The organism is Parafrigoribacterium mesophilum (assembly GCF_039652555.1).
GTDB classification, from domain to species: domain Bacteria; phylum Actinomycetota; class Actinomycetes; order Actinomycetales; family Microbacteriaceae; genus Parafrigoribacterium; species Parafrigoribacterium mesophilum.
Window position 1 is genome coordinate 113766 of sequence record NZ_JBDJAF010000004.1, and the last position, 56024, is coordinate 169789.

Sequence of the window (56024 nt, forward strand, 5' to 3'; positions counted from 1 at the left end):
CGCTCTCGTAGTACCCGGGCAGAGTGCCGATGGGCCCCACGTGCGGGGTGCACTCTGCCGGGCCGAGGCAATCCCGGGCGGTCCACCCGGTGTAGGTGGGCTGGGTCCAGGTGTGTCCAGAGTCCATCGAGAAGTAGATGCCGGAGACGCCCACTCCCTGGGTGAACGGACAGGTGGTCGGGTCGTCGGCGGCGCATGCCTCCAAGTCGATCTCATCGTTGGATCCGGCCGCGAGGATCGTTGGATGCGCGGCGTCCACTGCCAGTCCCGGTTCGTTCTGTTTGTTTTGCGAGAACGGTGACGTGAGGCTTCCCGTGGTCACCAACTGGTCGCTGGTCGCGGCGGTAGCCGGCATCAGCGGAAGAAGCAGCACGGCTGCCGCCGTTGCCGCGGTGAGGAGCTTGAGCTTGTACATAAGAACCTCCGGAAGAACATCGATGTGTCTGATTCGAGGCTGTGGCGGACACGATGATAGATCGCGTTTGGTGAATCCGCCAGGGGTGGCGTGCGTCGTTAGCCAAGACCTATCCTCACTACGCCGACCGGACTAGTGTTACCGCATGTCCGCGCGACGGGAAGACTATGCAGAAGCGCTGGAGCGTGCACGAGAACACGCGATGCACTGGCTCACATCGGTGCCGACTCGTCCGGTGGGTCCGCGGGCCACCGCGGACGAGCTTCGTGGCCGCTTCGCCGCGCCGCTGCCGGAACAGCCGACCGACCCGGCAGCCGTGATCGACGAACTGGCCGACATAGCCGAGCCGGGGCTGATGTCGATGCCCTCCGGCAGATTCTTCGGGTGGGTGATCGGTGGCACCCTGCCGGCTGCGCTGGCCGCGGACTGGCTGGTCAGTGCCTGGGACCAGAATGCCGCCATGCGATTCGCCACTCCGGCTACCGCAGCGGCGGAAGAAGCGGCGGGAGGCTGGCTGCTGCAACTGCTGGGCTTGCCCGCCGGCAGCGATGTGGGGTTCACCACCGGTGCGACGATGTCGAACTTCGTCGGCCTCGCCGCCGGCCGGCAGCAGGTCTTGAGCAAGGCCGGCTGGGATCTGGACCGGCTCGGGCTCACCGGCGCGCCGCGCGTGAATGTGTTCGTCGGCGCGGAACGGCACGCCGTCATCGACCTGACCCTGCGCTACCTGGGGCTCGGCGCTCCCATCGTGGTCGCATCCGACAGCCAGGGACGACTGCGGGCGAATGCGCTGGCCGAGGCGATGGATGCTGCCGAAGGTCCAGCCATCGTCTGTCTGCAGGCCGGCAACCTGCACTCCGGGGCCTTCGACCCGATCGGGGAGGCCACCGCCATCGCCCACACCCGCGGCGCCTGGGTGCACGTGGACGGCGCCTTCGGGCTGTGGGCCGCCGCCAGCCCGGTGTACCGGCAGCACTTGGTGGGGCTCGAGACCGCCGACTCGTGGACCACGGATGCGCACAAGACGCTCAACGTGCCGTATGACTGCGGCGTCGCCATCGTGGCGGACACCGAGGCGATGCGTGCGACCTTCGGCACACGGACCAGCTACCTGATGGCCGACGACCAAGGTCCCGGCGACCCGCATGAGAAGGTGCCGGAGCTCTCCCGGCGCGCCCGCGGCGTGCCCGTGTGGGCGGCGCTGCGCTCGCTGGGCACCACTGGCACGATCGCCCTGGTGGAGCGGCTCGCCGCCCAGGCCCGCATCCTGGCGGAGGGTCTGGCGATGATGCCCGGCGTGGAGGTGCTCAACGACGTCGTGTTCACCCAGGTCTGCGTCAGCTTCGGCGACGACGAGCGGACCAGAGCGGTCACCCGGGCCTTGCTGGCGGACGGGACGACGTGGATGTCCGGGTCGCGCTGGCAGGGCCGCGACGTGCTACGGATCTCGGTGAGCAACTGGTCGACCGACGAGGCGGACGTCACCGCATCGCTGGCGGCGGTGGAACGTGCGGCGCAGTCGGTGGCCGCCCCGGCCGGCTGACGAACGGCGCTCTGACGAACGTTTTCCGCCCAATCCGGCCGAACGTCCCCGGCCGGTGGCACGATCGGAACATGAGGTGTTTCGTCGTACCACCGTATTTGCTCGCCCGCATCGCAGCGATCGAAGACCGCGGCCTGGAACGGGCCGCCGCTGCCGCGCGAGCAGCGCTCGCCCATGACGAGCCGCTGCTGACCGCACGCCGCACCCAACCGGCCCCGCCTGCGGTGCGGCAGCGGGTCCCGCGCATCCCCCCGTCCGCCCGGGTGCTGGATGGACCCAACCGCACCATCTTCGACGCCGGCGGCACCCAAAACCTCCCGGGCAGGACTGTGCGCACCGAAGGTCAGGATGCCGACAAAGACACCTCGGTGAACGAGGCCTATGATGGCCTGGGTTTCACCCATTCGCTGTACCGTTACGCATACTCCCGTGCATCCATCGATGACAAGAACCTGCCGCTGCTGGCCAGCGTGCACTATGGAAACGACTACGACAACGCGTTCTGGGACAGCGAGCAAATGATCTTCGGCGACGGTGACGGCACGGTGTTCCGCGGGTTCACCTCCTCACTCAGTGTCATCGGCCACGAGCTCACCCACGGCGTCACTCAGTATTCGGCCAACCTCACCTACGAGGGGCAATCCGGCGCGCTCAACGAGTCGATTTCCGACGTGTTCGGTGCGTTGGTGGAGCAATACAGTCTTGGGCAGAGCGCCCACGAGGCGAGCTGGTTGATCGGCGCCGGCCTGTTCACCGACCAGGTGCAGGGCATCGCGCTGCGGTCGCTGAAGGAGCCTGGCACCGCGTATGACGATGACGTGCTGGGCAAGGACCCGCAGCCTGCCGACATGAAGCACTACATCGATACCGAGGACGACAACGGCGGGGTGCACCTCAACTCCGGGATCCCCAACCGTGCGTTCGCACTGGCCGCCATTGAGCTCGGCGGCAGCGCCTGGAAGAAGGCCGGCCAGATCTGGTACGACACCCTCACCGGCGGGGCGGTGCCGGTCGACTGCGATTTCGCGCGATTTGCGGCGGCGACCACTGCGGCGGCCGCCGCGAGATACGGCGCCGGCTCGGCCGAAGAGAAGGCGGTGGCCGCCGGCTGGGCGAAGGTGGGGGTGAGCGGATGAAGATCAGCGTGGTGCGCAGCGGTGGAATCCTCGGCACGCCGCGCCGCTGGGAAGTGACGATCGAGGAACAAGACGACCCGGACTCCTGGATGATGCTGGTGCGGGAGCTGCCCTGGCACGAGGCGCAGCAGCAGCCACCGGCTCCCGATCGTTATGTGTACCGGATCACCTGTGCCCGGCGGAAGGTCACCCTGCCAGAGCAACAGGTGGTCGGCCCGTGGCGGGAACTGGTCGACCGGGTGCAGAGCGCGGCGAACTAGCGCTTTGGCGAGACGACGAGTGGCTCGCCGTTGACCCATTTCAGCGGAAGAACGTTCATTCCACGGAAGTTGTCGGTGAGAGACCAGGAATGGAAGACCAGTTGATCCGCGCCACCGGGCACCAGGACAACGTCTTGCCCTCCGGGACCCAAGAACCGGTCGTGGGACAGTTCGGTGCTGAAGATCGGTCCCTCGTGCTTGGTGTATGGCCCGGTGATCGAAGGAGCAGTGGCATACCCGACCGCGTATTTGCCCCCAGAATAATCGTTGGCGGAGTAGAACAACACGTACTTTCCGCCGCGCCGTATGAGCGTCGGCGCCTCGACCAGGTTGCCTTCCCACGCTTCGGTCTGCTTGATGAGCTTCGTGATCGGCCCGCTGATCGTTTGGCCGTCGGGCGTCACTTCAGCCAATTGCAGCCAGGTGTCGAGGCCGCAACAGTTACCGTCGTTCTTCCACACGAGATAGCGCTTTCCGTCTTCGTCAACGAAGCTGGCCGGGTCTATTGCCCCGCCCTCCTCCTTCTGGCACACCAGCGGTCGATCCCCTGCGGCGACGAACGGTCCATCGGCGGAGCCGGACGTGGCCACTCCGATGCACTGGAGCGGCGGATCGGCGCTGGCCGCTGCGAAATAGAGCACAAAATGCCCTGGTGAGACCTCCGAGACATCCGGTGCCCAGGTCTTTCCGGGCAACGCCCACCCCGGCAACTGCGGAAGCACGTCAGTGGTGGAGACGCTCCAGTGCCTCAGGTCCGTCGACGTTGCGCTTTGCACGTTAACGCCGGCCGAGTTTGTTGCGTAGGCGTGATAGGTCTGTCCCACCAGAATGACGTCCGGGTCGGGGAAGTCCTGATCGATAGCGAACGCAGCGGCATCCGGGGCTGCCACCCCGGTTGTGTCTCCGCTCGTCCCGCTGCATCCGGTCATGACCACCGCGACACCTGCCGCGACGAGGGCGGCAAGAACCGCCTTCGGCAGAGACGAACGGTTCTGCCGCACTGTGTCACCCCTTGATCCCCGCGCTCGCGACGCTGTCCACTATGTGACGTTGCGCGACAGTGAACAAGACGAGCACGGGCACTGAAGCGATGACCGCACCGGCCATGACGATGCCGAAGTGAGTCGAAAACGCCCCCTGCAATACGGAGAGACCCGGCTGCAGCGTGAGATTCTCCGGGCTCAGGAGGACATAGATCGGCCAGAGAAAGTCGTTCCAGTTTGCGAGGAAGCTCAATACCGCCAGTGTCGCGAGTGCCGGTCTTGACAGTGGCAGGACAATTTGCAGAAAGATGCGCACGTCCCCTGCCCCATCGATACGGGCTGCCTCTTCGATTTCGCCGGGGAGACCCAGAAAAAATTGTCTCAAGAAGAATATTCCGAACGCACTAGCGGCGCCGGGAATGGTGATCGCCCAGATGGAGTCAAGCCAACCGAAGTTTTGAACAATCAGGTAGTTCGGTATGAGGAAGATCACTGGCGGGACGAGCAAAGTCGCGACGATGGCGGCGAATACAAGCTTCTTGCCGCGAAATTCCAGACGTGCCAAGGCGTAGGCTCCTGCGGATGCCGTGACCAGGATGATCACGGTCTGGAGGCTCGCCGCAGCGACGCTATTGAGGAACCAGCGGAAGATCGGCTGTTGCCCACTGCTCAGCGTGGCGTAAGCATCCAGAGTAAACGGATGGGGAATGGGCGAAGCCGGTGAGTTGATCGCGTCGAAATCAGTTTTGAACGAAGTGAGAAAGATCCAGACGAGTGGAACGACAATCGTCAAAGCGATGATGACGAGGACAACATAAAGCACCGTACGGCTGCCGAGACGCCGCGGGCGGAACCTGCCAAACACTGTCATGTCCTTCACTGATCCGACCGCTCCCGCTGCACGCGGAAGTTGATCACACTCACGACGGCGAGACAGGCGAAGAGCACATAGCTCATCGCCGAAGCAGTACCCATCTGAAATTGGGAGAGCCCTTCATCGGCGATGTACATGATCGCGGTTCTGGTCTGATGGCCAGGGCCGCCTTGCGTGATCAAATAGGACTGTCCGAACATGTTGGCGGAAGCGAGGATTGTCACGGTGGTCACGAACACCATGACGGGGCGCAATCCGGGAAGCGTCACGCTGAAGAATTTGCGCAGGGCTCCGGCGCCATCCATCGACGCCGCATCGTAGAGATCGGCGTTGATCCCTTTCAACCCGGCCAGAATAATCACGGCGTTGAGTCCTAACGTCCACCACACCGTCACACCTACCAGGGAGATCCATGCCCACGGCACGTCAACGGTCCAAGGAATGTTCGAGGGCAATCCGAACAAGGCCAGTACGTGATTCAGCACGCCGGACTGCGGGTCAAGAAGGTACTTCCAAATCACGCCGATGACCGCGACGCCGAGCACGTACGGAGCGAAGAAGATCGCTCGGAACACTGTTCCGCCCTTGATCTTCTGGTTAAGGAGAACCGCGATGCCGAGAGGAATAACCAGCAGAAACGGGACACTAGCAGCGGTGAAAATCCCCGTTGCCGCCATGCTCTGCCAAAAGTTTCCCGAAGTGGTCGATCCTTGCGTGAACAACTGCAGGTAATTGTCGAGACCGACAAAGGGCTGCCTCGGCAGCAGCGGATTCCAATTGTGCAGGCTGATCCAGATGCCGAACAGTGCAGGCGCAACGACGAACACGCCGAAAAGAATGAGGAAAGGCGCTAGAAAAAGGTACGCGGTCAGCGTCTTTGGATGCAGCCGTGTCCCCCCGGGGTGGTAACCCCGAGGGGACACGCTCACTGTCGGAGTGCTAGCCACCATACTGACTCTTGTTTTGCTTGAGGAGTTGGTTGGCCTGCCCGACCGCATCGTCAAGTGCCTGCTTGGGCGTCTTCTTTGCGAGTACGGCTTCGTTGACTGCCGTGGTGATCGTCGCTTCGGCGTTGGCAATGCCGGGCGAGACCGTTTCATAGTGGGCATACGGTAATTCGTCGAGGAAGGGCTTCAGATTCGGGTACTTCGTGAGGAGTGCCGGGTCATTCCGTACCGCGTTGTTCGCCGGCAGTTCTCCGGTCTCGGCCCATCCGCTCGAGTTGTCGTTCATCCATTTGACGAAGGTAGCGGCCGCCGACGTCTTGTTCTTATCCTGTGCCTTGTTATTCATGAACATCCAGTGCGTAGAACTCGACCACACGGCCTTCTCGGTACCAATCTGCGGTACTGGAACCGCCTCCCACTCGACCTTGGAGAGCGCGGGATTAGTGGTCTGCCACACTCCGTTCCAGTTGAACGCGGTCTTTCCTGCTACCAGGGCATTGATATTGCCGTCCTGGGCAACGTTCGCTGGGCTGTAGCCCTGCTTGATCAGGTCGGTCATGTAGGTCAGGGCTTGTACGCCTGCATCGGAATTGAACGTGGCCTCGGTCACATCGTCGTTGAACAGGCTCCCGCCGAACTGCCACAGCAACGATTCGAACTCGAATGTACCGGTAAAGACGAACCCGTCCACCCATTCGCCCTGCACTCCAGCGGTCTTTAGCGCGTCGAGAGCCTTCAGGTAACCATCTTTATTCGTCGGTATAGCGGCTGGGTCGAGACCCGCCTTGTCTAGAACCGTCTTGTTGACGTAGAGGCCGAGCGGCGTCACGCTCCACGGGATCCCATACTGGCTGCCATCAAAGCTTCCGGCCTTCAGTAGGCCCTCAGGAAAGTCGCTGTCGTTGTACCCGAGCGACTTGACTATCTGATCACTCTTGAGCAGAAGACCTTGCGCCGCGTACGTCGCGACATCGTCGCCGTGCGCGACCGCGACATCCGGGCCCTTGCCCGCCTTGACAGCAAGCGGCATCTTGGCGGCGATATCACCCCACTGCATCGGCACGTCTTTGACCACTATGTTCTTGTGCTCCGCATTGAACTTCTTCACCAGCTTGGGAACCAGCACCGGCGCGGCTCCGCCGGTCCAGCCGTTCCAGAAACTGATGTTTACCGTCGGCCCGTTGTAGTCGCCGCCGGCAACATCGCCGGTCGTGCCGCCTCCCGAGCCGCTGCAACCCGCGAGGGCAGCCCCCATGGCGAACACGAGGGCGACCGCGAGCGCGCCCTGACTGATCCGATTTTTCATTACTGCTCCCCTTCGAGTGAGATTGCCTTGGTATCCACGCTGAGCTTGGACCTCGGCACACCGCGTACCACGACAGTCCAACGGCAACAGCGAACCCTCGTGAATTTACAGCGCTGTAAACATAAAGTCAAGAACTCACCACATCTTGAGATGATGGTCGCTAGAGTCGTGTTCACACGCACGAAGCGTCAGAGGAGGCCGGTCGGTCATGGGGACAGCGCGCCTCGAAGATGTCGCCAAGCTCGCAGGCGTCTCGATGAAAACCGTCTCCAACGTCGTGCATGACTACCCTCACGTGAGTTCAACAACCAGAGCCCGCGTGCAACGGGCCATCGAAGAACTGAACTACCGCCCGAACCTGCTCGGGCGTCGGCTCGCCACCGGACGAACCGGTCTGCTCGCTTTGGCGTTTGCGGATGTGAGCCTCCCGTATTTCTCGGAACTTGCGCGAACCGTTTCATCAGCGGCGCGAACCCGCGGCTTTCGACTGCTGCTGGAACAAACTGACGGAACGCTCGAAGGCGAACGCGCCATCCTGTCGCGCAGCGAGGCCGGACTGGTGGACGGGGTGATCTTCCAACCGTCCGTCATGTCTACCGGCGAGATCGCCCGGCACCGCGGGGATGTTCCGCTAGTGCTGTTGGGAGAAGGAACAGCGCCCCTGAGCGTCGACCATGTCATGGTCGACAACGTTGCAGCCGCTTCTGCCGCAACTCAGCACCTCGCGAGGCTGGGTCGTACACGCATCGGCTTTCTTGGACATGAGGGCCGACGACAAACGATGACGTCGAGCCAGCGGCTGATCGGGTACCAGGAGGGCTTGGAGGCGTCAGGACTCACCCTCGATTTAGCACTGCTGCTTCCTACCCGGGCAATCTCGTCACACTTCGCAGCGCAAGCGGTAGGTGAGGCCCTAGACGAAGGAATAGAGTTCGACGCACTGGTGTGCCGCGATGATTTGGCAGCGATCGGCGCACTCCGGGCCCTGCAGGAGCGCGGCCTCACTGTGCCGAACGATGTCGCAGTGACCGGCTGGGACAACATCTCTATGTCGGCATCCACCTACCCGAGCCTCACCACGATCGCTGCGGACACCGAGCAACTCGCTCGCGTTGCGCTGGACTTCCTCCAGGAGCGAATTTCCGGCTTCGACGGACTCGGACGTCACGCAGTGGTCGACTTTGCTCTCGTCGTGCGGGAAAGCGCTCCTGCCTCCTAAGCTGCAGAAGACCCTCCCGCGGGTACGTGTGAGCGGTCCTATTTTACAGCGCTGGAAAGTTAGGGCACACTGAACGCATGACACTTCCCCGCCGTGACGAGACTGATGAGTTCAGCGCTTTCACCGATGGTGGGAGCTATCCACGGCCCCAACTTGTGCGAGCCGGGTGGGCCGACCTGCGCGGCGTCTGGGACTTCGAGTTCGACGACAACGACGAGGGCCTCGCCCACCAGTGGCAGGAACGCCACACGTTCGAAAGAAGAATCACCGTTCCGTTCCCACCAGAGTCGCCGGCCTCAGGAATCCACGAAACCGGATTCCATCCCGTCGTGTGGTACCGGCGGGAAGTGAGCGTCTCCGATCTCGCTACGTCGGGCTTCGAGAACGGGAGCGGCCAGCGTCTGATCCTGCAGTTCGGGGCGGTCGACTACCGCTGTCAGGTGTGGTTCAACTCCGTCGCCGTGGCGCAGCATGAGGGCGGCCACACGCCGTTCAGTGTGGATCTCACCGATTCGCTGCGTTCTGATGCGGAGCCCAACATCCTGGTGGTGCGCGCAGAAGACGACCCTCACGACCTCTCCCAACCGCGCGGGAAGCAGGACTGGCGTCACGATCCGCACGCGGTGTGGTATCACCGCACGACCGGCATCTGGCAACCGGTGTGGCTCGAAGCCGTGCCGCAACTCTCGATCGAGGATTTGCGGTGGACTCCCGACACTACGGCTGGAACGGTGCGCCTCGACGTCAGCTTCAGCGGCAGACCCGCCGCGGGGACCACGCTGAGGATCGAGCTGGCCACCGACGACAAGCGACAGACCACGATCACTCTGAATGCTCGCCAGGTGCGCACCAGCACCACGCTCCAGGTGTGGGATGAGTCGAACGGCGACGTGGAGGAAGCACTGCTGTGGAGTCCGGAACGGCCACGGCTCATCGGTGTGACGGTGACAGTTTCGGAGGCCACCGCTACGGCACCAGTGACAGATTCAGTGTTCTCCTACTTCGGGATGCGGTCGGTAGGTTTCGAAGCCGGCCGGTTCCTTCTCAACGACCGGCCGTATTACCTGCGCGCCGTACTGAGCCAGGGTTACTGGCCACAGTCGCACTTGACCAGCCCGTCCGACGATGCACTTCGCGCTGAGGTTCAGGTGATCAAGGACCTCGGCTTCAACGCGGCTCGAGTCCATCAGAAAATCGAAGATCCGCGCTTTCTGTTCTGGGCGGACACACTCGGACTGTTGGTATGGGAAGAAGCGCCCAGCGCCTACGCGTTCACGGCTGAGGCGGTGAGTCGCACGGTCGCGGAGTGGACAGAGGCGATTGAGCGTGACGCATCGCATCCAAGCGTCGTCACCTGGGTTCCGCTCAACGAAAGCTGGGGAGTACGGCACATCGCGAAGGATCCCGCGATGCAGGACTACGCTCGCGCCCTGCTCTATCTGACCAAGAGTCTCGACCCGACCAGGCCGGTGGTCTCCAACGATGGTTGGGAGCACGTGGACTCTGACATCTGGACGGTGCATGATTACGAGCCTTCGGCCGAGGTCGTGGCGGCCAGGTATCGGGACGCTCCAGCGCGGGAACGACTTTTGGCGGGAATCGGCCCGGCAGGCCGGCGACTGAGGCTGTCCACGGAGCCCGACCGTGGCCAACCGATCATGTTGACCGAGTTCGGCGGGATCCGTTTCACGCCAGAGCCCGAGAGTGGTGCACCAGGAACAGCCCGTTCCAGCCCGCGTACCTGGGGATATTCCAGCGCATCATCCGCCGAGGATTACCTCGAACGCCTCAGCGGACTGGTTGCCGCGGTGCAATCGAGTAGTTTTCTGGCCGGATTCTGTTACACGCAGCTCACCGACACACTGCAGGAGGCGAACGGGCTCCTCACAGAGGACCGCTCGCCGAAACTTCCCATCGAGCAGTTGCGTGCCATCATCCGTGGTGACCGACCGCAGGATGCGTAACCCTTACGCGCGGAGCATCATCACGTCGAGGAGCGGAACTCGGTTCCTAGTGCGGGACCAGCAGGCTCATCAGTCCAACCGCGGCGCCGCCCAGGCTCGCGATGAACGCGCTCCAGGCGATCACGATGCCGCCGGTGGTCCAGAGCACACGGCGCCGCGTGGCGGTGCCCACCGCATCCTGAAGCTCACGGAACCGATGCACGTACTGGCGCACATCCTCTTGCTCGCAGGGCTGCTCGTTCCAGGTGGAGCGTTCCTCGGCGTACATGCCGAGCAGTGCGGCCTCGTGGGCCGACAGCACCGGCGGCAGCTGTGCCAGCCATCCGGGCAGCTGGCGCGGCGTCAGCACCGCGACCCGCCGGGGCGGCTTGGCAATCGTCAGGGAACGCGAGTCGAGCACGACGACACACGGGATCGCGTTGACTTGAAAGCCCACCGCCTCCGACAGCAGGGTGGACGCGCGGTCGGCCGCGAATTCGGCGTCGCGGATGTGAGTGTGGTTCTCGAACCCTGCCGTGAACCCCTGGCTGCGCACCCACACCTCGCGCCCGGCGTGATTGTGCAGCGCGATGGTGAACACCCCGGGCGGCCCGATCAGCAGGTGAGGTACCGGCGCGCCCACCACCCCGATCGGGACCTCGTGCACGACGAACCAGCCGCTGCCCATTTCGGTGAGCGTCGCCGCGACCGCGACCTCCCCCAATGCCCCGCGGTACGCGCCGCGGGCACGCGGAACGATGGGGTCCGCGCCGAAGAAGCGCTCGAGGATGGACCGTGGGCGTACCGCATCCTGCAGCTGCAGGCATTCGCGCACCAAGGCGAAGCCCGCGCTACGGCAGCGCAGAGTCTGCTCGATTGCAACGGGCCCAACCGCAACCGGTCCCATCGCACCCGGTACGGTGGCGACAGCCGATATCGGCGCGCGGCCTATCGTGCCCTTCGGGCTTTTCGTCGTCATATGTTGTGTGCCGCCCCCAGCGGTCGAACCCCTCGCGCCAACGATAACGGGACGCCGCACACCGTCTCGACCCCCAAAACGAGGTGACGGTCAGTCACACAACAACCACAACTTTGCCGCGCAGGTGCCCGGCTTCCAAATGCTCGAAGGCCGCGACCAACTCGGACAACGGGTACGTCGAGTCGATGGCGATCGTCAACTCGCCGTCAACGACCAGCCCGGCGAGGGTGTCCAGGGTGGCAATATTCGGGGCGCCACGGCCGACTCGGCACACCGAATACACTGCAGGATCCATGGCGATGGTGTTGATCCGGGAACGGTCGACACCCAACTCCAACGCCGCCTCGATCGTTTCTGGGCCGTGGTGATCGAACACCACGGTCACGGGCGTCGGCGCAGCAGCCCGCACCCGTCCGGCCAGCCCCGGGCCGTACAGCACGGGGATCACACCCAGTGAGGCGAGGTAGCTCTGGTTCGAGGGTCCGGCGGTGCCGATCACCGTGGCCCCGGCACGAGCAGCCAGTTGCGCGACGATGCTGCCCACCCCGCCGGCGGCGGCGCTGACCAGCACGGTGTCCGCCGACGTCACCGCCTGCGAGGCGAACGAGTCGTACGCGGTCTGACCGGCCAGAGCCAGGCTGCCCGCCACGGTCCAGTCCAGTTCGGCGGGTTTGCTCGCCAGGTTGGCGGCGGGCACCAGCGCATAGTCGGCCAACGCACCGATGTGCACCGTGCCGAACACGTCGTCGCCGACCTTCAGCGAGGTGACGCCGTCACCGATTTCGTCGACGACCCCGGCCAATTCGCGTCCCACGCCGGAGGGAAACGTGACGCTGTGACGCGAGGTGCCCTGACGCATTTTGTAGTCAACGGGATTCAGGCCGACGGCCTTGACCCGCACCCGCGCCTCCCCCGGGCCTGGATGCGGTGGCGTGACCTCGACGACGGAAATGACGGATGCCGGACCGAACCGATCGAAGCGAGCCGCCAACGCCATTGAATCTCCTCGTTCCGTAGCCCCCGTATGAACCATAACGCTTCGGGCAAACGGGGTCGCGACTAGAGTGGGGCACACCGAAGGAGCAGCATGCCAAAGTTCGCCGCCGTGTCCCACATCGACTTGTCCGTCTCGGACGTGGAGAGCAGCGCGGCGTGGTACTGCGATGTGCTGGGCCTCACCCGGCTGCGCAGATCGGACCTGGACAACCGGATCATGATCGTGCTGCGGCACGAGGACACCGGTCTGATCATCGGGTTGAACCAGCACCAGGTGCCCAGCGCCGACCGGTTCGACGAGCATCGCCCCGGGCTGGACCACATCGGATTCTCGGTACCCGAACGCGCCGACCTCGAGGTGTGGCAGCAGCGCCTAGCTGAGCTGGAGGTGGAGCATTCACCGGTGCAGGACAGTCCCTCGGGATCCGGCAGCGCTCTGGTGTTCCGCGACCCCGACAACATCCAGCTCGAATTCTGGTGGACCAGGCCCCGGTAACCGTCGAGAGTGTTAGCTCCGGTGGCGGTTCTCCTCACCACTAATCGCATCTTCAGCCACTGTTGCTACTGTCGGCCGCAAAGCGAACATCAAGGAGGCTGCACTCGTGTTGTATGTCGACATTCCCACCGCATCCGATCTCTTGGCCCTCGCAGAACAGCGGGACCCTGCGTCGGTGTCGCTGTATCTGCCCACGACTCCGGTGAGCACGAAGGCACAGGCATCACGGATAGAGCTGAAATCGCTGGGCCGGTCCGCACTGCTCGAACTCGAGCAGAGGAACTCGGATGCCGCAGACATCGCCGCAATCGACGATCTGGTGCGCTCGCTGGTGGAAGACGAGGAGTTCTGGCGTTTTCAGGCCCACGGACTGGCCGTGTTCGCGACCCCGCACAGCATCCAGCACTACCGTTTGCCGAACCGGCTGGAACTGCGCTGCACGGTGTCGGATCGCTTCCACATTGCGCAACTGCTGCGCGCCGTGACCTTCCCGAACGCCGGATACGTCCTTGTGCTGTCCGAGGGCGGGGTGCGCCTGGTCGAGGTCCCGCCCGACACCACGGCATCCACGGTACCGCTGCCCGACCTTCCGGGCACCATCGAGGGATTCCTCACCCAGCCGCTGGGCGACCGGCTGCCACGCAGCGGGCCCCGCGGCTCCCAGGGTGACGCCAGCGCCCAGCGGCAGTTCGCCCGCAAGATCAACGGGGTGGTTCGCGACTACCTCCGCGGCAGCGGGCTGCCGCTGGTGCTGGCGGCGACCGAGCCGATGGCGTCGATCTACCGTTCGGTGAACAGTTACCCGCGGCTGACGGATACAGGGATTCCGGGCAGCGCCGAGCCTCTCACCGACAACGCGGCGGCAGAGAAGGCGCGGCCGGTGTTCGACGCGGTGTACCGCACCGAGGTCGACAACTGGTGCCGCACCTTTCAACAGCGTGAGAACCAGAGTCGGGCGACCACGGATGTCGCCACCGCAGCCCGAGCGGCGACGTTCGGCGCCGTCGACTCTCTGCTGATCGACATGACCACCCAGCAGTTCGGCACGATCGACGAGACGAACGGCACGGTCACCTTCGCCGGCGACCACACGCCCGGCACCTACTGCCTGATCAACGAAGTCGCGGCTCGCGTCATCCGCGGCGGCGGCCGGGCGCTCGCCGTGCACACCGACGACATTCCCGGCGGAGCCGCCCTCGCGGCGATTCTGAGGTATCCGGTCTGATTCGCGCAATTGCTTGCAATCGCCCACGGACTACTGCAGGCTGGACGCAGAACAACTCATCGCCCGGAAGAGCCGCACCAAGTGCCGCACCGGGCGATGAGTCTGTGTGGGCACCGGGCCGGGGGTCTCGATACGCTCGCTGGCGCTCGCACTCGACCAGCGAACACAGCTACCCCACCACTCGACCAGCGAACACAGCTACCCCACTACCCCACCAGCGAACACAGCAACCTCACCACTCGCGAACGAACACAACCACCTCGCTACCGACCAGCGCACACACCAAAGCCGGGTGCTACGGGAGGGGGCCCAGCACGGCCGTCGCGACGGTGGAGTGCGCGGAATCCTCGTTGCTCGGGTGGAACCCGCCGGCCAGCACATCACGGTACAGCCGACCGAGTTCGTTGCCCGCGAAGTAGGTGGCGCCACCGGAGACGCGCACGGCCTGGTTGACGACGAACTGGGCGGTCTCGATCGCCCTGATCTTCAGCCCCACCAGCGCGCGGAACCACTGGTCACCCCGGTCGACCCGCGTGTCGACATCCCGCGCCAGCGCGTCGATCTGAGGCACGATCCCGTCGAGGGCGATCGCGGCATCCGCGATCTTCCAGCGCGTGTCGGGATCCTCCGACTTCAGGGTGCCCCCGCGTTTCGCGGAGGTCCGCTTCGTCGCGGCCTCCACGGCCAGTTGCAGGGCGCGTTGCCCGATGCCGGTGTAGACGGCGGAGAGCAGGATCTCGAAGTTTGCGAAGATCGCGAAGATCAGCGGGTCGGCGTTCGGCCCAGGATTGAGCCGCCGGAACACCCGATCCGGCTCGGCCCGCACGGAGATCAGCCGGGTGCTGTTGCTTTGGCTGGCCCGCATCCCCATCGTGTCCCAGTCGTCGAGCGTTTGGATGCCCGGAGCAGCCCGCGCCACCATCGCATGGACGAGCTTCGGCGCATCCGCCGATTCGGTGTCCAGGCCGAACAGACCGAGTCTGGTCCACGCCGGCGACAGGCTCGTGAAGATCTTGGTGCCCGAGAACTCGTACCCGCCATCGGGCAACGGATGCGCCACGGTGGTGCTGCCGAACAGCACGAGGTCGTTGCCGGCTTCACTGATAGCGAAGGCGAACACCTCCCCGGCGGCGGCCTCCGTGAACACGAAGTCCAACGAATCGTCGCCGCGGTCGTGCAGCGTCTTGGCGATGCCCGTCCAGATCAGGTGCATGTTCACCGCGAGCGCCGTGGCCGGTGCTGCCGCGGCCAGCCGGCTCTGTTCCCTGGTGACCTCCCGCAAGCTGAGACCGCCGCCGCCGAACTCCGTCGGGACGAGCGACTTCAGGTACCCCGTCGCGGCCAGTTCGTCGAGGTCTTCGGCGAAGAATGAGTTGTCACGGTCATAGCCGGCCGCCCGGGAATGGATGCGTTCGAGAAGTTCGTCGGTGAGAACCGGATCCGTGATGGACATGCCTCCAGAATGGCACTGTCGGGCCATAGGATTGCGCCACCATGACAGTCGCATCGGAAACGCACGGGGACTTCGGCACGCGGAGTGCATCCACCGGGTTCAGCGGTCTGGATTTCAGCACGTTGACCGCTCCGGTCAGTCGCGCCGAGGTGCGTCAGCTCAAGGCGGGCGCCAAGGGCACACCGTGGGCGCCAACGCCGCCGCTGTTAGTAGTCGTGGTCGCCGTCGTGCTGGCCACGCTGTTCGGGTTCTTCCTGGTCGGGGTGGCGGTGGTGTTCCTCCGCACCGGTGCCGGCACCTTCTGGGCCACCACCGTACCGGCAGCATCCATCGTGCCTTCGTTGACGTTTGCGATCATCGCCGTCGCGCTGGTCGCTCTGGTGTGGGCGGTGCTGCCGCCGCAGGGGAAATGGTCGCGCTGGACCCGTCTGGACCGGTTCGCCCGAGCGAACGGGCTCGCCTTCCTACCGACGGGGGTGCCGTCGTACCCCGGAGCGATCTTCGGGCGTGGCCAGGCGCGTCTGGCCACCGACCATCTCGTCACCTCGGCTGGTCGCTACCTCGACCTGGGGAACTACCGCTACAGCACCGGCTCCGGAGACGACCGCACCGTGCACCAGTGGGGATTCCTCGCGCTGAAGCTGGACCGCGTTCTGCCGCACATCGTGTTGGATGCGAGCGCGAACAACGGCATTTTCGGAGCCAGTACACTGCCGGTCAGCTTCGACCGAGCCCAGGTGCTGTCGCTGGAGGGTGACTTCGACCGCTACTTCACCCTGTACTGCCCGAAGGACTACGAACGCGACGCGCTCTACGTCTTCACGCCGGACCTACTGGTGTTGCTCATCGACGAGAGCCGCCACTTCGACGTCGAAATCGTCGACGACTGGCTGTTCGTCTACTCCACCGCCCGATTCGACATGACGGACGCCGACACGCTGCGGCGCTTGTTCCGCATCGTCGACACGGTCGGGGCGAAGACGCTGCGCCAGAGCGCACGGTATTCCGACGAACGCTCCGGAGGCGGAACCATCGCGCCCGCCGGTCGGCGGTTGCGGCCAGCAACGCCGATGGCGCTCATCCTCGTCGCCGTGGTCGCTCTCGCGGTCTTCGCAGCGAATGCGTTCGGGCTGCTGTCCACCCTGTTCGGGTAGGCGACCGTCGGGGTCAGCAGCCGAGGTCAGGCGCCGAGGTCATCGCCGAGCCCGGCCGGCAGGTCGCCGAGAGCCACGAGGGTGAGTCGCTGTGTGGGCCGGGTCATCGCGACGTACAGCGCCGCCGCGCCGCGAGAGGTGGCGTCGACGATGCCGGCGGGGTCGACGATGACCACGGCGTCGAACTCGAGTCCCTTGGCATCCTGAGGACTGAGAACCACGATCGGGCGGGTCAGCCCCTCCGAGCCAAGTCCGACCTCCAGGGCCGGGTCGGCGGTCAGCGCGTCGACAAGGCCGGCCACCTCGCGTTGCTGCGCGATGACGGCGATGGTTCCCGACGCATCCACTGCCCGGTCCGCGCGCACCGCCTGCAGCACCGCCTCGTTCAGCGGCCCCTCGTTCAGCGCCCCCTCGTTCAGCGGCCCGGCCGGTGACTCCGGGACAACGCCCACCACCCGGATCGGCCAGTCGCTCTCCCGCACCGACCGGGCCCGGGTGACCGGCAAGCCGTGTGCCAGGGCCATCGCATCGGCCGCGGCGGCGATCTGGCTGGGTGTGCGGTAGTTGACGGTGAGGACCTCGAGCCGCCATCCGCTGCCGCGGGCGGCCCCCATCAGCGGCGCGAGCGCATCCTCCCAGGTCGCCGCGGCGGAGGCGGAGGCGGCCTGGGCGATGTCACCGACGATGGTGAACGAGCGGCGTGGGCAACGCCGGGACAGCAGCCGCCACTGCATGGCGGAGAGTTCCTGGGCCTCGTCGACCACGATGTGCCCGTATGCCCAGGTGCGGTCGGCGGCGGCCCGCTCGGCGGTGGTGCCGCGGTCGACGGCCTCGGCGAAACCGGCGGCCAGCGACCTGGCACTGACGATCCCCTCGACGCCCATGTTCTCGATGGCACGCTGCGCGTTTTCGATGTCGCGGCGCCGCTGCTGCCTGGCATCGCGGCCGCGGGCGCCGCCGAGTTCGTCGAATTCGCCGAGCAGTTCGGCCGCCTCATCCAGCAGCGGCACATCGGAGACGGTGAACGGGGCGGTCCGGTCCCGGTGCAGCAGCTCTCGCTTCTGCTCACTCCACCCAGGGGTGAGTTCGGCGAGCCAACGTGGGCGGGCGAACAGGTCCTGCACCAGCTTCTGCGGGGTGAGCGGCAGCCACGCGGTGTTGAGGGCCACCCGCACGTCCTGGGCGGTGCGCAGGTCCTCGTGCAGCATGGCGAAGTCCGACTCGTCGACGGTGTTGCCCTGGGTCTTCAGCTGCTCCGCCCAGCGTCGGGTGAGTTCGGCGAGCGCGGCCTTCGCGAAGGTCACCCGTGCCACATTGTGCGGTTTGCCGCGTTCCCTGGCTCTGGCGATGGCGCGGGCGATCACGCCCGGTTCCAGGGTGATGCGGTCCCCGTTCACCTCGAGTTCCTGCGGCGCAGCCGGCACCCGTTGCCGGGACCGGACCGCCCGGGCGATCAGGGCGGCCATGTCGGAGGAACCCTTCAACGCGGCGACCCGGGCTGGATCCTCGGACGCAGCATCCACCCCCGGGTAGAGCTGACCGACGCTGGAGAGCACAACGCCCGATTCGCCGAGCGAGGGCAGCACCGCTTCGATGTAGTGCATGAACGAGCGGGACGGGCCGACGATGAGGACTCCGGATGACTTCAATCGGTCCCGGTGCGAGTACAGCAGGTAGGCGGCGCGGTGCAGTGCCACGGCGGTCTTGCCGGTACCCGGGCCGCCCTGCACGACCAGCACACCCTCCGGGTCGGAACGGATGATCCGGTCTTGTTCGGCCTGGATCGTCGCCACGATGTCGTGCATGTGCCCGGTGCGTCTCGTGGTGAGGGCGGCCAGCAGGGCGCCTTCGCCCTGCAGCGCCATCCGGTCGTCCTCGAGCAGCTCGGCGTCGAACACTTCGTCTTCGATGCGGAGGATGTGTCGTCCCTTGGAGAGCAGATGGCGCCGGGCGCGGGTGCCCAGCGGCGTCTTCGCGGTGGCCTGGTAGAACGCGCTGGCCTGCGGGGCGCGCCAGTCCACCAGCAGCGGGCGTTGTTCGGCGTCGCGCAGGCCCACCCTGCCGATGTAGCGGTACTCGGGCTCGTCGTATCCGGCCAGCTCCAGCCGGCCGAAGGCGAGGCGCTCGTCGACGTCACGCAGTTGCACGATGCGGTCTTCGTACATTCGGGCGAAGGCGTCGCGTTCCGAGCGGTTCTGGTGGTTGCCGCCGACATCCTGCCGCCGCACGGCGTCGAGTTGCTCGCGCGCCTCCCGCTGCAGTTCGTCCAGTCGCGCGTACAGGGTGCTGACGTAGGCGCGTTCCCGCTCCAGTTCACTGGTGCTCACCCGAGCAGCCCCCTTCCGTCGAAATCCGGCATCCAAGTCTACGCGAGACATTCCGAGCGTCCGCCCGGGCGCTCAGCCCTGCTGCTCGGGCGCTCAGCCCTGCTGTTCGCGCAGGATGCGCAGCGCACGGGAGACACGGTCGCTGAGCCCCGGCACACCGCGGCTGGCGCGGCGCTCGAGCTCATCCAGTTCGGCGGCGGCCTCCGCGCGCTGCTTGCGGTACACCTCAGCCCAGGCGGACTGGGCGGTGCGCAGAGCGCGGGCCGAGGAACGACCGAGGAGGAAGCTGGCCGCCGGCAGCAGCACCGCCAGCAGAGCCAGCGGCCACGATGGCGACCCGATGGCAGCGATCGCGACGGCGATGAACGCCAGAGCGCCGAGCACGGCCGGGGCCAACCGCCACCGGTTCGCCCGGGCGGTGGCCGCGATCGTGCCGTCGACACTGGGCAACGTGGACGAGCCGAGGTGGTGCAAGGCGTCGATGGTGGCCAGCTCCCGGTGCAGGTCGACGACCTCCTCCTTGGTGAGCTTCGACCCGCGGAGCAACCGCAGTTTCTCCCGCAGCAGGGCGTACGACGGCACGGTGCGCTGCCGCAAGATGACCAGGGCCCCCAGCGCCACGGCGGCGATGACCACCGCAAGGCCGAGCAGGATGATCACCCCGGACCACGGGTGACCATTGAACAGAAGCCGGCCGGCGCTGTTGGCGCCGAGCATGACGGCCACGGCGAGCAGGGACGCCACCGGCGGCATCCAGACCACCGCACCGGGGTGGGTGCGACCGCCCCGGCCCGGGATGTCGCGGGCGTTCAACGCGGTGAGCCAGTTGGCGCCGAGGTCGGATAACTGGAACAGCAGCGCGATCAGCCAGAGGCTCACCAGCGCGGCCGCCACTATCCACGAGATGTTCATGTTCACCTTCGAAATCTACCAGCGGCGACGTGGGCCGCCCGGCGGAGGCTCAGAACACCTTCCCCGGATTGAGGATGCCCTGCGGGTCGAACGCGGAGCGGATGCGGCGCTGCAGGTCGAACTGGGCGTCGCCCAGTTCGCGGCGCAGCCAGCGCCGTTTCAGGATGCCGACGCCGTGTTCCCCGGTGAGGGTGCCGCCGAGGGCCAGCGCGGCGGTGAACACCTCGTCGGCGGCGTCCCAGATCGCCTCCGGCACACTCGGGCCGTCGAAGACGAAATTGGGGTGCAGGTTACCGTCACCGGCGTGGGCGACGGTGGGGATGCTGATGTCCCTGCGCTGTTCGATGCCGCGGATCGCGTCGAACATGTCGGGCAACGCGCTCCGCGGCACCGCGACATCCTCGATCAGGGTGGTGCCGATCGCGGTCAGCGCGGGATGGCAGGCACGGCGGATCGCCAGCAGCCGTTCACCCTCCACCGGGTCTGAGGTGAGTTCGGCGTCACCGCCGGCTGCGTGGATGAGGTTCAGCGCCGCATCCGCCTCGCCGTCGCTGCCGCCGCCGTCGAACTGCACGAGCAGGTAGGACTGCCCGCGCTGTGCCAGGTCGAGGTTCAGGTAGGCGCCGATGGCACGCAGGGAGGCGGCATCCATCAGTTCCATCGCCGCGGGCGTCAGGTGCGCGGCGGTGATGGCGGCGGAGGCCGCGGCGGCGGCGCGCACGTCGGGGAAATAGGCGCCGATGGTGCGCACCGGGCCGGCCACCGCGGGGCGCAGCCGAAGGGTCGCCTCGACGATCACGCCCAGGGTGCCTTCCGAGCCGATCATCAGGGCGGTGAGGTCGAGACCGGTGACGCCCTTCACGCTGCGGTGCCCCAGGGTGAGCAGGTCGCCGCCGGCCAGCACCACCTTGAGGCCGAGCACCGCTTCCCGGGTGACGCCGTACTTGGCGCAGAGCAGGCCGCCGGCGTTCGTGGCGATGTTCCCGCCGACGCTGGAGATGGCCTTGCTCGCCGGGTCGGGCGCGAACCACAGGCCCTGCTCGGCCAGCACGGCATTGAGGTCGGCGTTGATGATCCCGGGTTCGACCACGGCCAGCTGGTCGGCCGGGGAGATTTCGAGAATGCGGTTCATAGCCAGAGTGGACAGCACGATTTCACCGTCGCCGGCGATGGCGCCGCCGGCGAGCCCGGTGCCGGCGCCCCTGGGCACGACGGGGGTGCCGAACCGGGTGGCGATGCGCAGGGTCTGCTGCACATCCTGGATGCTGCGGGCGGTGACCAGGGCCAGCGGGCCGGAGTCCGAGACGTGCCCCGACTTGTCGGCGCGCATCCGGTCGAGATCGTCGGCGCCGGTGGACACGGCGTCGCCGAGCGCCTGCCGCAGTGCGTCCAGCACGGAGGGGGTCATCCCCTCAGCCTATTCCGGCCGCCCTTGAGCCCGTTTCACGGAGTTTCTGTCGCCGGCAGGCATCCGGTTCGGCAAGGAGGGGCCAGAAGTGCAAAAACTCCGTGAAACGGGTTGCCGGCGTGTGAGAGTGGAGGGGTGACGACTCGGACGGTGCTGACCACAACGGCACCGTTCGACGGCGCCGGAGTGTTCCGGTACCTGGCCGGGCACGCTCTGCCGGGCATCGAGCACGGCGACGAGCGCCGCTATCGCCGCCGGCTGCGGATACCGGGTGGCAGCACCGAGGTGGAGCTGACGCTGCAGGGCCCGTGCAGCGTGCTGTGCACGACGACCCTGGACGACCCGTCCGGGTTGCCGCCGCTGGTGTCCCGGATGCGCCGGCTGCTGGATCTCGACACCGACTCCGGCGAGGTGGACGCCCATCTCGGCGCCGACCCGGCGCTGGCTGCCACGGTCGCCGCCTCTCCCGGCATCCGCCTGCCGGGCAGCCTGGACCCCGAAGAGTCCCTGTTCCGCACGCTGATCGGCCAGCAGATCTCGATCGCCGCCGCCCGCACCGTGGCCGGCAACCTGGCCCGCGCGTTGTGCGGCGATACCGGCATCTTCCCCACCGCCGGTCAAATCGCTGCCCGCGGCCGGGAGGTGTTGCGCGGGCCGGCGAGCCGTATCGCCACCATCATCCGCGTCGCCGAGGCTCTCGCCTCCGGAACCCTCATCGTGAACGACGGCATGCATCCGGACGAACTGACCGACTCCCTCGTGGCCGTGCCCGGTATCGGGCCGTGGACCGCCGGCTATGTGGCGCTGCGCGTGTTGAGTGCTCCGGATGTGCTGCTGGGCACCGACCTGGTGCTGCTGCAGGGCGCCGCCCGGCTTGGCCTGCCCACCACACCGCGGGGCATCAGCGACTACGCACGCCGCTGGGCGCCGTGGCGCAGCTACGCGGGGATGCATTTGTGGCGCGCCGCGCGGGCGACGCCGGCCTGAGCCGGCCGCACCCTCACCGCGCCAGGCGCTCAGCCAGCCCCATCGCATCGAAGGGCGCCCGCACCTTCACGTCGTTATCGAAGTACACGAAGACGTCCCGGCCAACACCGTCGGGGGTGCCGCTGCCGTCACGCCAGCCGCGCACCGTGTCTGCCCAGTCATCCAGTGCGGCGTCGGTGTAGCCGCTCGTGTACAACTCGTCCGCGCCGTGCAGCCTGGCGTAGACGAAATCCGCGGTCACCTCCCGCGGCGACGGCCAGCGCCCTGCGGCATCCGCGGCCACCAGCGCGACACCGTGCCTGCGCAGCAGATCGAGCGACGCGGGCGCGATGAAACTCGGATGCCGCACCTCCAGCGCGTGCCGCAACGGCCGGTCGACGCCCGGGCCGAACCAGCTTCGATCGTCGAGCCGGGCGTCGTGGGCTGCCGCCAGGACGGCGGCTTCACCGGTGCTGCGCGGCAGCAGGCCGAAGAAGGCAGCTACGACGTCGGGGTCGAAGGTGTTTCGCTCGGGGAGCTGCCACAGCACGGGGCCGAGCTTGCCGCCGAGGCCCAGAACCCCTGAGGCGAAGAAGTTGGCGAGCGCGGTGCGGCTGTCGCGCAGCCTCAGCATGTGTGTGATGTACCGCGGCCCCTTGACCGAGAACACGAAGTCGTCCGGCGTGTCGTCCGCCCACCGCCGGTAACTGGTCGGACGTTGCAGCGAGTAGAACGAGCCGTTGATCTCGATCGTGCGCAGGCGCTGTGCCGCATAGTGCAATTCGAGTCGCTGCGGCAGTGCTGGAGGGTAGAACACCCCACGCCACGGCGCATATCGCCAGCCCGAAATACCCACTCTGGCTACCGGTGCGCCATCCACCAGGCCCACGGTACTCGGCCGGACAATCCGGTGCTGCCTCCCAGCATCGGCTCGTACCCTGCGATCAACACCTACGAAATGGAGCCAGAATGCGGTTCAAAATGCTTTTCGTCGCCGGACTGGCAACGGGTTACGTGCTCGGTGCGAAGGCGGGACGTCACACATACGAGGGGATCAAGGCGAAGGCCACCCAAGCCTGGGAGGATCCGCGGGTGCACAAGGTCGTCTCGGATGCTCAGGACTTCGTGAAGGATGCCGCTCCCGTGGTGCAGACGAAGGTGTCGGAAGCGACGTCCGCCGCCGCGGACACCGCCAAGGTGGCCGGGCAGAAAATGGCCGAGGGCGCCGCATCGCTGCGCGAGCGGATCATGGAGGCCGTCGACACGGTACTTCAGAAGGTCGGGCAGGGCGAGGGCGTCTCCCGCGATGACTCGGCTGGCGACCGCGCCCCCGGCGACGCGGCTCCTGATCACGCCGCGCCGCCGATTGGGTCTAGTGAGCGTCCGCTGGGTGATCGCCCGTCCACCCAGATCCCGCCTACCGAACGCCCGCCTACCGCGAGCCCTGGGGCACCGGGTTCTTCACCACTGTGATGGCGGAGGTGGTCGGCACCAGGCCGCTGAGCCGACCAGGTGACAGCACCCTGGCCACCTCCTCGGCACTCATCAGCCCGCCGCCGACGACCAGGTCAGCAATCGACTCGTGACTGGTCAGCGCGGTATGCGCGAGTTGCGCGGATGCGGCGTAGCCGATGTAAGGCGTCAGCGCCGTGACCACGCCGACCGACGACTCGACCTGGGCGGCGAGCTTGGAGGTGTTCGCCGTGATGCCGTCGATGCAGTGGATGCGCAGCGTGTAGCACGCGTTGGTCATCCAGGCGATGGACTGCAGGATGCTGTGCACGATCACCGGTTCGAACGCGTTCAGTTGCAGTTGGCCCGCTTCCGCGGCGGCGGTGACCGTCGCATCCGCGCCGATCACGCTGAAGGCGACCTGGTTGACGACCTCGGGGATGACCGGGTTGACCTTGCCGGGCATGATCGAGGAGCCGGCCTGCCGCACCGGCAGGTTGATCTCCCCGATGCCCGCCTGCGGTCCGGAGGACAGCAGCCTCAGGTCGTTGCAGATCTTGGACAGCTTGACGGCGGCGCGCTTCAACGTGCCGCTGACGGTCATGAAGATTCCGGCATCCGAGGTGGCCTCGATCAAGTCGGGGGCGGTGATCATCTCCACACCGGTGAGCTCCACCAGGTGGCGGCGCACCGCCTCGGCGTAGCGCGGGTCGGCGGTGATGCCGGTGCCGATCGCGGTGGCGCCCATGTTGATCTCGTTGAGCCACGGGATGGTCTCGCTGAGCCGGTCGTAGTCCTCCGCGAGGGTGTGCGAGAACCCGGTGAACTCCTGCCCGAGGGTCATCGGCACGGCATCCTGCAACTGGGTGCGGCCGACCTTGAGGACGCTCTCGAACTCGACCCCCTTGGCGGCGAACGCCTTGGTGAGCAACTGATGCTCGGCTAGCAGTCGCTTGATGCCGAACACCATCGCGAGCTTGATGGCGGTCGGATAGACGTCGTTCGTGCTCTGGCTGCGGTTCACCACGTCGATCGGGCGGAAGTGCTCGTAGTCGCCGAACTTGTGGCCGAGCAATTCGAGGGCGCGGTTGGCGATCACCTCGTTGGTGTTCATGTTCGTGGAGGTTCCGGCGCCGCCCTGGATGACGCCGACACAGAATTGGTCGTGCAGCGCCCCGCCGACGATCTCCTCGCATACCCGGTCGATCATGTCGGCCTTGGCGGCGTCGAGCACACCCAGTTCCTTGTTCGCGCGGGCGGCGGCCTGCTTCACCCGAGCGAGAGCGCGGATCAGATCCGGATACACCGAGATGGGTCGCCTGGTGATCGGGAAGTTCTCCAACGCCCTGGCGGTATGGATCCCCCAGTATGCGTCAATGGGAATTTGCATCGACCCCACCGAGTCGCTCTCGGTTCTGGTGGTCGGTTTGGACAACGCTTGTGGCGTTTGTGACATCGTAAAATCTCCTTCGACAGTCGATAATGACAACTCTATCCGGCGCCCGGATGCCGGAATCGTGCCGACGTCAGTTGAAGACGGGAATCAGCAGGTACACCCCGAAGGCGACGCCGATCACGCACACCGCGAACGAGGCAAAGGCACCGACGCGCACTCCGAGACTGTGCGGAGCTGCACCGCCGAGCAGGCGGATGCCGAGGGACGCGAAACCGACCAGCAGCGTGGCGCCGACCAATGACACCGCCGCAACCAGCCCGAATGCCGCCCAGTCGATCATCGGGTGTGCACGGTCTTGCGCGCGGCGCTTGGCGGCAGCGGCGCGCGACGCGCGGCGAGGCCGACGGGGGCGGCATCCCGCACCGGCGTCGCGACACTGTGCGCGGCGGCGGCGACCGCGGCGGCGTCCACCCGATGACGGCGCGACCGGACGAACATGGCGATACTCACCCCGGTCACCGCGAAGAGGTCCCCGGTGACGCCCCAGAATCCGAGCCGCGCCACCAGTTCCGCAATGGCGGCGACGGCGGCGGCGGTGGGGAGCGTGATCAGCCAGGCGATGGCGATCCGGCCGGCGACCCGCCATCGCACCGCGCTGCGGTTGCGTCCCAGCCCGGCGCCGATCACCGATCCGCTGGCCACCTGCGTTGTGGACAGGGCGAATCCGAGATGCGAGCTGGCCAGGATCGCGGCGGAGGTTGCCGCCTCGGCGGCGAATCCCTGCGCCGGTGTGATCTGGGTGATTCCAGTCCCCAGCGTGCGGATGATGCGCCAGCCGCCCACGTAGGTACCCAGGGCAATCGCCAATGCGCACACGGCGATGACCCAGAACTCGGGTCCGCTGCCCGACGCCTGGAAGCCCGCGGCGATCAGGGTGAGGGTCACGATACCCATGGTCTTCTGCGCGTCGTTGGTGCCGTGTGCCAGTGACACCAGTGACGATGTGAACGTCTGCCCGTACCGGAATCGGGCCCGGTTCTGCTGCGCGTTGGGGCCGCTGGTGATCGCGAGCGCCAGTTTCGTCGCGAGAAAGGCCACCCCGCAGGCGATGAGCGGTGCCAGCAGCGCCGGTAACACGATCTTGTCGACGAGCACCGTCGGGTCGATCGCCCCGAACCCGGCACCGACGATCACCGCTCCGATCAGCCCACCGAACAGGGCGTGGGAGGAACTGGAGGGCAGCCCGAACAGCCAGGTGGCGAGGTTCCACACGATGGCGCCGATCAGCCCGGCGAAGATCATTTGCGGGGTGATCTGGATGCCGCCGTCACCCTCCCGGATCAGTCCACCGGAAATCGTCTTGGCGACCTCGGTGCTCAGGAATGCCCCGACGAGATTGAGCACCGCGGCGATGGACACCGCGACCTTCGGCCGTAGCGCCCCGGTCGCAATGGGTGTGGCCATCGCATTGGCTGTGTCATGGAAGCCGTTGGTGAAGTCGAAGAAGAGTGCCAGCGCGATGACAAGCGTGACCATGAGGGAAACGTCCACTGCTCACGAGTCTGACACCAGCCCGCACCTCGGTCAACTCTGCGATCACCGCAAAGAAGTCGTACAATCGGCGCCCGCTATCAGGGCTCCAGACCCGGCAGCGTGGGCTGAGTATCCGGTGTTTCCGGTTCCGGCGGGTAGGTGATCCGCGTCCCATCCACGTGCGCGAACCTGGTCATCGTGTGCGGTTTCGTCGAGGTGGCCGTCATGATGTCAAAGACCTCCACGTCGCGCACCAGCAGCGCGTCACCGATCAAGGATCGATGACAGCGCCACGGCACCGCCTCGGCGCACATGATCGCCGTCGGCTGCTCGCGGGCGACCGCAAGCAACCGGTCGATGCCCGCGGCGAATGCCGGTGTCTGCATATAGTCTGCATAACCGCGAAACGAGGCATTGCGCCATCCGCCGTTGACCGACTCTTTGGTGGTGTGCCGCAGACCGCCCAGCTCCTCCAATCGCAGATAGCGGATGCCGCTGGGCGGCAAACTGACGGACAGCGCGTCCGCCATGTACTGCGGATTGTGCCTCGACTTCGCGATCGTCCGCACGTCGGCGAGGGTCGTGATGTCGTGCACGGCCAGCATCTCGACGAGTTCGCTGAGCGGATGCGTCGAGTGCCCGATGGTGAACACGGTGGTCGGCATATCGCCAGTCAACCACCGAAATCTGGGTCGAGCAGCAGGGGCACCGGAAGGGGCCTGCCAAGGTGTAGCCCCCGGATTGGGGGGAGCTGCAGCATACCGGCGCCTCGGCGTGGCGGCTTAGAATCTGGTTAGCCCGAAGCTATTGAGCGCTAGCCAAGTTTCGGGGGGATCATGTCGTGATAGACACGGATTTTGGGCACGCCCCTGCTGGCTGGTATCCGGATCCGATGGGACTGCCACAACTGCGGTGGTGGGACAGCATCGGCTGGACGCAAGACGTCGCCGAGGCCCGGCAGCCGATGGTGATGCGCGAGACCGCCGAACGCCGCTTCGCCTGGGCGGACGACGAAATGCCCACTCGCCGTAGTCGGCGCGAGCAGCGCAGGCGGGAGCGCGAGCAAGAAGACCACGCCGGGATGGACAAGTGGCGCCCCACGGCGGAAACACTGTTGCAGCTCGAGCCGCCCAAGACCTGGTCGCCGAACAGCGCCGAGCGATCCGACGACCGGGTATTCACCATGGAGCCGGAGCAGGGTGCGCGCGATCAACGGGCGCAAGCGGCACCGGACGCATCCGCCCCGAACGCCCGACGCGAATCGGGCGCCTCCGACACCGGTTTCCCCATCGGGGCCAGCGCGGAGGATTTCTCCAGATTCTTCGAATGGGGACCGGAGCTGGAACCCGAGCAGGCGTTCGCCGCCTTTCCAGCCGAACCCGCCGCGGCCTTCAGCACGGGTTTGACGCCGAGGCGACCGACGGCACCGGCCCCGTCCAGGACACCCGCACCCTCGATGCAGGCCGCACAGCCGATGCCGGCTGCCGCCGCGGAACCGATTCCCGCCCCGCCCACGCCGTCGTTGGTGAGCACGGGCCCGGTATGGATCATCGCCCTGCTCCCGCTCGCCCAACTGGCCCTGAGCCTCCTCGTCGCGGCCGGTTTCGGCTGGGGCGCCAGCACGAGCCTGCTCGCGGCGATCTGGATCCTGCCGTATCCCATCGTGCTGGTGCTCGCACTGTGCGACAGGTGGGCGCTCCAAAGCGCGGGATACCATCGGCCGGCGCTGTGGGCCTGGGCGCTGCTGAGCACTCCGGTCTACCTGTTCATGCGTGCGGTGCGCACGACCAGGGAGTCAGGGCGCGGTTTCACCCCACTGATTACCTGGACCCTCTTGGCCGCGCTGCAGGTAGGGTCGGTCGTCGCCGTTCCCGGGCTTGCCGTCTCGGCGCTTCCCGAGTTGTTCCGCGCCCAGGCGGAGCAGTCGATCGCCTCGGATGCCTCTGTGCTGGGCACCCACCTCACGGTCCACTGCCCCGCCGCGCTGCCCAGTCACGTCGGCGACGAGTTCACCTGCACCATGACCAAGAACTCAGGAACGCACTACCCGGTCACGGTGAGCCTGCAACGGCTGAACGGCTGGATCGACTGGCACATTGAGAACTGGGGCGTTCCCTTCCTCGACGAGAAGTGAACCGCTAAGCGAACAACGCCTCAATCGGTCCACGGGCGAAGTAGAGCAGGAACCCGATCGCGACGATCCACATCAGTGGGGAGATGCGGCGGGCCTTGCCGGCCAACGAGCGCACGATCACCCAGCTGATGAAACCAACGCCGATGCCGTTCGCAATGGAATACGTCAACGGCATGACCACGATCGTCACGAACACCGGCAGGCCGACGGAGAAATCGGTCCAGTCGATGTCCTTGATCTGCGACACCATCAGCGTGCCGACGACGACGAGCGCCGCCCCAGCGACCTCCAGCGGTACCACCTGAGTCAGCGGGGTGAAGAACATCGCGGCGAGGAACAGCACTCCGGTCACCACGCTCGCCAGTCCGGTTCTGGCGCCCTCCCCGACGCCGGCGGCGGAGTCGATGAAGATGGTGTTCGACGACCCGGATGTCGCACCACCGGCGACGGCGCCGATGCCCTCGATGATCAGTGCCGACTTCAGTCTGGGGAAGTTGCCCTTCTCATCAGCAAGACCGGCTTCTTTGGTCAGGCCGGTCAGGGTTCCGACTGCGTCGAAGAAGTTGGTGAACACGAGGGTGAAGACCAGCATCACCGCGGCGAGCACCCCGATCCGGCCGAACGCGCCGAAGCTGAACTGACCGATCAGGCTGAGGTCGGGGATCGAGACGATCTGTTCCGGCAGGGCTGGCACGTTGAGGTTCCAACCGCCCGGGTTCTTGAAACCGGGGCCGAGCTTGAAGATGGCCTCGGCGATGATGGCGAGCACGGTGGTGGCGACGATGCCGATGAGCAGGGCACCCTTGACCTTGCGGGCCATCAGCACACCCATGATGAGCAGGCCGAGCACGAAAATGACGGTGGGAATCGTGTTGATCGATCCCCCGTCGCCCAGCTGCACCGGAGGCGTCGCCGCCCCGCTGGAGCGCACGAACCCGGAGTCGACCAGACCGATGAACGCGATGAACAGGCCGATGCCCACGGTGATGGCGGTCTTCAGCGGCGCCGGGACGGCCTTGAAGATCATTTCCCGCAAACTGGTGGCCGACAGCAGCACGATGATGAGGCCGTTGATGACGACCAGTCCCATCGCCTCGGCCCAGGTGACCTGCCCGACGACGCTGACGGCGAGGAACGAGTTGATGCCCAGGCCTGCGGCCAAGCCGAACGGCAGGTTCGCGACCATGCCGAACAGGATGGTCATCACGCCGGCGGTCAGACCGGTGACGGCGGCCACCTGGCTTGCTTGCAGCCACCCGCCCTCGACATCCAACGTCGCCTGATCGGCGCCGAAGCCGCCGATGATGAGGGGGTTCAGTACGACGATGTACGCCATCGTCATGAAGGTGACCAGACCACCGCGCACTTCGCGGCTGACGTTCGAGCCTCGTTTGGTGATTTCGAAGAAGGTGTCGATACGAGTGCGGACGGTGGGACGTGGCGTGAGGGTGGCGGTAATGGCTGGCTCCATCAGGTTAGGCGACAGGGAACGAGATCACTTTATCGGCGCCAGCTGGTTCGCGTGGGCGTGTGACACGAGCGGCCCCGCGCAGAGTCGTCAGACCGAGGCCGGTTCCGCTGCATTCTGGTCGTGATCGGGGCGTGCCGGTGCGCGCAAGAACAGCGCGAGAATCAGCGCGAGCACGGGGAGGCCGATGAGCACCACGAAGGTGAAGTGGAGGCTGGTGGCGTCGGCCAGGGCGCCGAGCACCGGGTTGAACAGTCCGCCGACGGTCACCGAGAGCCCCACCGTGACTCCGCTGGCCGTGCCGATCCGGTTGGGCAGATAGTCCTGCCCCAGGATGACGAAGACGCTGAACGGGACGAACACGCCGATGCCGCTGAGCGCCACGAACACCATGGCCACCCGCCAGTCGCTTGCCACAACCAAGCCGATCATCGCCGGGATGGCGAAGAGGAACCCGCCCCTGATGCTGACCATGGACCCGTAGCGGTCAGCGATCCATCCCCCGAGCAGCGTGCCGAAGGCGCCGGCCACAAGGAACACGGTCAATGCGACGCCGCCGATCGCCACCGACGTGTGCAGTTCGTGGATGAAGTAGAGCGCCATGAAGGAGGTCAATCCGAAGAAGATCACGGACCGGGTCAGCACCACGGAGGTGAGCCCGAGGAACCCGGGCCAGTTGTCGGTGCCGGTCGGCATTGTCGACTTGCGCCGGTTGCCCACCGGTCCGTCCAGCACGGTTCCAAGGAACCGCGCGAGGATCGATGCCATCACTAGGGCAGGGATGACCAGCAACATCGTGCCGCTGAGGCCGAACGCCAGCAGTACCGGCGTGGCGATCAGCGAGCCGGTCGCGAAGCCGATGTTGCCGCCGAGGGCGAAGATGCTCATCCCCTTGTTGCTGCTGCCGGCCGCCCGGCGGGCCGCCGATGCGGCGGAGGGGTGGAACGCAGCAACGCCAAGGCCCGAGACCGCAATCACGAACCAGGTCGCCGCGTAGTTAGGGAAGATGCCGGCGAAGCCGACCCCGAGTGCGGCGGTGGCCATGCCGGTCGGGATCAACCAGCGCCGCGGTTTGCGGTCCGACCACCAGCCGAACAGCGGCTGAACCACCGAGGACAGCACGGTGGCGGCCAGGGTGAGCCCCGCAACCGCGGCATAGCTGTACTGCCGCTCGGACACCAGGAAGGGCAGCATCGCAGGCACGATTCCCTGATAGAGGTCGTCTACGACGTGCGCCATCGACATCATGGCAATTCCCCGCCGATTCACAACCGCACCCTTGTTGACCTTCCGTTCGCCCGGCAGGCATCTCACCCGCGGGGAAAGCCTATCTGGCCCGGCTGGCCCGTTAGAGTGTGCACAATGACGACAGCGGATTCCGGCGAATGGCTCAGCGACAAAGAACGCCGACGCCTGACCAGACGGGCCAGCGATGGCGCCATGATCGCCACCCTGTCGGCCAGCGGCCTGATCGCCGCATTCATGCAGACACTGGTCACCCCGGTCATTCCGTTGCTGCCGGAACTCCTCGACACGAACATCGCGGATGCGCAGTGGGTGCTCACCTCCACGCTGCTGGCCGCGGCGATTTCCACGCCGATCAGCGGGCGACTTGGTGACATGTTCGGCAAGCGACGCGCGGCGCTCGCGCTGCTGATGATCATGGTATTCGGCTCGATCGTCTCCGCCTTGTCGGTCACCCTGGTTCCGATGATCATCGGCCGCACGTTGCAGGGGATCGGCCTCGGCGTCATCGCGCTGGGCATCAGCATCCTGCGCGATGTGATCCACCCCAAGCGTCTGGCTTCGGCTGTCGCGCTCGTCAGCGCCACCCTGGGTGTCGGTGGAGCTGCTGGGTTGCCCATCGCCGCGTTCATCGCTCAGACCTTCGACTGGCACTATCTGTTCTGGCTGTCCACGCTGCTCGGGATCATCGCGTTCGTGCTGGTGTTCACCATCATCCCGGTGAGCACCCTGCGCACCGCCGGGCGATTCGACTTCCCGGGTGCGGTGATGTTCGCCATCGGCTTGGTGGGTATCCTGCTGCCGGTGTCCAAAGGCGGCGAGTGGGGCTGGACGAGCCCGGTCACGCTGTCGCTGCTCATCGGCGGAACCGTGGTGCTGATCGGATGGGGTTTCTTCGAAATGCACACGAAAGACCCGCTCATCGATCTGAGGGTCACTGCCCGCCGGCCGGTGCTGTTCACCAACCTCGCGTCGGTCTCGGTCGGATTCGCGTTCTTCATCACCGCAGGGGCCCTCCCGGTGCTGCTGGAATCGCCCACCACCACCGGCGTCGGCCTGGGCACCACCCTGATCGTCGCCAGCCTGGTGCTGATGCCGAACGGAATCGTGATGTTCCTGGTATCGCCCATCGCCGCCAGGCTGTCGACGGCCCGCGGGCCGCGCACCAGCCTGATCCTCGGCGGCAGCATCATCGCCGTCGCGTTCGCGCTTTCGCTGCTGCTCATGGACGAGGTGTGGCACGTCGCGCTGATCTCCGTCATGCTCGGCGTCGGCATCGGGTTCGCCTATGCCGCGATGCCCACCCTGATCATGCACTCCGTTCCGCCGACGGAGACCGGTGCGGCGAACGGACTGAACTCGGTCATGCGCACTCTCGGGTCCACCGTGTCCGCCACCCTCATCGGCATCATCCTGTCGACCAACGTGACCGCGTCAGCCGGGGTGGAGATCCCGACCGAGCACGCGTTCCAGCTCATTTTCATCCTCGGGGCGGCGGTGTCGCTGGCCGGTGTCGTGCTGGCCGCGTTCATTCCACGGCGCGAGCGCAGGTATGAGGACACCGCGAGCATCCCGATCCAGCACGGCTAGCCCCTGCCCGCCGGCGCCCTTCCGACGTATGCTCTGCGCATGGACAGCGACTTCGAACCCAACCCCGAGGACGAGCGCGAGGTCGACCTCTCGGACGAGACGGAAGAACCGTCGCCCCCACCGACCCTGGATCCCGACGAGCGGGTCGAGGTCGAGGACGACGATGACGCACCGCTGGATGAGGATCGCCCAACGTAGGCGTACCGCGTGAGCGCACTGTTGATCACCAGTGCGGGGCCGGCTCCACCAGATTGATGAACGCACTCAGGTGCGCGAGCGTGGTCGCGTTCGTCGGCAGGTACTCGGTGAGCGCGGGCGAATACAGCAGGTACGCCGCCCACTGCGCCCGGGAAATTGCAACATTGAGACGGTTGGGCAGCAACAAAAACTCCAGGCCGCGCGGGACCTCGGCGGCCGAGGATGCGGCCAGCGACACGATCGACACCGCGGCCTCCTGGCCCTGGAACTTGTCCACCGTCCCGACGGGCACCAACGGCATCCCGGCCGCACGCATCCGCTGCCGAATCAGCTCCACCTGAGCGTTGTACGGCGCCACCACGATCACGTCACCCTGCTGCAGCGGCCGCGTCACGCCGTCGCAGGTCCAGTCTCGCCCGAGCAGTGACCGGGCGATCTCGACAACCCGGTCGGCTTCTTCGGCGGATGAGGTGGAGTTGAACCAGTGACGCACAGGAATCGGATGGAGACCCGGCGCGGCCGATTCCAGCAGCCGAGGTGCGGCAGCCGAGGCGAGTTTGCCTTCGTAGGCCAGCTGCGACACGGCCGCGCAAAGTTGCGGATGCATCCGCCAACTGCACGCCAGGAAGAATCCCAACTCGTCGGGCAGCACGTTGTGCCCGTCGCTGAGCCAGCCGAGGGCCGAGTCGTCGACGGGCTCGGGGTGGGTGCCCTGGCTCACCTGGGGTAGTTGCTGCGGATCACCGAGCAGCAGCAGACGCTGGGCTGCGACCGAGGCGGCGATGGTGCTCGCCAGCGAGAACTGGCCGGCTTCGTCGATGACGAGTAAGTCAAGACTGCCGCGCGGCACACGCTCCGGGTTGCTGAAGTCCCAGGCGGTGCCGCCCAGCACGAATCCGTCCTCCCGCGCGAAGGCGGGGATCTCCTGGGCCTTCAGTGACGTCCACGGCACCGCCGTCTCACTGTCGCCCTGCTTCGGCTTCTTGCCGACACGGGAGGGGTCGAGTCCGGCATCCAGCACCGCGGTGAGCATGTTCTCCACCGCCGCGTGCGACTGGGCGACGACGCCGACCTTCCAGCCGTGCCGGGCCACCAATTGAGCGATCACCCGCGACCCTGTGTAGGTCTTGCCCGTGCCGGGCGGACCCTGCACGGCCAGGTAACTCCGCTTTAGCGCGAGCAGACTGTCGCGGATCGAGTCGATCGCCGATTCTCCGCGAACCAGCGGGCCGTTCGGCGGCTGCCGGCGCAGGATGTCGAAGGCGGGGTCCCGAAGCATCCGCGGGTAAGCGCCCAGAACGTCGGCGCCCCACTGCGAGATCGCCCCCACCTGCGTCCCTGGCGGAGGCGGGGTGGCCGGAGTGAATGCCATGGGCAGTTCATCGTGCTCCGGAGCGTCCGCCTCGAGACGCTCCTCCAGCACGAAGACGTTCTCGTCGATCACCTCCAGCACGGTCACCTTGTTGTGCGCAGTGCGGGCGCCCGGCTGCGTGCTGCGGGTGATCGGCGGGTAGGGCACGTCGTAGAGGAGGAACGGCGCCGCCCCCACACCGATGGAGCTGCCCGGTCCGAGCGAACCGCTCACCCGCAGGATCCGGCGCAGCGACTTCTGCCGGCCATCGCGGTGCCAGGGAACGAGCGTCTGCGCTTCGGTGATGATGAGCACGTCGCGTTGATCGGCCCATTCCCATACCGGAGCAGTGAGCCGGCGGAAATGCTCCCACCAGAAGGTCTTCTGTTCCCGACGGTGGTAGTCAATGGCGGCGGCGGCCAGAGCCAGCGCAGTGCCGTCGGGTGTGCGGTCCACCGTGCCCGCGGGCGGGAGCAGGGCGCTCAGGTGCAGATAGACCGGGTCCGGTTCCCGGATAGGCACGTCGAGCACCAGGTCGCTGTGGGCGGCCACCTCGACCGCCGCCTCGCGGGCCCGCTCCAGCAACCAGTTCCGTAGCCGCAGCGTGGAACGGCAGTCGTAGGCGTTGTAGCGAGCGATGTCCTGGAGTATCACGTCCGCGGCCTGGGTGTCGCCCGCCGCCAGCAGCTCCCGTGACCGCACGTACTCGATGATCGAGTCGGCCGCGTTGGCCACTCCTTCGCGTTCGTCGTCCCCCATATAAAGCGGTTCGAGCTTCTTGAGCGAGTAGCTGTGGTTGCCGACCCGCACCGCCCGCCGCACGATCGGGTACAGGTCCACGAGCACGTTGTTGCGCAGCAGGTCGTCGACGGCCTCCTCGCCCACGCCGTGCCGGGCGGCGATGGTGAGCAGGTGCGTGCGTTCGTAGGACGCGTAGTGGTAGATGTGCATTCCCGGATGCCGCGCCCGCCGTGCTGCGACATAATCCAGGAACCCGGCGAGCGCCACGGCCTCCTCAGCCAGGCTGTGCGCCCAGAACGCACGGAAGGTGTCATCCGGCTCCACGAGCCCGAACAGATAGTCAAGACCCCAGACGTGGCCGGACTGGAACAGCGGGTCGCCCTCGAAGTCGAAGAAGATGTCGCCATCATCTGGAGCCGGCAGCGCGGTGAGCGCGGTGGGATTGAACACCTCGAAGGCCAGCGGGCCGCGCAATTGCAGTGCCGCCTGGGCGCTCAGCGTAGCCAGGGTGGTGTCGGTCATGCCGGCGACCGGCCCGGCGACGACGGCCAGGTCCTCGATCGTTCTGACTCCAGCATCGGCGAGCTTTGCACGCTGGGTGGGACGCATTCCGGCCACCAGTAGAACGTCACGGTGCAGCTCGATCTGCTCAGCGCAGGCGGCGCAACGTCCGCACGCGGTGTACCGTGTGTCGCCCCAGGGCGTGGGCTGGGGGTCGGCGACGCGGCCGTCGACCATCTGCTGCAGCCGGATCCGGCGTTTGCGGTAGACCGGCAGAATGTCGCGCAACCGGTGGGTGCTGGTGCTGCCATCGCCGAGCAGCAGATGAACCTCATCGCCGATCGGTATCCGCAAGCGTTGCAGTTGCTCACTGTACGCGGCCACCTGCAACAGGGCGGTGATCTTCGCATGGCGGGCCAGCTTCGCGTCGTACACCTCGTAGCGGCCATCGGGCAGCCGCATGATGAAGTCCGCGAAGCCGAGCATCCGCCCGTCGAAGAAGGTGGGTTGGAACAGCACGTCCGCGCCGCCGCCCAGGGCCAGTTCCGAGGCCGCTGCCGCCGCCGTCAGCGCCGCCAGGTTCGGCGAAGGCCGTTCGAACTCCACGACCTCGCGACTGCGACGCAGCTGTTCAAGCAGCCGGTGCTCGTGCACGTCGCCGAGGATGGCGGTGCGGGCGAGCATGTCGTCTTCCGGCTCAATCACCGGCGGAACGCGGCCGAGCTTGGCGTCGAGCTTGCGCATCAGCGCCCACTCGCAGGTTGCGGCGGCGCTCAGATCGCTGGCGCTGTAGACGACCGCGCCGTTCAACAGAAACACTGCGATTCCTCCCTGCCACGGTGATCGTTCGCCGGTTGACTGTGTTTGCCAATTAACCGAGGCTAACCCGCACCCCCGACAGTCGGCGTGCTCGCTCGCGCATCCGATTGGATGGGTGAGAATGGGCGGATGACACGAAGCGTCCTCATCCTTCAACATGTCGCGGTAGAGCGCCCGGGACTGATCGGGGCGACCCTCACCGAATTCGGCCTGCCCTGGCTGGCCGAGACCGTCGTCGACGCGCGGGATCCGGAAGCCCTGCCGCCGGTCGAGGACCTCGCCGGTGTGGTGATCCTTGGCGGGCCGATGGGTGCCCGCGACGTCGACGCGCACCCGGGACTCGAGTTGGAGGCGGGGCTGGCGCGGGCGGCCTTCGATGCCGATGTTCCACTACTCGGCGTCTGCCTGGGGCATCAGATCATCGCGGCGGCACTGGGCGGATCGCTGCACCGGGCCGCGGCGGCCGAGTTCGGGATCGGACCGGTCGAGGTGTTGGGTGATGACCTGGTGTTCGGGTCAGCTGGAGACACGCATCAGGTTCTGCACTGGCATCGCGACGCCGTGGACGCGCCCGACGGTGCGACGGTGCTCGCGGCAACGACGACGACGCCCAATCAGTCCTTCCGCATCGGCAGCGCCCTCGGCATCCAGTTCCACCTCGAATTGGACCGGCAGATGCTCGACGAGTGGCTCACGACACCGGCCATGGCGGCCGACCTGAGCCCGGAAGTGCGCGACCGGATCGTGGACGACTTCACCGCCGCAGAGTCCCGCCTGCTGCGGCTCGGCCAGACGGTGTTCGAGAGCTTCGCCCGTGCCGCTCAGCGCCGTCGGTGACCTCCTGACCAGCCCTCCAGCCCTCCAGCCCTCCAGCCCTCCAGCACACTCTCGCAGCCCGGGCGGCGCTTTCCCACCATCACCGATCTACACTGACACCATGGCACTGACCGAGATCCCGCTGACCACCATCGACGGTCGGCGCACCACGTTCGCCGAGTACGCCGACAAGGTCGTTCTGGTGGTGAACGTCGCCTCGAAGTGCGGTTTCACCCCGCAATACGCCGCGCTCGAACGGTTGCAGAAAACCTACGGCAACCGCGGCTTCACCGTGCTGGGCTTTCCGTGCAACCAGTTCATGCAGGAGCCGGGCAGCGCGGCGACGATTCAAGAGTTCTGCTCCACGACCTACGGGGTGGACTTTCCGCTGTTCGAGAAGACGCACGTGAAGGGCAGGTCCCAGCATCCGCTGTACGCGGAGTTGACGAAGGTACCGGATGCGACGGGCACGGCCGGCAAGGTGAAGTGGAACTTCGAGAAGTTCGTTGTGGCACCCTCCGGCGAGGTGCACCGATTTCGCAGCGCCATCGAACCCGACTCTCCGGAGGTTCTGGCGAGTATTGAGGCGGCTCTGTCCCAGCACGTGCGCTGAACAACATATGCATGCAACGACATACGCGCGCCGATATGCGAGTATTGCCGGGTGAGCGAGCACACCGACGACCACTCGCCGGGTCTCCTCGACCGCCCGCGTCCGCATCTGGCCGTCGCCACCGCGGTGCTCACCGTGTTCGAATCGGAGCTGTGCGTCGCGCTGGTGTCCAGCGGGACGCAGTGGCGCCTGCCGGGCACGCTGGTGCGCGAGGGTGAGACGCTGGCGGATGCGGTGCGCCGCTGCCTGAGGGACAAGGCCGGTATCAATGGGCTGACCCCCACTCAACTGCACGTGTTCGACGCGCCCGGCCGGGACAGCAGGGGCTGGGTGGTGTCGGTCGCCCACCTGGTGATGGTGCCGCCCGAGTCGCTCACCGGGGTCGCCGTGGAACCGGTCAATCAGGCACGCGGGCTCGCCTTCGACCACGACGAGATCATCGACCGCGCGCTCGCGCGGGTTCGCTCCGACTACGCGGACACTCCCGACCCCGCCGGCGTGCTCGGCGACGAATTCACCCTGCGCGAGCTCCAACGGCTCCACGAGGCCGTTGCCGGCGGGCCGCTGATGCGGGACACCTTCCGGCGTTCGATGGAATCGCGTCTGGCGGCGACCGGAAACCGCCGCACTGGCGGCGTCGGCAAGCCGGCGCGGCTGTTCCGAAGGATCGGCCGCGGATCCGGCGGGTAGCGTGGAACGATGGAGGTCATCCGCAGACGCGCCATCGTACGCGGCCAGGTGCAGGGCGTTGGCTTCAGGGCCGGCACGAGATCGCAGGCGCGCGCACTGGCACTGACCGGTTTCGCCCGCAACCGGGCTGACGGAACGGTGGAAGTGGAGGTCCAAGGCCCGGTCGACCGCGTGTCGCAGTTGCTCAGCTGGCTGGAATCGGGACCGCGGTGGGCCACCGTCGACGCGGTCGAGGTCAGCGAACTGACCCCGACCGGTGACGCTGGATTCGAACTGCGCCGCTGACCCTAGCGGTCTCCGGGCTGGCCGTCGTCGGCGCGCCCCGGTGACGCGGAGTCCGCCTCGGACAGTGATCCGTCGTCCTCGACGTACATTTCGGTGACGACGAACCGGCGCATCCGTCGGCTCGGCCGTTCGTCCGACCTGTCGGTGTCCGCGCTGGTCTGGGTGTCCGCGCTGGTCTGGGTGTCCGCGTCTGGCTCGGCGTGAGCGTTCGCATCCGGTTCGGTGTCCGCCGCATGCGCCCCCACGTGGGCGACGCCGGTGTGTCCGTAGTCGCTGCCGGTCGGGCGGTCCGAATTCGGGCCGCGTTCGGTGTCCATGTACGCCGACGGACTGCCGCCGGACGGGTCGTCGCTGCCCACTCCGGAGGCGCGGTCGCCGTCCTCGGCGTGCGACATGCCGTAGTAGTTGTAGAGCTCGTCCTCCTCGCTCTGCCCGAGAGCGCCGTCGGTGTCCACTCGTGGAGCGTCCTTGATGAAGTCCTTGCCGTACTGGATGTGCACGCGCTCGTGGTCCCACTCGGCGGTGTCCAGCGGCACGAACGACTCCGACCGGCCGAACCATCCGGTGTGCACGGTCATCCAGTTCGGCCTGCCGGTGGTCGGATCGACGAACACTTGACCGACGGTACCGATCTTCTCGTCGTCGGGGCCGAGCACGGGGGCGCCCATCAGAGCGCCGAAATTGGTAGTGGTGATCATCGTTGTTCCTTGTCGTCGGTGCCGCCGTCACTGCGGACAGCGGCGGGATATCGGTCGGCCGGGGTCAGCGGCCCAGCCCAGCCCGGTCCACGTGCCGGTGGTAACGCATGCCAGCGATGCCGCCGAGGAGCGCCCCGCCGAGGCTGACCAGGGCGATGACGATCGCCGTGACGATACCGGCCGTGGTCAGGTCGGCTGCGCTCATGGGAATCCTTGGGAACCCGTTGATGTTGCTCAGGATGTCATATTGCGAGCCGGCGACCGCCGTGAGGATCGCGATGATAATCGCGATGACCACCGCCCACAGCCACACGGTGAGGCCCTGCAGCGCACCGTTGAACCGCGCCATCCGGCCCGCGACGTAGCCGCCGCAGTAGTAGGCGATGAACATGATCACGGCGAGCACCACGGCGCCCCACAGACCGATCGCTGATGCATTGTCGTTCACGGCCTTTCCGAGGTTGCCCGAGGCCTTCTGTCCGATGGCGGCCCCGGTCGCGGCCACCAACGCAGTGAGGAGCACGGCGATTCCCATGGCGGCGACCCAGCCGAAGAAGGCCGAGCCGACCTTGATGCCCCCGAAGTTGCGTTGCTCCCGTTCGAGGACGTCTTCGCGCAACGAATTCTGCGATTCGACGGGCACTGCAGCGGAGTCCTGCTCCGTTTCGGTGCCGCGCCGGCGATACCTTTGTGCACTCATGGCGAGTCCTTCCGTTGGCCTCCCAGTAGTACCCGCTCCGGGTCAGCCTCGCCACCGCTCGGGGTTCTGGCAGCGGATCAGTGTTGGGCAGCCACGAACCGTTTCAGGTCGGCCAACTCGTCCTGGGCGATCGTGTGCCCCATCGGGTAGACGTGTTCCTCCGCCCGGGTGTGCTCTCCCAGCCACGCCCTGGTGTGCTCGATCGACTCGGGTGCGATGGCCTCGTCGGCATCGCCATGGCCCCAGAACACCGGCACGCGGGGCGTCGCCGCTGCAAGCGCCGCGTCCCCTGGATGCTCGCCCTCGGCGACGGCGCCGCTGAGCGGCAGCGCGTAACGGAACCGGCCAGGGGCCTGCCGCAGCAATTGCAGCGCCATCCGCGCCCCCTGGGAGAAGCCCATCAGCCCGACACCGGCGGGGGTGAAGCTGAGTCCGTCCAGCCAGGCGAGCACGCCGGCCACCGACGCCGCAAGTTCGGCCTGGGGATCCTCCGAATACCACGCGTATCCGCTGCCATAAACGTTCGGTGCTCGCAGCGACGCGACGACCGTCGATTCCGGGAGGAAGAAGCGGGCCAGCCCGAAAAGGTCGCTCTCCTTCCCGCCGCGGCCGTGCATCATGATGACGAGTTCCCGGCCGTCGCGGTGGCCGTCCTCTGCGGTGCCCCACAGCACCGCTGTCTCGCTGGTGGCATCCGCCATATCAGTGTCTCCTTCGACATTCGGCGCGCGGAACCGTCTTTGCGGCGCCTGCCCCGATCGTATACTCGCCCCGGCGCCGGTCCGGTGGTGACCTCAGGATTCAGCGGGGCCCGGCAGCGTCGAGGCGTTGCAGCCAGGCGATCACCTCGTCCTGGGGCACCGGTGCGTATCCCCGCACGTCGACTCCGACGTTGAACTGGCGCCCGCGTTCGGCGAATTCGGTGTGCACGTGGCCGTGCAGAATCGGCAGCCCCCGGTCGACCGGTCGATGTGCCCGGTAGCGGTCCGGCCCATTTTTCGAATCGCCCCGGTACGGAAAATGGCTGACCAGCACCCGATGGGAGGCGATGTCATGCTCGAACTCCTCCGGCATGATCTCCCAGCCGGCCGCCTCATACACGGCCTCGAAGCGCTCACGCTGGTCGCCGCCCTCGAAAAAGCTCGCCACCCTGTCGTGGTTGCCGGGAACCAGCCGGCGGTGCCCGTGCAGCACCGCCGTCATCGCTACCTGGTCGCTGATGTCCTGCCCCAGCGCCAGATCGCCCAAATGCCAGACATCGTCGGCAGGCGCCACGATGCTGTTCCAGCGCCGGATGAGTTCGGCATTCATCTGACGCACATCGGCGAACGGCCGGTTCGTGTATTTGATGATGTTCGCGTGCGAGAAGTGCGTGTCGCTCGTCCACCAGGTCGCCACTGTTGCACCTCCGAAGGCAAGGCTAGTTCTCCCGGCGACCGAACACGCGAGTACCGTTGACTCATGGCCACGGAATGCCGCCACGAACCGGACAACCGGCGTTACGCTCTGCGCATCGACGGCGAGTTGGCGAGCGTCGTCGATTACTCGATCAACGGGAAGTCGATCTCGTTCCACCGCACGTACACGTCTCCGACGCATCGGGGCAAGGGGCTCGCCGGCGAAATCGTGGCGTTCGCGGTGAATGACGTAGAGGCCACCACGGACCTTCGCGTAGTACCCATGTGCTGGTATGTCGGGGACTGGTTCGAGCGGCATCCAGAACGCGCCGGCATGCTCACCCGCTGAACGGATGCATCTTGATGTAGCACGGCCCGCGTGCTATAAAACTGGGTATCGCGTGGAGCGCCGGCCACGGCACCGCGCCGGAAGATGACGCTAGAAGCAGCACCTGGGACACCGCCCATGCCCGTATCACCGGATCCGTACACCGTTCTGGGGGTTTCGAGGGAAGCCTCCCCCTCCGAAGTTCGCAGCGCCTTCCGCGCGCTGGTGCGCCGCTTTCATCCGGACACCCGGGATCCATCCGAGGCGCCGGACGCCGAGTTGCGGTCGGTCCTGGCTGCCTACCGCATCCTCCGGGACCCCAGCTCGCGCGCCAGCTACGACAGGGACCACCCACTGGTGAGGTTCCGGTACTCGGCCCCGCGGCAGACCACCCCGCCGTCCGGCGTGGACATCGACGTCCGGGTCCGCCCGACGCGGATGCCGCGTTGGGTGGCACCACGTGCTTCGGATCTGTATCTCGCAGACCCGTTCTACGCCAGTTCGTTCTTCGCGGACCCGCACCTCAGCGACCCGTACTTCGTGCGGATCATCCGGTAGCCGGCCGGATCCCCACCACGACGGTCGCGTCGAGCGTTGCCGAACGCACCACGCGGGCATCCAGGCCGTTGTCGCGCAGAATGCCGAGACTGCGCGGCGCCTGAGAGCGGCTGGTTTCCACCAGCAGGTGGCCGCCGGGCGCCAGCCAGGATGTGGCCTCCGCGGCGATTCTGCGCTGCACCTGAAGGCCGTCGTGCCCACCATCGAGCGCCACGGCCGGTTCGTGTGATCGCGCCTCGTGCGGCATCAGGCCGATCGCGTCGGTCGGGACATACGGTGCGTTGGCCAGGAGCAGGTCGATGTGCCCGCGCAGGCCGCCCGGCAGGGGGTCGTACAGGTCACCCTGCATGACCCGCGCCGGCGAATCGGCCAGATTGCGTCTGGCACAGCTCACCGCGGCCGGATCGAGGTCCACCGCGTACAGCTCCAGGTGCGGCAGCGCCGCCATCATGGCGGTTGCGATGGCACCGGAGCCGCAGCACAGCTCGACCACGACGGATCCCGGGCCCGCGAGGGCGACCCCCCGGCGCACCAGCAGCTGCGTCCGCCGACGGGGCACGAAAACCCCGCCGTCAACGGCGATCCGCAGCCCGCAGAACTCCGCCCAGCCGAGTACATGCTCGAGAGGGGTCCCGGCGATGCGGGAGTTCGCCAGGCGTTCCAGTTCCGTCGGCGAGTCTGCCGCCTCGGTCAGCAGACGTGCTTCGTCGTCGGCGAAGACGCATCCGGCGGCCCGGAGTCTGTCGGCCAGTGCGTCCGAAGTCACAGCGGTCAGACTAAGCCCGACCGGGCCGGCGCTCAAGGTCCCGACGGTACGGCGTCTTTCCGGGTCAGGCCCAGCGCGTCCCTGGCCAGCACCGTGGCACCGGCGACGGCCGCCGGCATGGTGACCACGGCCGCGAACGGCACCAAGAACAACAAGTAGGTGGCCATGCCGAAACCGAGCGCGCCCGCCCGGTTGGTGGCGAGCATCCGTCGTCGCTGTCGGAAGGTGAGGTCGCGCGCGTCGAACGCGAAGCCGGTCAGCTCCACGGTGAGGATCCAGCCACCGAGAGCCGCGCCGAGCACGGGCACGACGGTTTGGCCCACCACGGGGATGAGCCCGCCGACGAACAGCACGACGGCGACCAGCACGGTGATGCCGAGCAGACGCAGGGCATTGCCGATACCGCGCCAGACCTGCCGCAGGAACGGCGCATCCACGGTGACCGGCGGCTGGCCCGCTCGTCGTTCTACCTCCCGCCAAATCCGTTCGTAGAACGGGTCGCCCACCGCCAGGGTCAGCGCGGCGAAGGTGAACACGGCCACGAGGATGGCAGCGATCAGAACGGCCGCACCGGCCGCGACCCTGACCGCGTCACGCCATGGCGCACTGAACCCGTGGGCGAACGGGGTGATCCAGTCGGCCACGACCGCGAGATTCACGACCAGCACGACCACGGCTGCCGCGTAGAGCATGCCGACGATGATCGCCGGGACGGCGCCCAGGAGCATGAGCCGCGGCGAGGTGCTCCAGAGCCGGAACCCGCGGCCCAGGCAGGCGATGCCTCCGAAGAATTGGCGAATCGCTCCGGCGCCAGTCGGAGCACGGTGTGGCTCGCGCGTCGAGGGTCTGGTCATCTCCCCACCCTAGGAGCCACCGCCCGGAACGGGCAGGCGGCAGCGCGGGTGGCGTACGCCCCGTAAAATTCAACCTGTGCCCGAATGCATCCATGGACTTGAACTCAGCCGCTGCGACCTGTGCAGCCCCAAGGTTGCCCCGAAGGGGGTTCCGGCCTCACGGGCGGCAACTGGCACGTCGGCGACTCGTGCCTCGGCGCGGGTGGCGGCCGGCAGCTCGCGCACGGCGACCGCATCGAAGCGTCCGATCAACGTCGCGGACCAACGCATCCACCACGTCACCCACCTGAGCAATCTGGAGGGCATTCTCAACTCGGGGGGGTTGTTCGCCGACGCGTACGACGCCTGGTCGGCCCGGCCGGCGGTGGACGTATCGTCGCACGACAACCGGAACCTCCGACGCAGCACCGCCGTGGCAGGTACTGCCGCGGTGGCGGATTACGTGCCCTTTTACCTGTCGCCGGACGCGCACCTGTGGGAAGCCATTCGAGCCGGCGCCACCGACCCGAGGCTTGCCTCCGCCGCCGTCGCCCTGCCGGCATCCGAGTTCGTCATTTTCGTCAGCACGGTCGGCAAAGTCGCCGCGCTTCCGGGTCGTGCCGCCGCCGACATCGTGGTCTCGGACCGCGACGCCGCCGACCCGCGCGCACACTTCGCCGCCTCGAGCGACGACTACGCGCGGATGCTGCGCAGGCTCTCGGCGGATCGAGACTCTGGCGCGGCCCTCTCTGCGGAATTCCTGGTCAAGGACACGGTGCCGCTGTCGGCGTTCTCGCTCGTCGGTGTCGCCAACGACAAAGCGCGGGCCCGAGTGAGGACCATTCTTCAGTCCTTTCAGTTCCAACCCCGTATCGCGGTGCATCCGCCCTGGTTCGCGGTGCCGACGTCCGCCTGACCGGCCCTCCCCGCTCCTCCCCTCCCCTCCCCTCCCGTACCCTCTCCCCTGGTCCCTCCCCGCGGTCTGATCCCGTTTCACGGAGTTTCTGTCCTCGACCGGCCTGGATGCCTGTGCGGTGGTACCCGAAGTACAGAAACTCCTTGAAACGGGTTGTGCGGGGGGAGGTGGTGGGTCGCGCGGTTGCAGCGGTCACCGCGGGCTGTAGACCCGCAGAGCCCGGGGCAGGATGCGCGCCGTGACCCGAAACCGATCGTGCCCGATCGCGGCCTCACCGTCGTGAGCGATGCCCGAATCGACCCTGGAATCGGCGTCCACCAGAAGGTCCACCGCGTCGGTGGTGAACGTCTCGATGGCGATAGCGGCCGGGCGCAGTGCCTGCAGCAGCGCAGAAACCCGTCGGCCTAACGCCAGAGCGACAATACCGCTCGTGCGGGCCCACGCGGCGGCGTGCAGCACGCGCACATCGAGCACGCCGTCATCAAGCCTGATCCGCTGCGAGGGAGCCGCGTCGGCCGGGTAGTAGCGATTGACTCCGATGAACACCGACCACACCCGCAGTTGCCGCCCGTTCAGCGTGAGACTGATCTTTCCGGCGCTCGTGAGCACCGACACCGCCGAGACCAGTCCAGCCAACCACTTGCCCAGGCGCGGTTCCCGCCGCTCCCGCTCGGCGACGAATCGCGGATAGATCCCCACCGAAGCGGTATTCACCACGGTGATCGGGCCGGTGGTCGCACCGCTCAGTTCGGCGACATCCACCAGGTGCCCCCGACCGATGGTCACCGCCTCGACGGTGTCCTGGATCGATTCGACGCCCAGCGCGAGTGCAAAGTGGTTGAAGGTGCCACCCGGGAAGACGGCCAGCGGAAGGCCCGCCTCCCGCGCCAGGTGTGCTGTCGCCGCGACGCTGCCATCTCCGCCGCAAATCCCCAGCACCTGCAGTTGGTCGGCCGCGACAGCGGTGCGCAGCACCTCCCCGAGGTCCTCCCCCTCCCGCAGAGTGTGCACGCGCGCGCCGGGAAGCCGCCGCGCGATCACCTCGCCGCTGGCGGCGCCCGCACCGGTGCCCGCGGTGGGGTTCACCACGATGAACGCGCCCCGACCGTCCGGCAGTGCAGGAAGCTGGATCGGCGACGCGGTCGGCGGTGAGAACGGATGCGCGGTCTTGGCCGGGACGAGGAGCTTGCCCATTACGGCCACGGCCGCTCCCAGCCCCGCCCCGCCCAGCACATCCGAAAGCCAGTGCGCGCCAACGTGCAGTCGGGAGTAGGCGACCGCGGCGGCCAGCGGCGCGATGCTCGCTCCGGCTCCCGGGGACTCCAGCGCCACCCCGGCCGTGAACGCCGCGGCGCTGGCGGAGTGTCCAGAGGGGAACGACCCCGAGGTGGGTGATCGGCGCAACCGCCGCCCGATCGGGATGTCTTTCAGCAGCGGGCGGTCTCCGCCGAACACCCGCTTGCCGATCAGGTTCGCCACAATGCTCGCCGCAGTCAGCGAAACCAGTCCGCGCGCCGCCGCGCGCCGCCGACCAGACAGCGCCAGCAGCGCGGCGATGACCGTCCACAGCGTCCCGCGGTTCGCCGCGTGCGACAGGGCGCGGTACCCGGCATCGATGCGCGGGTGCACCACCCGCGCATTGATCCGGCGGCCGGCGGCTGCATCCACCTGCCGCACCCACCGGGGCAGCACCGCCCTCCGCCGGGCCGCGACGACAGGATGCCTGATCGAGCGCGGCGGCCGACGGAGCGTCATGCTGTCAGGGTAGGCGCCCGAGCACGGATGCAGGAGGGCACCAACCGCCGATGTGGGCAGGGACATTTGCGCGAACCCCCTTGAGCCCGAGCGCCGGTCGGCCTACCGTCGTCGGCACATCCGGTTTTCGACAAGGAGCACAGCATGAGCAACGCAGACGTCCCCGACACGGAATCACCCCGCCAGGACTACCTGGACCAGGGCAACTCCGATGCGGACCAGGACGAGGAGCCGGTGATTCCCCGGGATGACAATCGCCCGACCGCCGATGATCCTGCCACCTCACGGGACGTCGGCACAGCGCAGACGGTCACCAACGACGCGGTGGCCGGGGAACCGGTACGAGGGACGGTGGCCCCGGATGATGCCGGTGTCGGCCCGATTGAGCCCATCTATGCCGACAACGATCTCGAGGACGAGGAGATCGACCTCGACGACACCCTCGAATGGCGGCCGCCGGACACCAGCGCGGATGACGGGGCGGGCGGGCGCTGAGATGCGCCGGCGCTGAGCGCCACGCCTGGGTTCAGGCCGCGTCTGGGGCATTCCGCGCTGGGTTCACTCCGCGGTGACGCCGGCGAGAAGACGGGCGAACTGCTCGTCAGGGACGACGATGGCGGCGTCATCCAGTCGCTGCCGCAGTATCAGTTCCGGTTCGGTTTCCGTGCCGCGCAGCAGGTCACCGCGAACCTGTTCGATGATGCCCCAGATCCGTTCATCATCAGTCGCTTCCCGCGCGCCGTCTTGTACGTGGTCGCCCCGCTCGCCATCCGTCATGCCTCCATGCTGGCACCAGCGGTGACTGCCGCCAAGGCCTCCACGCCTGAGCGCAGCGCGTTGACACACCCGGGTGCCGCCAACCACTAATCTCGACTTGACCCCTAAGGAGAACAAGAATGGCGCTGCCCTGGAAGCTGCACGGAGACGGCCGCGATGTCGCGGCAAACGCGATTGTGTTGCCGGAGGAACGGCTCACCTGGTGGCGCACCATCGGGTTCGGCGGACAGCACGTGGTTGCCATGTTCGGGGCTACGTTCCTCGTGCCGCTGATCACCGGGTTCCCGCCCAGCACAACCCTGTTGTTCTCCGGTATCGGCACGCTGTTGTTCTTGATCATCACTGCGAACCGGCTGCCGAGCTACCTGGGTTCCTCGTTCGCCTTCATTGCACCGATCACCGCAGCCAGCGCCGCCGGCGGCAAATCGGTAGCGCTTGGCGGGATGGTGATCGTCGGTGCGTTGCTCGCCATCGTCGGCATCCTGGTGCACCTTGGTGGCACCAGATGGATCGACGCGCTCATGCCTCCGGTGGTCAGCGGGGCGATCGTGGCGTTGATCGGGTTCAACCTGGCACCGGCGGCGAAGGACAACTTCGACAAGTCGCCGCTTGTGGCGCTGGTGACCCTGGTGGCGGTCATCGTGTGCGCGGTCATCTTCCGGGGCTTCTTCGGCCGACTTTCGATCTTCCTGGGGGTGGGTGTCGGCTACCTCGCGGCGGTCATCGCCGGGGAGGTGGACTTCAGTCCGGTGGCCGATGCGCCGTGGGTCGGCCTGCCGCCGTTCCTGGCGCCGAACTTCGACCCGCAATACTTCCCGCTGTTTCTGATGTTCCTGCCGGTCGTGCTCGCGTTGATCGCTGAGAACGTCGGCCACATCAAGGGGGTTGGTCAGCTCACGGAACGCAACCTCGACCCGCTGACCGGCAGGGCGCTGTTCGCGGACGGCCTGGCGACGGTGATCTCCGGCTTCAGCGGCGGATCGCCCACGACCACCTACGGCGAGAACATCGGCGTGATGGCCGCGACCCGGGTCTTCTCCACCGCCGCGTACTGGGTGGCTGGAATCACCGCCATCCTGCTCGGACTCTCCCCCAAGATCGGCGCGATCATCTTCACCGTGCCTGCCGGGGTGCTCGGCGGGGTCACCACGGCACTGTATGGCCTGATTGGCATCATCGGGGTGCGGATCTGGGTGGAAAGCCACGTCGACTTCGCGAAACCGAAGAACCAGTTCACGGCCGCGGTCGCGCTCATCATGGGCATCGCCAACTTCACGCTCACCACCGGAAGCCTCAGCTTCAGCGGCATCATCCTCGGCACCGTCGCGGCGATCGTGGTCTACCACCTGATGAATCTGGTGTCGCGCTGGCGCGGCACGGACGAACCGGATGCGCCGGCGCCGGCGATCACGCACACCACCGACCATGGCGATCGCAAGCCCTACCAGGAAGCTGGCGAGCCTCGGGCTTAGGCTGATCCCATGGACTACATCCCGGCATCCGGCACTATCACCATGTTCTCGACCAGTTGGTGCGGCTATTGCTCGCGCTTGAAGTCGCAGTTGGACCGCGCCGGAGTCGGTTACACCGAGGTCAATATCGAGGAGGTGCCCGGCACCGCCGACCTGGTGGCGAGCATCAACGGTGGCAACCAGACGGTACCCACGGTGCTCTTCCCGGATGGCTCCAGCGCCACGAATCCGTCCCTGGCCGAGGTCACCGCGCGTCTGGCCGCCTGACTGCCGCCTGCCAGCCGCCGGCCACCTGCCGGCTCGTTTAATCCCGTTTCACGGAGTTTCTGTTGTACAGGCCCCTGCCCATCGGCATCCGGGCCCCTGGGAGACAGAATCTCCGTGAAACGGGTCAGAGCGCCAGGTGAAACGGGTCAGGCACTGTGTGAGCCGGATGCGGCGCGACGTAGGCTGACATCATGAGCGAGGCACAGGGCACGTACGTGGAACCGGGCAAGGAGTTCAACCGGGACACCAACTACATCGAGGACCGGATCACCAGGGATGGCCGCGACGGCTGGCCCGTCGAAGCCGGCCGCTACCGGCTCGTCGCGGCCCGCGCCTGCCCCTGGGCGAACCGCACTGTGATCGTGCGCCGCCTGCTCGGACTCGAGGACGCGATCTCGCTCGGGATGCCCGGCCCCACCCACGACGCCCGCAGCTGGACGTTCGACCTCGACCCGGACGGGCTCGATCCCGTGCTCCGCATCCCTCGCATCCAAGACGCCTACTTTGCCCGGTTCCCGGATTATCCGCGCGGCATCACGGTGCCGGCCATCGTGGACGTGCCGACCGGCAAGGTAGTGACCAACAACTACCCGCAAATCACCCTGGACTTCGAAACCGAGTGGACGGCGTTCCACCGCGACGGGGCGCCGGACCTGTATCCGGAGAAGTTGCGCGCCGAAATCGACGAGATCGACGACGTCATCTTCCGCGATGTGAACAACGGCGTGTACCGAGCGGGCTTCGCCGGGTCCCAGCAGGCGTACGAGAAGGCGTACGACCGGTTGTTCTCGCGGCTGGACTGGTTGGAGGATCGCCTGAGCCGGCAGCGCTATCTCGTGGGCGAGACGATCACCGAGGCGGACATCCACCTGTTCACCACGCTGGCCCGCTTCGACGCCGTCTACCACGGCCACTTCAAATGCAACCGGAACAAACTCACCGAGCTGCCGGCCTTATGGGCGTACGCACGCGACCTGTTTCAGACCCCGGGCTTCGGTGACACCATCGACTTCGACCAGATCAAGAAGCACTACTACCTCGTGCACACCGACATCAACCCGACCGGCATCGTGCCCAAGGGTCCGGATGCGCGGGTGTGGCTCACCGCACACGGCCGGGAAGCGCTCGGCGGACGGCCGTTCGGTGACGGCACCCCACCCCAGCCGCCCATTCCGGGCGAAGAAGTTCCGGCCCTCGACTAAAGCAGCGGGCCAGGTCGGTCGGATGGTGTGGGCTGAGCCGACCTGTGCTGGGCAACGGTGGGCAGAAGGCCGAGTGATGAACTTCGATCGCCCCCGCGATCCAACTCAGCCTTACTGCCACCGTTGTCCCTAGCCCCCCGACTAGCGCATATCCCGAAGGTAGCCGACACCGCCGGGCGGCCGCGCCCCCCAGTTCGGGCCACTCCCATCTGGGGGGTGCACGGTTTGCACCCCTGTTTTGGGGTTTCATACGTGTGGTGCTCGCTTCGTAAGCTGGACGGGTAGTCATCTTCGGGTGATGACTAGGCAATGCAATCGGGGGCAACAAATCATGACGGATGTGACCGTCGCCACTATTCCGGCGGGCTGGTATCCGGATCCCATGGGACTGCCGCAGCGACGCTGGTGGGACAGTTCCGGCTGGACGCAACATGTCACACCGGACCATCAGGGCGCCTCGCGGCCGCAATCCACCAGGTACGGTGCCGACACAGGCAGCAACCACGACTCATACGCACAATCCGAAAGAGCCGGCTCAGTCGGAACACTGACTCAGACTCGGCCGACCGAGCACGTGGAGCAACGAGCTGCCAGGGCAGCCACTGAGGCTGCACCGGTGGCGCACGCCTACATCCCGATGGCGGTGAACACCCCGGTGCAGTTCCGCCAGCCGGAGGGACCGCGCGCATCCAGCACCGCCGCCGCGTGGATGATCGCGGTCATGCCCGCGGTGCAACTAGCCACGGTGCTCGCGCTCATCCTCGTATTGGAAGACTTCGGCAGTTTTATGCAGCTCGCCGTCGCGTTCGTGTTCTTCCTGTGGACCGCGGTGCTCGCCTCACACGACAAGCGTCGGCTGCTGGCTCTCGGCCACCGCGCTGCGGCGACACCGTGGTGGCTGCTGCTGACCCCGCTGGCGTATCTCATCGCCCGCACCGTGTGTGTGCGTAAGCAGGGCGGTCAGGGTTCCGCGCCGATGTGGGTGTACATCCTGCTGTCGATGATCCCAGCCGTGGCCGCCGTCGCCATGCTCATGGGCGCCGGTGCGCTCCAGCTCGCCGTGCTCACCGCCACTCGCTGAGCGACATCCGCGGGGGCGGCGTAGCCTGACACGATGACCAGCACGCGACTCCTGCATCTGTTGCACGAGTGGCTTCCACGGCAACGCTGGTATGCCAATAAGGGGCGCAACCCGCAACTGTCGGACGTTGGTCAGTGGGAACTGACCAGTGCCGAAGCCGGCGTCACCATGAGCATCCACTTGCTGGCCGAGACCAGCGGCGACGCGCCGGTGCTGTACCAGATTCCGGTCACCAGCCGGTCCGAGCCGCTGCCCGGCGGGGACGCTGCGCTGATCGGCACGGACGGCACCACGCTCCACTACGACGGCCCCCACGACCCGGCGTTCGTCCAGGCACTGCTGGCGCTCGTGCTCGGCACCGGCTCCCCCGTCGGCGCCCCCGACGGGCTCCGCGGTCAGGCCCTCGCCGCGTGGGGCGGGTGGCGTTTGGCCGGTTCCAGGGTGCTCTCCGGCGAGCAGTCCAACACGTCGATCCTCGTCGACGCGGCGGCGGGTGAAGCAATGCCGGTGATCTGCAAGATCTTCCGCGTGCTGCACCACGGCGAGAACCCGGATGTCGCGGTGCAGTGCGCGTTGGCCGGCGTCGGCAGCGAGCGGGTACCGACACCACTCGGCTTCCTCACCGGGGAATGGACCGATCCCGGCACCGGTCGGCTCGGCCAGGGCCACGCGGCGTTCGCGCAGGAGTTCCTGCCCGGGGTCGAGGACGGCTGGCGGATGGCGCTGCGGGCGGCGACGACCGGGGAGGACTTCGCCGCGTCCGCCGGGGCGCTGGGTGCCGCGACGGCGTCGGTGCACGCGGATCTCGCCCGGGCGTTCCCGACGCACTCAGCGTCCGTCGAATCGGTGGCCGGCATGGTGGATGCGATGCGGGAACGCTTTTATCTCGCCCGGCACGACGTGCCGTCGCTCGACCAGTTCGCGGATGCCGTGGCGAGGATCCTCAGCGCGGCGCGAGCCGAGCCGTGGCCGCTTCTACAGCGCATCCACGGCGACTACCACCTCGGCCAGGTGCTCTGGGCGCCGGGCCGCGGCTGGATGATCATCGACTTCGAAGGCGAACCGCTGCGACCGATGGACGACCGCGGCCATCCCGACGCGCCGCTACGGGACGTCGCGGGCATGCTGCGTTCGTTGTCGTACGCGGCCGGCAGCGTCACGCTCTCCAGAGAACCGGACTCCGACGGCGCCGACACGATCACCGCCTGGGCCCAGCGCGGTCGTGAGTCGTTCCTGGACGGCTACGCGGATGCCTCGGGGCACGACCCGCGGGACCAGTCGGCGCTGCTCACCGCGTTCGAACTCGACAAGGCGTTGTACGAGGCGCGGTACGAGGCCCGCAATCGGCCAGAGTGGCTCCCCATCCCGCTGCAAGCGGTGCGGCGGCTCTGCGGTGCCAGCTAACTGCGGTGGCAGCTAACTGCGGTGCCGGCTCACCGCGGCACCGGCTAATCGGTGGGTGAGCGGGTCAGTTGCGCCGTGGTCACCAGCGCGAGCAGAGCCTGCGCGTACGCATCCGCGGCGTCGGCGTCGTAGAAGTGCGCGAGCGAGCCGTTGATCGCCGCATCGGTGCGGTAGCCGCCGTCGACCCGCTTCAGGGCTCGAAACGCCGCGCCGAGCAACTCCCGCAACTGGTCTTCGCGGGGAAGCCACAAGGCATCCTCCAGCGCCACAGAGTCCAACGCCCATTCCGTAGTGCCGTTGAACCCCAGAATCGTGCCAGTGTCGAACTCGTGCGGTTCGATGGTCATGTCGCTCACGGTGAACGTGTCACCGTCGAATTCGGCGCTGTCGATGCGGAAGGCGTCCCCGGGCGACGGCACCCACGCGACGCCGGCGTCCCGAAGGGCACGGGCGTGTTCGGCGGAAATCATTGGCCCATTATGCTCCTGTCGGGCTTTGCCGTCCTCAGGCGCCCTGGAGCAGATCGCGGAGCACGACCGCCTGGTTGTGGTCCTCGTCTTTGGCGCTGTACACCAGGGTGACGTTGGCGTGGTCGGCGACGATGGCCTGAAGGGAACGAAACGCCTCGCTGGCTGCCAGCTCAGCCCCGTAGCGCGAGGCGAACTCCTCGAACCGTTCCGGCACGTGGCCGAACCACTTGCGCAACTCGTCGCTCGGACCGACATCCTTCAGCCATTCGTCCACTTCGGCGTGTTCCTTGCTCACGCCCCGCGGCCACAACCGGTCGACGAGCACTCGGAATCCGTCTGCGGAGTCGGGCTTTTCATACACGCGTTTGATCGAAACCTTCATATTCCCCAGCCTGCCACTAACGGGGATAGCGTTGAGGCATGAGCGAGCAGACATCCGATTCTCACGCGCACAGCGCACCAGCCGATATCCACGGAATGCACGTGGCACAGGATGCCGCCGAGCCGCCGCTCACCTACCTGGACGACCTGTTTCAGCTGGCTCCGATCCCGCAGTCCGGACTCGGCCACAGCACGGTTCTGAACGCCACGGATGTGCGCGTCATCGTGCTCGCATTCTCGGCCGGGCATGTCTTGAAGCAGCACGCCGCACCGTTCACGCTGCTCATGCAGGCGCTCGACGGACACCTACTGGTGACGAGCAACGGCGAGGAACTGGATCTGCGTCCCGGTGGCCTCATCCGCATGGACCCGGGGCTGCCGCATTCGGTGGAGGCCTATGCCGACTCGCGGCTCCAGTTGACGCTGATCCCCGCCTAGTCGGCCAGGGCGTCGCGCAGCAGCGAGACCAACGCGTCGAGCTGCACACTGGAGGCCGAGACGACATCTTCGTCCGAGCCGTCCAGGGCTCGGGCGGCAAGGCCCGCCTTGCTGTCGATCAGTTCGGCGATCTTCGCGTCGATCGTGTGCGCCGCGATGATCCGCCATGCGGTGACCGGTTCGGCCTGCCCGATGCGGTGCACCCGGTCGATCGCCTGCGCCTGCTCCGCCGAGGTCCAGCTGAGCTCGGCCAGCACCACGTTGGAGGCCGCCTGCAGGTTCAGCCCGACGCCGGCGGCGGTGAGGGACGCGACGGCGATCGACACGTCCGGATCCTCGGTGAACGCATCGATCTGCCGCTGCCGGAAGGCGGAGGTCTGGTCGCCGCGGATCGAGATGGACTTCAGGCCGACCTTGGCGAAGTGCTCTTCCGCGGCATCCATCACGTCGATGTGCTTGGCGAAGAAGACGACCTTGCCGACGCTGCGCGCCAGCTGCGCGGTGTAGTCCGCGGCCAGCACGGCCTTGGCCTGGCCGATCTTGCGCACCATGGTGAACACGTTCTCACCGGTCTTGGCCGCCTTGGACTCCTCGAGTTCGGCGTGTGCGACCACGCGCATCAGGTCCTCGGGGTTGCCGTCGGGCTTGGCGGCGAGCACGCGCTTGTACTTGTCCAGAAGGCGGGCGGTGAGGGCGGCTTCGGCCTGGCGGATGCTGTTACCCAGGTCGTCGTCGAGTTCGACCGGGATGTCGGCGACCCGGCGGGCCGGGATGTCGGCTGCGACATCCATTTTCTTGCGACGCACGATGCCCATCTCGATCACCGCGCGGCGGGCCTCGGCGAAGAAGCCGAAGTCCGCCGGGGTGAGGCCGGTTTCTTCGAGTTTCTCCATGAGCGCCCGGGTGGGTTTCTTGCCGTCGATCCAGCCCAGGAACTGCCAGATGGCGCGGAAGTCGTCGATGTCGTTGATCAGCGGCGTTCCGGTGAGCGCCATCATCAGAGCGTTGGGCTGTGCCGCCAGGATGCTCTTGCCCAGCGCCAGCACGTGCTTGGACCGCTCGGACTTGAGGTTCTTGATGAAGTGCGCCTCGTCGACGACCATGCCCTTGAATCCGAACCGCCCGAGCCAGCCGACGTGCCGGTCGAGCACTTCGTAGTTCACGATGACGACGTCGCTGAAGGCGTCCACGTCGTTGCCGTCGCCGT

At 66.9% G+C, this 56024-nt stretch carries 57 protein-coding genes (2 of these 57 cut by a window edge); 27 read left to right on the forward strand and 30 right to left on the reverse strand.

Features of this window, described 5'->3' with window-relative positions; translation table 11 throughout:
- Positions 1-415: the 5' end (the start) of a sialidase family protein gene (locus tag ABFX56_RS13685; RefSeq protein ID WP_346233903.1), read on the reverse strand. Its footprint begins 1298 nt before the window's first position; only the first 415 of its 1713 coding nucleotides appear in the window; it begins with the start codon at positions 413-415; its stop codon lies beyond the left edge, outside the window.
- Between the two features lie 145 nt (positions 416-560).
- On the opposite strand from ABFX56_RS13685, the gene ABFX56_RS13690 reads away from it, so the two are divergent.
- The 3 genes from ABFX56_RS13690 to ABFX56_RS13700 all read left to right on the forward strand — a co-directional run bounded on the left by ABFX56_RS13690 (position 561) and on the right by ABFX56_RS13700 (position 3354).
- Positions 561-1958, forward strand: coding sequence for a pyridoxal phosphate-dependent decarboxylase family protein (locus ABFX56_RS13690; RefSeq protein ID WP_346233904.1), 1398 nt, complete (start codon positions 561-563; stop codon positions 1956-1958).
- Positions 1959-2029: 71 nt separating this feature from the next.
- The gene (locus ABFX56_RS13695; RefSeq protein WP_346233905.1) at positions 2030-3094 is read left to right on the forward strand and encodes a M4 family metallopeptidase; all 1065 of its coding nucleotides are present in this window, start codon (positions 2030-2032) and stop codon (positions 3092-3094) included.
- Complete coding sequence (locus ABFX56_RS13700) at positions 3091-3354, forward strand: protealysin inhibitor emfourin (protein ID WP_346233906.1); 264 nt, start codon at positions 3091-3093, stop codon at positions 3352-3354. Before ABFX56_RS13695 ends, ABFX56_RS13700 begins: the two co-directional genes overlap by 4 nt.
- Here ABFX56_RS13700 and ABFX56_RS13705 read toward each other — a convergent pair.
- Genes ABFX56_RS13705 through ABFX56_RS13720 form a run of 4 tightly spaced genes read right to left on the reverse strand, consistent with a single transcriptional unit; the run spans position 3351 to position 7464 of the window.
- On the reverse strand, positions 3351-4355 hold the full coding sequence (locus ABFX56_RS13705) for a glycoside hydrolase family 43 protein (RefSeq protein WP_346233907.1): 1005 nt from the start codon (positions 4353-4355) through the stop codon (positions 3351-3353). The two genes, ABFX56_RS13700 and ABFX56_RS13705, sit on opposite strands and share 4 nt — an antisense overlap.
- 4 nt (positions 4356-4359) lie before the next feature.
- A complete protein-coding gene (locus ABFX56_RS13710; RefSeq protein ID WP_346233983.1) occupies positions 4360-5208 on the reverse strand; it encodes a carbohydrate ABC transporter permease in 849 nt (282 codons plus the stop codon).
- Positions 5209-5213: 5 nt separating this feature from the next.
- Positions 5214-6161, reverse strand: coding sequence for a carbohydrate ABC transporter permease (locus ABFX56_RS13715; protein WP_428834452.1), 948 nt, complete (start codon positions 6159-6161; stop codon positions 5214-5216).
- Positions 6151-7464 carry an ABC transporter substrate-binding protein gene (locus ABFX56_RS13720; protein ID WP_346233909.1) on the reverse strand — a complete coding sequence of 438 codons (1314 nt, stop codon included), beginning with the start codon at positions 7462-7464 and terminating at the stop codon, positions 6151-6153. The genes ABFX56_RS13715 and ABFX56_RS13720 overlap by 11 nt, the downstream gene beginning before the upstream one ends.
- 208 nt (positions 7465-7672) lie before the next feature.
- Between ABFX56_RS13720 and ABFX56_RS13725 the strand changes: the two genes are divergently transcribed.
- Both ABFX56_RS13725 and ABFX56_RS13730 read left to right on the forward strand, forming a co-directional pair.
- Positions 7673-8683 (forward strand): LacI family DNA-binding transcriptional regulator, encoded by a 1011-nt coding sequence (locus ABFX56_RS13725; RefSeq protein ID WP_346233910.1) that lies wholly within the window; start codon positions 7673-7675, stop codon positions 8681-8683.
- A 77-nt stretch (positions 8684-8760) separates the two neighbouring features.
- Positions 8761-10647 (forward strand): glycoside hydrolase family 2 protein, encoded by a 1887-nt coding sequence (locus tag ABFX56_RS13730; protein WP_346233911.1) that lies wholly within the window; start codon positions 8761-8763, stop codon positions 10645-10647.
- Between the two features lie 46 nt (positions 10648-10693).
- Here ABFX56_RS13730 and ABFX56_RS13735 read toward each other — a convergent pair whose 3' ends face one another.
- Together ABFX56_RS13735 and ABFX56_RS13740 are read right to left on the reverse strand one after the other, a co-directional pair.
- Complete coding sequence (locus ABFX56_RS13735; RefSeq protein WP_346233912.1) at positions 10694-11605, reverse strand: nuclease-related domain-containing protein; 912 nt, start codon at positions 11603-11605, stop codon at positions 10694-10696.
- 94 nt (positions 11606-11699) lie between these two features.
- Positions 11700-12602, reverse strand: coding sequence for an NADP-dependent oxidoreductase (locus tag ABFX56_RS13740; RefSeq protein ID WP_346233913.1), 903 nt, complete (start codon positions 12600-12602; stop codon positions 11700-11702).
- Positions 12603-12692: 90 nt separating this feature from the next.
- Here ABFX56_RS13740 and ABFX56_RS13745 point away from each other — a divergent pair, with 90 nt between their 5' ends.
- Positions 12693-13097, forward strand: a complete 405-nt coding sequence (locus ABFX56_RS13745) for a VOC family protein (RefSeq protein ID WP_346233914.1) — start codon at positions 12693-12695, stop codon at positions 13095-13097.
- Positions 13098-13203: 106 nt separating this feature from the next.
- Positions 13204-14322: a baeRF11 domain-containing protein gene (locus tag ABFX56_RS13750; RefSeq protein ID WP_346233915.1), complete on the forward strand. Its 1119-nt coding sequence runs from the start codon at positions 13204-13206 to the stop codon at positions 14320-14322.
- Between the two features lie 295 nt (positions 14323-14617).
- Here the strand turns inward: ABFX56_RS13750 and ABFX56_RS13755 are convergent, their stop codons facing one another.
- A complete protein-coding gene (locus tag ABFX56_RS13755; protein ID WP_346233916.1) occupies positions 14618-15775 on the reverse strand; it encodes an acyl-CoA dehydrogenase family protein in 1158 nt (385 codons plus the stop codon).
- A gap of 41 nt (positions 15776-15816) precedes the next feature.
- Here ABFX56_RS13755 and ABFX56_RS13760 point away from each other — a divergent pair, with 41 nt between their 5' ends.
- A complete protein-coding gene (locus ABFX56_RS13760) occupies positions 15817-16929 on the forward strand; it encodes a hypothetical protein (RefSeq protein WP_346233917.1) in 1113 nt (370 codons plus the stop codon).
- 26 nt (positions 16930-16955) lie between these two features.
- Here the strand turns inward: ABFX56_RS13760 and ABFX56_RS13765 are convergent, their stop codons facing one another.
- Genes ABFX56_RS13765 through ABFX56_RS13775 form a run of 3 tightly spaced genes read right to left on the reverse strand, consistent with a single transcriptional unit; the run spans position 16956 to position 21576 of the window.
- Complete coding sequence (locus ABFX56_RS13765) at positions 16956-19307, reverse strand: HelD family protein (protein WP_346233918.1); 2352 nt, start codon at positions 19305-19307, stop codon at positions 16956-16958.
- A 42-nt stretch (positions 19308-19349) separates the two neighbouring features.
- A complete protein-coding gene (locus ABFX56_RS13770; RefSeq protein ID WP_346233919.1) occupies positions 19350-20174 on the reverse strand; it encodes a hypothetical protein in 825 nt (274 codons plus the stop codon).
- 43 nt (positions 20175-20217) lie between these two features.
- Positions 20218-21576 carry an FAD-binding oxidoreductase gene (locus tag ABFX56_RS13775; RefSeq protein WP_346233920.1) on the reverse strand — a complete coding sequence of 453 codons (1359 nt, stop codon included), beginning with the start codon at positions 21574-21576 and terminating at the stop codon, positions 20218-20220.
- Positions 21577-21711: 135 nt separating this feature from the next.
- On the opposite strand from ABFX56_RS13775, the gene ABFX56_RS13780 reads away from it, so the two are divergent.
- Entirely contained in the window at positions 21712-22563 is an 852-nt protein-coding gene (locus ABFX56_RS13780) for an AlkA N-terminal domain-containing protein (protein ID WP_346233921.1), read from the forward strand.
- Between the two features lie 13 nt (positions 22564-22576).
- Here ABFX56_RS13780 and ABFX56_RS13785 read toward each other — a convergent pair whose 3' ends face one another.
- Positions 22577-23422, reverse strand: a complete 846-nt coding sequence (locus ABFX56_RS13785) for a DUF72 domain-containing protein (RefSeq protein ID WP_346233922.1) — start codon at positions 23420-23422, stop codon at positions 22577-22579.
- 89 nt (positions 23423-23511) lie between these two features.
- Here ABFX56_RS13785 and ABFX56_RS13790 point away from each other — a divergent pair, with 89 nt between their 5' ends.
- On the forward strand, positions 23512-24015 hold the full coding sequence (locus tag ABFX56_RS13790) for a hypothetical protein (protein WP_346233923.1): 504 nt from the start codon (positions 23512-23514) through the stop codon (positions 24013-24015).
- On the opposite strand, the gene ABFX56_RS13795 is transcribed toward ABFX56_RS13790, so the two are convergent.
- From ABFX56_RS13795 to ABFX56_RS13810, 4 genes are all read right to left on the reverse strand, one after another.
- A complete protein-coding gene (locus ABFX56_RS13795) occupies positions 23975-25450 on the reverse strand; it encodes an aspartate ammonia-lyase (RefSeq protein ID WP_346233924.1) in 1476 nt (491 codons plus the stop codon). The genes ABFX56_RS13790 and ABFX56_RS13795 overlap by 41 nt on opposite strands.
- Positions 25451-25520: 70 nt before the next feature.
- A complete protein-coding gene (locus tag ABFX56_RS13800) occupies positions 25521-25730 on the reverse strand; it encodes a hypothetical protein (protein ID WP_346233925.1) in 210 nt (69 codons plus the stop codon).
- The gene (locus tag ABFX56_RS13805; RefSeq protein WP_346233926.1) at positions 25727-26941 is read right to left on the reverse strand and encodes an inorganic phosphate transporter; all 1215 of its coding nucleotides are present in this window, start codon (positions 26939-26941) and stop codon (positions 25727-25729) included. Before ABFX56_RS13805 ends, ABFX56_RS13800 begins: the two co-directional genes overlap by 4 nt.
- A gap of 80 nt (positions 26942-27021) precedes the next feature.
- Complete coding sequence (locus ABFX56_RS13810) at positions 27022-27588, reverse strand: DUF488 domain-containing protein (RefSeq protein WP_346233927.1); 567 nt, start codon at positions 27586-27588, stop codon at positions 27022-27024.
- Positions 27589-27764: 176 nt separating this feature from the next.
- Between ABFX56_RS13810 and ABFX56_RS13815 the strand changes: the two genes are divergently transcribed.
- A complete protein-coding gene (locus ABFX56_RS13815) occupies positions 27765-29057 on the forward strand; it encodes a DUF2510 domain-containing protein (RefSeq protein WP_346233928.1) in 1293 nt (430 codons plus the stop codon).
- A 4-nt stretch (positions 29058-29061) separates the two neighbouring features.
- Here ABFX56_RS13815 and ABFX56_RS13820 read toward each other — a convergent pair whose 3' ends face one another.
- Together ABFX56_RS13820 and ABFX56_RS13825 are read right to left on the reverse strand one after the other, a co-directional pair.
- Positions 29062-30528 carry an NCS2 family permease gene (locus ABFX56_RS13820; protein ID WP_346233929.1) on the reverse strand — a complete coding sequence of 489 codons (1467 nt, stop codon included), beginning with the start codon at positions 30526-30528 and terminating at the stop codon, positions 29062-29064.
- 87 nt (positions 30529-30615) lie between these two features.
- The gene (locus tag ABFX56_RS13825) at positions 30616-31773 is read right to left on the reverse strand and encodes an MFS transporter (RefSeq protein ID WP_346233930.1); all 1158 of its coding nucleotides are present in this window, start codon (positions 31771-31773) and stop codon (positions 30616-30618) included.
- Positions 31774-31887: 114 nt separating this feature from the next.
- On the opposite strand from ABFX56_RS13825, the gene ABFX56_RS13830 reads away from it, so the two are divergent.
- Positions 31888-33360: an MFS transporter gene (locus ABFX56_RS13830; RefSeq protein WP_346233931.1), complete on the forward strand. Its 1473-nt coding sequence runs from the start codon at positions 31888-31890 to the stop codon at positions 33358-33360.
- Positions 33361-33399: 39 nt separating this feature from the next.
- Positions 33400-33558 (forward strand): hypothetical protein, encoded by a 159-nt coding sequence (locus ABFX56_RS13835; RefSeq protein WP_346233932.1) that lies wholly within the window; start codon positions 33400-33402, stop codon positions 33556-33558.
- A gap of 25 nt (positions 33559-33583) precedes the next feature.
- Here ABFX56_RS13835 and ABFX56_RS13840 read toward each other — a convergent pair whose 3' ends face one another.
- Positions 33584-36970, reverse strand: coding sequence for a TM0106 family RecB-like putative nuclease (locus ABFX56_RS13840; protein ID WP_346233933.1), 3387 nt, complete (start codon positions 36968-36970; stop codon positions 33584-33586).
- Positions 36971-37099: 129 nt separating this feature from the next.
- Between ABFX56_RS13840 and ABFX56_RS13845 the strand changes: the two genes are divergently transcribed.
- From ABFX56_RS13845 to ABFX56_RS13860, 4 genes are all read left to right on the forward strand, one after another.
- Positions 37100-37807, forward strand: a complete 708-nt coding sequence (locus tag ABFX56_RS13845; RefSeq protein ID WP_346233934.1) for a type 1 glutamine amidotransferase — start codon at positions 37100-37102, stop codon at positions 37805-37807.
- A gap of 100 nt (positions 37808-37907) precedes the next feature.
- Positions 37908-38399 carry a glutathione peroxidase gene (locus ABFX56_RS13850; protein WP_346233935.1) on the forward strand — a complete coding sequence of 164 codons (492 nt, stop codon included), beginning with the start codon at positions 37908-37910 and terminating at the stop codon, positions 38397-38399.
- Positions 38400-38450: 51 nt separating this feature from the next.
- A complete protein-coding gene (locus tag ABFX56_RS13855) occupies positions 38451-39089 on the forward strand; it encodes an NUDIX hydrolase (RefSeq protein WP_346233936.1) in 639 nt (212 codons plus the stop codon).
- A gap of 9 nt (positions 39090-39098) precedes the next feature.
- Positions 39099-39374 (forward strand): acylphosphatase, encoded by a 276-nt coding sequence (locus ABFX56_RS13860; RefSeq protein WP_346233937.1) that lies wholly within the window; start codon positions 39099-39101, stop codon positions 39372-39374.
- A gap of 2 nt (positions 39375-39376) precedes the next feature.
- Here the strand turns inward: ABFX56_RS13860 and ABFX56_RS13865 are convergent, their stop codons facing one another.
- The 4 genes from ABFX56_RS13865 to ABFX56_RS13880 all read right to left on the reverse strand — a co-directional run bounded on the left by ABFX56_RS13865 (position 39377) and on the right by ABFX56_RS13880 (position 42170).
- Positions 39377-40072 (reverse strand): PRC-barrel domain-containing protein, encoded by a 696-nt coding sequence (locus ABFX56_RS13865; protein ID WP_346233938.1) that lies wholly within the window; start codon positions 40070-40072, stop codon positions 39377-39379.
- Between the two features lie 64 nt (positions 40073-40136).
- Entirely contained in the window at positions 40137-40772 is a 636-nt protein-coding gene (locus ABFX56_RS13870) for a hypothetical protein (RefSeq protein ID WP_346233939.1), read from the reverse strand.
- 77 nt (positions 40773-40849) lie between these two features.
- On the reverse strand, positions 40850-41473 hold the full coding sequence (locus tag ABFX56_RS13875; protein WP_346233940.1) for an alpha/beta hydrolase: 624 nt from the start codon (positions 41471-41473) through the stop codon (positions 40850-40852).
- A gap of 100 nt (positions 41474-41573) precedes the next feature.
- Positions 41574-42170, reverse strand: a complete 597-nt coding sequence (locus ABFX56_RS13880; RefSeq protein WP_346233941.1) for a metallophosphoesterase family protein — start codon at positions 42168-42170, stop codon at positions 41574-41576.
- A gap of 63 nt (positions 42171-42233) precedes the next feature.
- Here ABFX56_RS13880 and ABFX56_RS13885 point away from each other — a divergent pair, with 63 nt between their 5' ends.
- The gene (locus ABFX56_RS13885; RefSeq protein ID WP_346233942.1) at positions 42234-42518 is read left to right on the forward strand and encodes a GNAT family N-acetyltransferase; all 285 of its coding nucleotides are present in this window, start codon (positions 42234-42236) and stop codon (positions 42516-42518) included.
- A gap of 117 nt (positions 42519-42635) precedes the next feature.
- Positions 42636-43055: a J domain-containing protein gene (locus ABFX56_RS13890; RefSeq protein ID WP_346233943.1), complete on the forward strand. Its 420-nt coding sequence runs from the start codon at positions 42636-42638 to the stop codon at positions 43053-43055.
- Here the strand turns inward: ABFX56_RS13890 and ABFX56_RS13895 are convergent.
- Both ABFX56_RS13895 and ABFX56_RS13900 read right to left on the reverse strand, forming a co-directional pair.
- Positions 43045-43821 carry a putative protein N(5)-glutamine methyltransferase gene (locus tag ABFX56_RS13895; RefSeq protein ID WP_346233944.1) on the reverse strand — a complete coding sequence of 259 codons (777 nt, stop codon included), beginning with the start codon at positions 43819-43821 and terminating at the stop codon, positions 43045-43047. The two genes, ABFX56_RS13890 and ABFX56_RS13895, sit on opposite strands and share 11 nt — an antisense overlap.
- 32 nt (positions 43822-43853) lie before the next feature.
- Positions 43854-44675, reverse strand: coding sequence for an EI24 domain-containing protein (locus tag ABFX56_RS13900; RefSeq protein ID WP_346233945.1), 822 nt, complete (start codon positions 44673-44675; stop codon positions 43854-43856).
- A 76-nt stretch (positions 44676-44751) separates the two neighbouring features.
- Between ABFX56_RS13900 and ABFX56_RS13905 the strand changes: the two genes are divergently transcribed.
- Positions 44752-45570 carry a DarT ssDNA thymidine ADP-ribosyltransferase family protein gene (locus ABFX56_RS13905; RefSeq protein ID WP_346233946.1) on the forward strand — a complete coding sequence of 273 codons (819 nt, stop codon included), beginning with the start codon at positions 44752-44754 and terminating at the stop codon, positions 45568-45570.
- Positions 45571-45762: 192 nt separating this feature from the next.
- On the opposite strand, the gene ABFX56_RS13910 is transcribed toward ABFX56_RS13905, so the two are convergent.
- The gene (locus ABFX56_RS13910) at positions 45763-47325 is read right to left on the reverse strand and encodes a bifunctional phosphatase PAP2/diacylglycerol kinase family protein (RefSeq protein WP_346233947.1); all 1563 of its coding nucleotides are present in this window, start codon (positions 47323-47325) and stop codon (positions 45763-45765) included.
- Positions 47326-47469: 144 nt separating this feature from the next.
- Here ABFX56_RS13910 and ABFX56_RS13915 point away from each other — a divergent pair, with 144 nt between their 5' ends.
- Positions 47470-47820: a hypothetical protein gene (locus ABFX56_RS13915; RefSeq protein WP_346233948.1), complete on the forward strand. Its 351-nt coding sequence runs from the start codon at positions 47470-47472 to the stop codon at positions 47818-47820.
- Positions 47821-47883: 63 nt separating this feature from the next.
- On the opposite strand, the gene ABFX56_RS13920 is transcribed toward ABFX56_RS13915, so the two are convergent.
- Positions 47884-48102: a hypothetical protein gene (locus ABFX56_RS13920; protein ID WP_346233949.1), complete on the reverse strand. Its 219-nt coding sequence runs from the start codon at positions 48100-48102 to the stop codon at positions 47884-47886.
- 119 nt (positions 48103-48221) lie between these two features.
- Between ABFX56_RS13920 and ABFX56_RS13925 the strand changes: the two genes are divergently transcribed.
- The 5 genes from ABFX56_RS13925 (at position 48222) to ABFX56_RS13945 (ending at position 53528) form a co-directional block, all read left to right on the forward strand.
- Positions 48222-49574, forward strand: a complete 1353-nt coding sequence (locus ABFX56_RS13925; protein ID WP_346233950.1) for a uracil-xanthine permease family protein — start codon at positions 48222-48224, stop codon at positions 49572-49574.
- Between the two features lie 9 nt (positions 49575-49583).
- On the forward strand, positions 49584-49841 hold the full coding sequence (locus tag ABFX56_RS13930; protein WP_346233951.1) for a mycoredoxin: 258 nt from the start codon (positions 49584-49586) through the stop codon (positions 49839-49841).
- Positions 49842-50032: 191 nt separating this feature from the next.
- Complete coding sequence (locus ABFX56_RS13935) at positions 50033-51043, forward strand: glutathione S-transferase family protein (RefSeq protein ID WP_346233952.1); 1011 nt, start codon at positions 50033-50035, stop codon at positions 51041-51043.
- A 331-nt stretch (positions 51044-51374) separates the two neighbouring features.
- Positions 51375-52124 (forward strand): DUF2510 domain-containing protein, encoded by a 750-nt coding sequence (locus tag ABFX56_RS13940; protein WP_346233953.1) that lies wholly within the window; start codon positions 51375-51377, stop codon positions 52122-52124.
- A 33-nt stretch (positions 52125-52157) separates the two neighbouring features.
- The gene (locus tag ABFX56_RS13945) at positions 52158-53528 is read left to right on the forward strand and encodes a maltokinase N-terminal cap-like domain-containing protein (RefSeq protein WP_346233954.1); all 1371 of its coding nucleotides are present in this window, start codon (positions 52158-52160) and stop codon (positions 53526-53528) included.
- 44 nt (positions 53529-53572) lie between these two features.
- On the opposite strand, the gene ABFX56_RS13950 is transcribed toward ABFX56_RS13945, so the two are convergent.
- Both ABFX56_RS13950 and ABFX56_RS13955 read right to left on the reverse strand, forming a co-directional pair.
- The gene (locus tag ABFX56_RS13950) at positions 53573-53998 is read right to left on the reverse strand and encodes a hypothetical protein (RefSeq protein WP_346233955.1); all 426 of its coding nucleotides are present in this window, start codon (positions 53996-53998) and stop codon (positions 53573-53575) included.
- Between the two features lie 34 nt (positions 53999-54032).
- Positions 54033-54380 carry a DUF488 domain-containing protein gene (locus ABFX56_RS13955; RefSeq protein WP_346233956.1) on the reverse strand — a complete coding sequence of 116 codons (348 nt, stop codon included), beginning with the start codon at positions 54378-54380 and terminating at the stop codon, positions 54033-54035.
- Between the two features lie 38 nt (positions 54381-54418).
- On the opposite strand from ABFX56_RS13955, the gene ABFX56_RS13960 reads away from it, so the two are divergent.
- Positions 54419-54817, forward strand: coding sequence for a cupin domain-containing protein (locus tag ABFX56_RS13960; RefSeq protein WP_346233957.1), 399 nt, complete (start codon positions 54419-54421; stop codon positions 54815-54817).
- Here ABFX56_RS13960 and ABFX56_RS13965 read toward each other — a convergent pair.
- A protein-coding gene (locus ABFX56_RS13965; RefSeq protein ID WP_346233958.1) for a DEAD/DEAH box helicase crosses the window boundary here: on the reverse strand, positions 54814-56024 show its 3' portion. Its footprint extends 934 nt past the window's final position; the window shows 1211 of its 2145 coding nt (coding positions 935-2145); the start codon falls outside the window, past its right edge; its stop codon occupies positions 54814-54816. The genes ABFX56_RS13960 and ABFX56_RS13965 overlap by 4 nt on opposite strands.

Coding starts and splice junctions, on each gene's coding strand:
- ABFX56_RS13720 (WP_346233909.1), bottom strand. CDS start 7,464: ATGAAAAATCGGATCAGTCAGGGCGCGCTCGCGGTCGCCCTCGTGTTC.
- ABFX56_RS13715 (WP_428834452.1), bottom strand. CDS start 6,161: ATGGTGGCTAGCACTCCGACAGTGAGCGTGTCCCCTCGGGGTTACCAC.
- ABFX56_RS13910 (WP_346233947.1), bottom strand. CDS start 47,325: ATGACGCTCCGTCGGCCGCCGCGCTCGATCAGGCATCCTGTCGTCGCG.
- ABFX56_RS13935 (WP_346233952.1), top strand. CDS start 50,033: ATGAGCGAGGCACAGGGCACGTACGTGGAACCGGGCAAGGAGTTCAAC.
- ABFX56_RS13865 (WP_346233938.1), bottom strand. CDS start 40,072: ATGATCACCACTACCAATTTCGGCGCTCTGATGGGCGCCCCCGTGCTC.
- ABFX56_RS13930 (WP_346233951.1), top strand. CDS start 49,584: ATGGACTACATCCCGGCATCCGGCACTATCACCATGTTCTCGACCAGT.
- ABFX56_RS13885 (WP_346233942.1), top strand. CDS start 42,234: ATGGCCACGGAATGCCGCCACGAACCGGACAACCGGCGTTACGCTCTG.
- ABFX56_RS13955 (WP_346233956.1), bottom strand. CDS start 54,380: ATGAAGGTTTCGATCAAACGCGTGTATGAAAAGCCCGACTCCGCAGAC.
- ABFX56_RS13790 (WP_346233923.1), top strand. CDS start 23,512: ATGCGGTTCAAAATGCTTTTCGTCGCCGGACTGGCAACGGGTTACGTG.
- ABFX56_RS13690 (WP_346233904.1), top strand. CDS start 561: ATGTCCGCGCGACGGGAAGACTATGCAGAAGCGCTGGAGCGTGCACGA.
- ABFX56_RS13745 (WP_346233914.1), top strand. CDS start 12,693: ATGCCAAAGTTCGCCGCCGTGTCCCACATCGACTTGTCCGTCTCGGAC.
- ABFX56_RS13820 (WP_346233929.1), bottom strand. CDS start 30,528: ATGGAGCCAGCCATTACCGCCACCCTCACGCCACGTCCCACCGTCCGC.
- ABFX56_RS13800 (WP_346233925.1), bottom strand. CDS start 25,730: ATGATCGACTGGGCGGCATTCGGGCTGGTTGCGGCGGTGTCATTGGTC.
- ABFX56_RS13950 (WP_346233955.1), bottom strand. CDS start 53,998: ATGATTTCCGCCGAACACGCCCGTGCCCTTCGGGACGCCGGCGTCGCG.
- ABFX56_RS13915 (WP_346233948.1), top strand. CDS start 47,470: ATGAGCAACGCAGACGTCCCCGACACGGAATCACCCCGCCAGGACTAC.
- ABFX56_RS13835 (WP_346233932.1), top strand. CDS start 33,400: ATGGACAGCGACTTCGAACCCAACCCCGAGGACGAGCGCGAGGTCGAC.
- ABFX56_RS13700 (WP_346233906.1), top strand. CDS start 3,091: ATGAAGATCAGCGTGGTGCGCAGCGGTGGAATCCTCGGCACGCCGCGC.
- ABFX56_RS13920 (WP_346233949.1), bottom strand. CDS start 48,102: ATGACGGATGGCGAGCGGGGCGACCACGTACAAGACGGCGCGCGGGAA.
- ABFX56_RS13740 (WP_346233913.1), bottom strand. CDS start 12,602: ATGGCGTTGGCGGCTCGCTTCGATCGGTTCGGTCCGGCATCCGTCATT.
- ABFX56_RS13730 (WP_346233911.1), top strand. CDS start 8,761: ATGACACTTCCCCGCCGTGACGAGACTGATGAGTTCAGCGCTTTCACC.
- ABFX56_RS13845 (WP_346233934.1), top strand. CDS start 37,100: ATGACACGAAGCGTCCTCATCCTTCAACATGTCGCGGTAGAGCGCCCG.
- ABFX56_RS13875 (WP_346233940.1), bottom strand. CDS start 41,473: ATGGCGGATGCCACCAGCGAGACAGCGGTGCTGTGGGGCACCGCAGAG.
- ABFX56_RS13850 (WP_346233935.1), top strand. CDS start 37,908: ATGGCACTGACCGAGATCCCGCTGACCACCATCGACGGTCGGCGCACC.
- ABFX56_RS13810 (WP_346233927.1), bottom strand. CDS start 27,588: ATGCCGACCACCGTGTTCACCATCGGGCACTCGACGCATCCGCTCAGC.
- ABFX56_RS13960 (WP_346233957.1), top strand. CDS start 54,419: ATGAGCGAGCAGACATCCGATTCTCACGCGCACAGCGCACCAGCCGAT.
- ABFX56_RS13760 (WP_346233917.1), top strand. CDS start 15,817: ATGACAGTCGCATCGGAAACGCACGGGGACTTCGGCACGCGGAGTGCA.
- ABFX56_RS13830 (WP_346233931.1), top strand. CDS start 31,888: ATGACGACAGCGGATTCCGGCGAATGGCTCAGCGACAAAGAACGCCGA.
- ABFX56_RS13735 (WP_346233912.1), bottom strand. CDS start 11,605: ATGACGACGAAAAGCCCGAAGGGCACGATAGGCCGCGCGCCGATATCG.
- ABFX56_RS13775 (WP_346233920.1), bottom strand. CDS start 21,576: ATGACCCCCTCCGTGCTGGACGCACTGCGGCAGGCGCTCGGCGACGCC.
- ABFX56_RS13925 (WP_346233950.1), top strand. CDS start 48,222: ATGGCGCTGCCCTGGAAGCTGCACGGAGACGGCCGCGATGTCGCGGCA.
- ABFX56_RS13695 (WP_346233905.1), top strand. CDS start 2,030: ATGAGGTGTTTCGTCGTACCACCGTATTTGCTCGCCCGCATCGCAGCG.
- ABFX56_RS13900 (WP_346233945.1), bottom strand. CDS start 44,675: ATGACCAGACCCTCGACGCGCGAGCCACACCGTGCTCCGACTGGCGCC.
- ABFX56_RS13765 (WP_346233918.1), bottom strand. CDS start 19,307: ATGTCTCGCGTAGACTTGGATGCCGGATTTCGACGGAAGGGGGCTGCT.
- ABFX56_RS13940 (WP_346233953.1), top strand. CDS start 51,375: ATGACGGATGTGACCGTCGCCACTATTCCGGCGGGCTGGTATCCGGAT.
- ABFX56_RS13890 (WP_346233943.1), top strand. CDS start 42,636: ATGCCCGTATCACCGGATCCGTACACCGTTCTGGGGGTTTCGAGGGAA.
- ABFX56_RS13710 (WP_346233983.1), bottom strand. CDS start 5,208: ATGACAGTGTTTGGCAGGTTCCGCCCGCGGCGTCTCGGCAGCCGTACG.
- ABFX56_RS13825 (WP_346233930.1), bottom strand. CDS start 31,773: ATGATGTCGATGGCGCACGTCGTAGACGACCTCTATCAGGGAATCGTG.
- ABFX56_RS13870 (WP_346233939.1), bottom strand. CDS start 40,772: ATGAGTGCACAAAGGTATCGCCGGCGCGGCACCGAAACGGAGCAGGAC.
- ABFX56_RS13755 (WP_346233916.1), bottom strand. CDS start 15,775: ATGTCCATCACGGATCCGGTTCTCACCGACGAACTTCTCGAACGCATC.
- ABFX56_RS13945 (WP_346233954.1), top strand. CDS start 52,158: ATGACCAGCACGCGACTCCTGCATCTGTTGCACGAGTGGCTTCCACGG.
- ABFX56_RS13860 (WP_346233937.1), top strand. CDS start 39,099: ATGGAGGTCATCCGCAGACGCGCCATCGTACGCGGCCAGGTGCAGGGC.
- ABFX56_RS13795 (WP_346233924.1), bottom strand. CDS start 25,450: ATGTCACAAACGCCACAAGCGTTGTCCAAACCGACCACCAGAACCGAG.
- ABFX56_RS13725 (WP_346233910.1), top strand. CDS start 7,673: ATGGGGACAGCGCGCCTCGAAGATGTCGCCAAGCTCGCAGGCGTCTCG.